The 56,999-nt window shown below is 63.9% G+C and carries 50 protein-coding genes and 1 tRNA gene (1 of these 51 only partly in view); 40 read left to right on the top strand and 11 right to left on the bottom strand.

Annotated elements, in window-relative coordinates:
• Window positions 1-221 precede the first annotated feature (221 nt).
• The 3 genes from B4F51_RS03950 to B4F51_RS03940 are packed head-to-tail and all read left to right on the top strand — an operon-like array spanning window position 222 to window position 4,862.
• Window positions 222-1,565 carry an MFS transporter gene (locus tag B4F51_RS03950; protein WP_296223783.1) on the top strand — a complete coding sequence of 448 codons (1,344 nt, stop codon included), beginning with the start codon at window positions 222-224 and terminating at the stop codon, window positions 1,563-1,565.
• Window positions 1,566-1,569: 4 nt separating this feature from the next.
• Window positions 1,570-3,495, top strand: coding sequence for a sensor histidine kinase (locus B4F51_RS03945; protein ID WP_296223782.1), 1,926 nt, complete (start codon window positions 1,570-1,572; stop codon window positions 3,493-3,495).
• Window positions 3,496-3,500: 5 nt separating this feature from the next.
• Window positions 3,501-4,862 carry a sigma-54-dependent transcriptional regulator gene (locus B4F51_RS03940; protein ID WP_296223791.1) on the top strand — a complete coding sequence of 454 codons (1,362 nt, stop codon included), beginning with the start codon at window positions 3,501-3,503 and terminating at the stop codon, window positions 4,860-4,862.
• Between the two features lie 11 nt (window positions 4,863-4,873).
• On the opposite strand, the gene B4F51_RS03935 is transcribed toward B4F51_RS03940, so the two are convergent.
• Entirely contained in the window at window positions 4,874-5,674 is an 801-nt protein-coding gene (locus B4F51_RS03935; RefSeq protein ID WP_296223781.1) for a YhfC family intramembrane metalloprotease, read from the bottom strand.
• 139 nt (window positions 5,675-5,813) lie between these two features.
• Between B4F51_RS03935 and B4F51_RS03930 the strand changes: the two genes are divergently transcribed.
• The 7 genes from B4F51_RS03930 (at window position 5,814) to B4F51_RS03900 (ending at window position 14,092) form a co-directional block, all read left to right on the top strand.
• A complete protein-coding gene (locus B4F51_RS03930; protein WP_296223790.1) occupies window positions 5,814-6,227 on the top strand; it encodes a surface-adhesin E family protein in 414 nt (137 codons plus the stop codon).
• 114 nt (window positions 6,228-6,341) lie between these two features.
• Entirely contained in the window at window positions 6,342-9,023 is a 2,682-nt protein-coding gene (locus tag B4F51_RS03925; RefSeq protein WP_296223780.1) for a sensor domain-containing diguanylate cyclase, read from the top strand.
• A 450-nt stretch (window positions 9,024-9,473) separates the two neighbouring features.
• On the top strand, window positions 9,474-10,634 hold the full coding sequence (locus tag B4F51_RS03920; RefSeq protein ID WP_296223779.1) for an ABC transporter substrate-binding protein: 1,161 nt from the start codon (window positions 9,474-9,476) through the stop codon (window positions 10,632-10,634).
• Between the two features lie 130 nt (window positions 10,635-10,764).
• Entirely contained in the window at window positions 10,765-11,646 is an 882-nt protein-coding gene (locus tag B4F51_RS03915; RefSeq protein WP_296223778.1) for a branched-chain amino acid ABC transporter permease, read from the top strand.
• 10 nt (window positions 11,647-11,656) lie between these two features.
• Window positions 11,657-12,565, top strand: a complete 909-nt coding sequence (locus B4F51_RS03910) for a branched-chain amino acid ABC transporter permease (RefSeq protein ID WP_296223777.1) — start codon at window positions 11,657-11,659, stop codon at window positions 12,563-12,565.
• A 7-nt stretch (window positions 12,566-12,572) separates the two neighbouring features.
• Window positions 12,573-13,370: an ABC transporter ATP-binding protein gene (locus tag B4F51_RS03905; RefSeq protein ID WP_296223776.1), complete on the top strand. Its 798-nt coding sequence runs from the start codon at window positions 12,573-12,575 to the stop codon at window positions 13,368-13,370.
• Entirely contained in the window at window positions 13,367-14,092 is a 726-nt protein-coding gene (locus B4F51_RS03900) for an ABC transporter ATP-binding protein (protein WP_296223775.1), read from the top strand. Before B4F51_RS03905 ends, B4F51_RS03900 begins: the two co-directional genes overlap by 4 nt.
• 108 nt (window positions 14,093-14,200) lie before the next feature.
• Here B4F51_RS03900 and B4F51_RS03895 read toward each other — a convergent pair whose 3' ends face one another.
• Window positions 14,201-15,073 carry a LysR family transcriptional regulator gene (locus B4F51_RS03895; RefSeq protein ID WP_296223774.1) on the bottom strand — a complete coding sequence of 291 codons (873 nt, stop codon included), beginning with the start codon at window positions 15,071-15,073 and terminating at the stop codon, window positions 14,201-14,203.
• A gap of 210 nt (window positions 15,074-15,283) precedes the next feature.
• Between B4F51_RS03895 and B4F51_RS03890 the strand changes: the two genes are divergently transcribed.
• The 3 genes from B4F51_RS03890 (at window position 15,284) to B4F51_RS03880 (ending at window position 18,178) form a co-directional block, all read left to right on the top strand.
• On the top strand, window positions 15,284-16,282 hold the full coding sequence (locus tag B4F51_RS03890; RefSeq protein ID WP_296223773.1) for a quinone oxidoreductase family protein: 999 nt from the start codon (window positions 15,284-15,286) through the stop codon (window positions 16,280-16,282).
• Between the two features lie 96 nt (window positions 16,283-16,378).
• Window positions 16,379-16,696 (top strand): YciI family protein, encoded by a 318-nt coding sequence (locus B4F51_RS03885; protein WP_296223772.1) that lies wholly within the window; start codon window positions 16,379-16,381, stop codon window positions 16,694-16,696.
• A gap of 54 nt (window positions 16,697-16,750) precedes the next feature.
• Window positions 16,751-18,178, top strand: a complete 1,428-nt coding sequence (locus B4F51_RS03880; RefSeq protein WP_296223771.1) for a ClcB-like voltage-gated chloride channel protein — start codon at window positions 16,751-16,753, stop codon at window positions 18,176-18,178.
• A 34-nt stretch (window positions 18,179-18,212) separates the two neighbouring features.
• Here B4F51_RS03880 and B4F51_RS03875 read toward each other — a convergent pair whose 3' ends face one another.
• Entirely contained in the window at window positions 18,213-19,490 is a 1,278-nt protein-coding gene (locus B4F51_RS03875; protein ID WP_296223770.1) for an MFS transporter, read from the bottom strand.
• A gap of 127 nt (window positions 19,491-19,617) precedes the next feature.
• Here B4F51_RS03875 and B4F51_RS03870 point away from each other — a divergent pair, with 127 nt between their 5' ends.
• On the top strand, window positions 19,618-20,580 hold the full coding sequence (locus tag B4F51_RS03870) for a LysR family transcriptional regulator (protein ID WP_296223769.1): 963 nt from the start codon (window positions 19,618-19,620) through the stop codon (window positions 20,578-20,580).
• Window positions 20,581-20,614: 34 nt separating this feature from the next.
• Here the strand turns inward: B4F51_RS03870 and B4F51_RS03865 are convergent, their stop codons facing one another.
• On the bottom strand, window positions 20,615-23,143 hold the full coding sequence (locus B4F51_RS03865) for a PEP/pyruvate-binding domain-containing protein (protein WP_296223768.1): 2,529 nt from the start codon (window positions 23,141-23,143) through the stop codon (window positions 20,615-20,617).
• Window positions 23,143-23,772 (bottom strand): TetR/AcrR family transcriptional regulator, encoded by a 630-nt coding sequence (locus B4F51_RS03860; protein ID WP_296223767.1) that lies wholly within the window; start codon window positions 23,770-23,772, stop codon window positions 23,143-23,145. Before B4F51_RS03860 ends, B4F51_RS03865 begins: the two co-directional genes overlap by 1 nt.
• Before the next feature lie 120 nt (window positions 23,773-23,892).
• Here B4F51_RS03860 and pip point away from each other — a divergent pair, with 120 nt between their 5' ends.
• From pip to B4F51_RS03840, 4 genes are all read left to right on the top strand, one after another.
• Window positions 23,893-24,846 (top strand): prolyl aminopeptidase, encoded by a 954-nt coding sequence (gene pip / locus B4F51_RS03855; RefSeq protein ID WP_296223766.1) that lies wholly within the window; start codon window positions 23,893-23,895, stop codon window positions 24,844-24,846.
• A gap of 4 nt (window positions 24,847-24,850) precedes the next feature.
• Window positions 24,851-25,756, top strand: coding sequence for a LysR family transcriptional regulator (locus B4F51_RS03850; RefSeq protein WP_296223765.1), 906 nt, complete (start codon window positions 24,851-24,853; stop codon window positions 25,754-25,756).
• Between the two features lie 102 nt (window positions 25,757-25,858).
• Window positions 25,859-26,521: an HAD-IA family hydrolase gene (locus tag B4F51_RS03845; protein WP_296223764.1), complete on the top strand. Its 663-nt coding sequence runs from the start codon at window positions 25,859-25,861 to the stop codon at window positions 26,519-26,521.
• Between the two features lie 14 nt (window positions 26,522-26,535).
• Entirely contained in the window at window positions 26,536-27,687 is a 1,152-nt protein-coding gene (locus tag B4F51_RS03840; RefSeq protein ID WP_296223763.1) for a DSD1 family PLP-dependent enzyme, read from the top strand.
• A 56-nt stretch (window positions 27,688-27,743) separates the two neighbouring features.
• Here the strand turns inward: B4F51_RS03840 and B4F51_RS03835 are convergent.
• Window positions 27,744-27,828 (bottom strand) — tRNA-Leu (locus tag B4F51_RS03835).
• A gap of 192 nt (window positions 27,829-28,020) precedes the next feature.
• Here B4F51_RS03835 and blaOXA point away from each other — a divergent pair.
• From blaOXA to B4F51_RS03820, 3 genes are all read left to right on the top strand, one after another.
• Entirely contained in the window at window positions 28,021-28,854 is an 834-nt protein-coding gene (gene blaOXA / locus B4F51_RS03830) for a class D beta-lactamase (RefSeq protein WP_296223762.1), read from the top strand.
• Between the two features lie 274 nt (window positions 28,855-29,128).
• Window positions 29,129-29,584, top strand: a complete 456-nt coding sequence (nikR, locus tag B4F51_RS03825) for a nickel-responsive transcriptional regulator NikR (protein ID WP_296223761.1) — start codon at window positions 29,129-29,131, stop codon at window positions 29,582-29,584.
• Between the two features lie 98 nt (window positions 29,585-29,682).
• Window positions 29,683-31,788 carry a TonB-dependent receptor gene (locus B4F51_RS03820; protein ID WP_296223760.1) on the top strand — a complete coding sequence of 702 codons (2,106 nt, stop codon included), beginning with the start codon at window positions 29,683-29,685 and terminating at the stop codon, window positions 31,786-31,788.
• Window positions 31,789-32,292: 504 nt separating this feature from the next.
• Here B4F51_RS03820 and B4F51_RS03815 read toward each other — a convergent pair.
• Window positions 32,293-32,511 carry a hypothetical protein gene (locus B4F51_RS03815; RefSeq protein WP_296223759.1) on the bottom strand — a complete coding sequence of 73 codons (219 nt, stop codon included), beginning with the start codon at window positions 32,509-32,511 and terminating at the stop codon, window positions 32,293-32,295.
• A gap of 508 nt (window positions 32,512-33,019) precedes the next feature.
• Here B4F51_RS03815 and B4F51_RS03810 point away from each other — a divergent pair.
• From B4F51_RS03810 to B4F51_RS03775, 8 genes are all read left to right on the top strand, one after another.
• Window positions 33,020-33,199, top strand: coding sequence for a DUF3311 domain-containing protein (locus B4F51_RS03810; protein WP_296223758.1), 180 nt, complete (start codon window positions 33,020-33,022; stop codon window positions 33,197-33,199).
• Window positions 33,199-34,707 carry a monocarboxylate uptake permease MctP gene (gene mctP / locus B4F51_RS03805; protein WP_296223757.1) on the top strand — a complete coding sequence of 503 codons (1,509 nt, stop codon included), beginning with the start codon at window positions 33,199-33,201 and terminating at the stop codon, window positions 34,705-34,707. The genes B4F51_RS03810 and mctP overlap by 1 nt, the downstream gene beginning before the upstream one ends.
• Window positions 34,708-34,955: 248 nt before the next feature.
• Window positions 34,956-35,336 (top strand): hypothetical protein, encoded by a 381-nt coding sequence (locus B4F51_RS03800; RefSeq protein WP_296223756.1) that lies wholly within the window; start codon window positions 34,956-34,958, stop codon window positions 35,334-35,336.
• Window positions 35,333-38,227, top strand: coding sequence for an HsdM family class I SAM-dependent methyltransferase (locus tag B4F51_RS03795; RefSeq protein ID WP_296223755.1), 2,895 nt, complete (start codon window positions 35,333-35,335; stop codon window positions 38,225-38,227). Before B4F51_RS03800 ends, B4F51_RS03795 begins: the two co-directional genes overlap by 4 nt.
• On the top strand, window positions 38,224-39,012 hold the full coding sequence (locus B4F51_RS03790; RefSeq protein WP_296223754.1) for a hypothetical protein: 789 nt from the start codon (window positions 38,224-38,226) through the stop codon (window positions 39,010-39,012). Before B4F51_RS03795 ends, B4F51_RS03790 begins: the two co-directional genes overlap by 4 nt.
• A gap of 1,281 nt (window positions 39,013-40,293) precedes the next feature.
• Entirely contained in the window at window positions 40,294-40,602 is a 309-nt protein-coding gene (locus B4F51_RS03785) for a hypothetical protein (RefSeq protein ID WP_296223753.1), read from the top strand.
• A gap of 539 nt (window positions 40,603-41,141) precedes the next feature.
• On the top strand, window positions 41,142-42,437 hold the full coding sequence (locus tag B4F51_RS03780; protein WP_296223752.1) for an MFS transporter: 1,296 nt from the start codon (window positions 41,142-41,144) through the stop codon (window positions 42,435-42,437).
• 69 nt (window positions 42,438-42,506) lie between these two features.
• On the top strand, window positions 42,507-43,289 hold the full coding sequence (locus tag B4F51_RS03775; RefSeq protein ID WP_296223751.1) for a substrate-binding domain-containing protein: 783 nt from the start codon (window positions 42,507-42,509) through the stop codon (window positions 43,287-43,289).
• Between the two features lie 34 nt (window positions 43,290-43,323).
• On the opposite strand, the gene B4F51_RS03770 is transcribed toward B4F51_RS03775, so the two are convergent.
• Window positions 43,324-44,238 carry a LysR family transcriptional regulator gene (locus B4F51_RS03770; RefSeq protein WP_296223750.1) on the bottom strand — a complete coding sequence of 305 codons (915 nt, stop codon included), beginning with the start codon at window positions 44,236-44,238 and terminating at the stop codon, window positions 43,324-43,326.
• Window positions 44,239-44,694: 456 nt separating this feature from the next.
• On the opposite strand from B4F51_RS03770, the gene B4F51_RS03765 reads away from it, so the two are divergent.
• Genes B4F51_RS03765 through B4F51_RS03755 form a run of 3 tightly spaced genes read left to right on the top strand, consistent with a single transcriptional unit; the run spans window position 44,695 to window position 46,690 of the window.
• Complete coding sequence (locus B4F51_RS03765; RefSeq protein WP_296223749.1) at window positions 44,695-45,315, top strand: LemA family protein; 621 nt, start codon at window positions 44,695-44,697, stop codon at window positions 45,313-45,315.
• Window positions 45,312-46,160: a TPM domain-containing protein gene (locus B4F51_RS03760; protein ID WP_296223748.1), complete on the top strand. Its 849-nt coding sequence runs from the start codon at window positions 45,312-45,314 to the stop codon at window positions 46,158-46,160. Before B4F51_RS03765 ends, B4F51_RS03760 begins: the two co-directional genes overlap by 4 nt.
• On the top strand, window positions 46,154-46,690 hold the full coding sequence (locus tag B4F51_RS03755) for a TPM domain-containing protein (RefSeq protein WP_414706668.1): 537 nt from the start codon (window positions 46,154-46,156) through the stop codon (window positions 46,688-46,690). Before B4F51_RS03760 ends, B4F51_RS03755 begins: the two co-directional genes overlap by 7 nt.
• A 131-nt stretch (window positions 46,691-46,821) precedes the next feature.
• Here B4F51_RS03755 and B4F51_RS03750 read toward each other — a convergent pair whose 3' ends face one another.
• On the bottom strand, window positions 46,822-48,408 hold the full coding sequence (locus tag B4F51_RS03750; protein WP_296223746.1) for an isocitrate lyase: 1,587 nt from the start codon (window positions 48,406-48,408) through the stop codon (window positions 46,822-46,824).
• A gap of 496 nt (window positions 48,409-48,904) precedes the next feature.
• Here B4F51_RS03750 and B4F51_RS03745 point away from each other — a divergent pair, with 496 nt between their 5' ends.
• Together B4F51_RS03745 and map are read left to right on the top strand one after the other, a co-directional pair.
• Window positions 48,905-49,117 carry a ParD-like family protein gene (locus tag B4F51_RS03745; protein ID WP_296223745.1) on the top strand — a complete coding sequence of 71 codons (213 nt, stop codon included), beginning with the start codon at window positions 48,905-48,907 and terminating at the stop codon, window positions 49,115-49,117.
• Window positions 49,114-49,881, top strand: a complete 768-nt coding sequence (map, locus tag B4F51_RS03740) for a type I methionyl aminopeptidase (RefSeq protein WP_296223744.1) — start codon at window positions 49,114-49,116, stop codon at window positions 49,879-49,881. The genes B4F51_RS03745 and map overlap by 4 nt, the downstream gene beginning before the upstream one ends.
• Before the next feature lie 76 nt (window positions 49,882-49,957).
• Here the strand turns inward: map and B4F51_RS03735 are convergent, their stop codons facing one another.
• Both B4F51_RS03735 and B4F51_RS03730 read right to left on the bottom strand, forming a co-directional pair.
• A complete protein-coding gene (locus B4F51_RS03735; protein ID WP_296223743.1) occupies window positions 49,958-50,641 on the bottom strand; it encodes a DUF2076 domain-containing protein in 684 nt (227 codons plus the stop codon).
• A gap of 105 nt (window positions 50,642-50,746) precedes the next feature.
• On the bottom strand, window positions 50,747-51,718 hold the full coding sequence (locus tag B4F51_RS03730; RefSeq protein ID WP_296223742.1) for a GlxA family transcriptional regulator: 972 nt from the start codon (window positions 51,716-51,718) through the stop codon (window positions 50,747-50,749).
• Window positions 51,719-51,815: 97 nt separating this feature from the next.
• Here B4F51_RS03730 and B4F51_RS03725 point away from each other — a divergent pair, with 97 nt between their 5' ends.
• The 6 genes from B4F51_RS03725 to B4F51_RS03700 all read left to right on the top strand — a co-directional run.
• Entirely contained in the window at window positions 51,816-52,301 is a 486-nt protein-coding gene (locus B4F51_RS03725; RefSeq protein ID WP_296223741.1) for a tautomerase, read from the top strand.
• A complete protein-coding gene (locus tag B4F51_RS03720; protein ID WP_296223740.1) occupies window positions 52,298-53,092 on the top strand; it encodes a dienelactone hydrolase family protein in 795 nt (264 codons plus the stop codon). Before B4F51_RS03725 ends, B4F51_RS03720 begins: the two co-directional genes overlap by 4 nt.
• A gap of 134 nt (window positions 53,093-53,226) precedes the next feature.
• The gene (locus B4F51_RS03715) at window positions 53,227-55,587 is read left to right on the top strand and encodes a bifunctional salicylyl-CoA 5-hydroxylase/oxidoreductase (RefSeq protein WP_296223739.1); all 2,361 of its coding nucleotides are present in this window, start codon (window positions 53,227-53,229) and stop codon (window positions 55,585-55,587) included.
• Between the two features lies 1 nt (window position 55,588).
• A complete protein-coding gene (locus B4F51_RS03710) occupies window positions 55,589-56,362 on the top strand; it encodes an SDR family NAD(P)-dependent oxidoreductase (protein WP_296223738.1) in 774 nt (257 codons plus the stop codon).
• A complete protein-coding gene (locus B4F51_RS03705) occupies window positions 56,359-56,955 on the top strand; it encodes a MarR family winged helix-turn-helix transcriptional regulator (protein WP_296223737.1) in 597 nt (198 codons plus the stop codon). The genes B4F51_RS03710 and B4F51_RS03705 overlap by 4 nt, the downstream gene beginning before the upstream one ends.
• On the top strand, window positions 56,952-56,999 hold the beginning of the coding sequence (locus tag B4F51_RS03700) for an enoyl-CoA hydratase family protein (protein ID WP_296223736.1). The gene runs 804 nt beyond the window's last position; the window shows 48 of its 852 coding nt (coding positions 1-48); its start codon is at window positions 56,952-56,954; its stop codon lies off the right edge, out of view. Before B4F51_RS03705 ends, B4F51_RS03700 begins: the two co-directional genes overlap by 4 nt.

The raw sequence follows: 56,999 nt of genomic DNA, 5'->3' as shown, positions 1-56,999 counted from the left end.
GAAAACCGCACACTCTCACTGTCTCCCGCCGATCCGGTGATCTCCCGCACAGCCTTGCAGCAAGCGCGTTTGCAGCGGATCGTTGCGCCTGCGTTGCGCATGGAATGCTTCTTGAGTAAGAGCGACCACCCATAAACCGGCGGACAGTCCGCACGTCGTACGCGTCGACCCAGATGCGTCCCGGCATGCCGCTGCCGCTGCTAACGCTCCAAGGAGACACCATGACTCAGCCCCAGGCTGGCGCGCTTCCGGGCGGCCTCGCGCCCACGGACACCCCCGCCAAAGACACCTCGCAAGACGTCCGCCGCCGTCTGCGTTCCATCTTCTCCGGCTCGGTCGGCAATCTGGTTGAGTGGTACGACTGGTACGTGTACTCGGCGTTTGCCCTTTACTTTGCCAAGGCCTTCTTCCCCAAGGGCGACCAGACCGCCCAGTTGCTGAACACCGCCGCCGTGTTCGCGGTCGGCTTTCTGGCGCGTCCGGTGGGCGGCTGGCTGATGGGCATCTATGCCGACCGCTATGGCCGCAAGCGCGCGCTGTTCTTCTCGGTGGTGCTGATGTGTCTGGGCTCGCTCATCATTGCGCTCACGCCCAGCTACGCGACGATTGGCGTGGCTGCGCCGGTGCTGCTGGTGCTGGCGCGCCTGCTGCAGGGCCTGTCTGTGGGCGGGGAATACGGCACCTCGGCCACGTACCTGAGCGAGGTCGCCAACAAGGAAAACCGTGGCTTCTATTCGAGCTTCCAGTACGTCACGCTCATTGCTGGGCAACTGGTGGCGTTGGGCCTGCTGATCGTGCTGCAACAGTTCGTGCTCACGCATGAGCAACTGGAGGCGTGGGGCTGGCGCATTCCGTTCTTTGTCGGCGCGCTGTGCGCGCTGGTGGCGATGCGCATGCGTTCGCACATGGAAGAAACGCAGTCCTTCACCGCAGCGGCCAAGGAGAAGAAAAAGCGCGGCACGCTGAGTGAACTCGCCAAGCATCCGCGTGCAGTCACCGCCGTCGTGGGCCTGACGCTGGGCGGCACGGTCGCGTTCTACACGTACTCGATCTACATGCAGAAGTTCCTGGCCAACACGGTGGGCCTGTCGAAGGACAAGGCAACGCTGGTGTCCGGCGCCACGCTGCTGCTGTTTGCCATGCTGCAGCCGATCGTGGGCGGACTGTCCGATCGCATTGGCCGTCGCCCGATCCTGATCGCGTTCGGCGTGCTGGGTACGCTCTTCACGGTGCCCATCATGACCGGTATCAGCCAGACCACCAATCCGTGGACGGCCTTCTTCCTGATCATGGCCGCGCTGGTGATCGTCTCGGGCTACACGTCGATCAACGCCGTGGTCAAGGCCGAGCTGTTCCCGGCCGAAGTGCGCGCGCTGGGCGTGGGCCTGCCGTATGCGCTCACGGTGTCGATTTTTGGTGGCACGGCCGAGTACATTGCACTGTGGCTCAAGCAGGCCGGCCATGAGTCGCTGTTCTACTGGTACGTGACGGGCACGATCTTCCTGTCGCTGTTGGTGTACGTGTTCATGCGCGATACTCGCGAGCACTCACGTATCGAACACTGATCCAATGCCCCCATCCGACGGCCACGCCGACCTTGCTCACCCCGCCCGCTGGCGCGGTTGGCGACTGGCCGTCGCGCTGGCGATGGCGGCGTGCTGCGCGGCCGCAGGATGGGGCGCCTACGCCATCGCCCTGCAGCGCTATGTGGCCACGCGTGCCGAAGAGGCCGGCCAGCGCACCACCTTCTACGCCCAGAACCTGCGCAGCACGCTGGCGCGCTATGAGTCGCTGCCGCGCCTGGCCGCGCTTGAGCACGTGCTGCACGTCGCGCTGCAAGAAGATCCTCAGGCTGGCGACGCAGTCACGCGCCGCGCCGCCAACGCCTACCTGAAGGAAGTCCAGGCGGCCACCGATCTGGCCGCCGCTCACCTGATCAATTCGACCGGCCTCACGATCGCGGCCAGCAACTGGGATCTGCCGACCTCGTTCGTCGGCCAGAACTACGCCTTCCGCCCCTACTTTGCCGAAGCCATGCGCGAAGGCCTTGGCCGTTTCTACGGCGTGGGCAACACCACGGGCGAGACGGGTTACTTCGTGGCCGCTCCGGTGCGCGAAGACAACAAGCCGATCGGCGTGGTCGTCGTGAAGGTCAATCTCGATGCGTTCGAGGCTACGCTCTCGCGCAGCGGCGATACGGTGCTGCTGGTCGATCGCCACGGCGTGATCTTCTTGAGTTCGGTGCCCGAATGGAAGTACCGCACGCTCGGCACGTTGAGCGCCGAACAGCAAGCGGCCCTCGATGCGACGCGCCAGTACGCGCCGCACACGCTCACGCCGCTCGGAATGAACGACGGGCAAGCTGGGGGCGTACCCTTTTCTGCGGACCAGCCGCCTCAGACCGTCCGCGTGGCGTTGCACGGAAAATCGGTATCGACGCTGCGTGTGCAGTACCGGCCCGTGGGCTTGCTCGGCTGGCAGGTGGCCGTGCTGATCGACCCGCGCGACGAGCAGCGGACAGCGCTGGTGGCTGGTGCGAGTGCCGCATTTGCGATGGCGCTGATCTTCGCCGTACTCGTTGCATTGCGTCTGCGTACGCGCCGGCGCGAAGAACAACGTCGCGCCCGCGATGCGCTGCGCGAAGTCCAGCGCGATCTGGAAGCGCGCATTGCCCAACGCACCGCCGAGCTGACCTCCGCCAACGCGGCGCTGGCCACCAAGGTCGAAGCGCTCGACGCCGCACAGCGCATCCTGCGCGAGACGCGCGATGCCGCCGTGCAGGCCGGCAAACTCGCCGTGCTGGGCCAGATGGCCGCCGGCATCACGCATGAACTGAACCAACCGCTCACCGCGCTGACCACGCTGTCCGACAACGCCAACCAGCTCGCCGAGCGTGGCCGCATCGACGAGGTCCGCGGCAACCTCACGCACATCAGCCAACTCGCCAACCGCATGGGCCGCATCGTTTCGCACATCAAGGCGTTCTCGCGCAAGGGCGCGAGTGGGGATGAGGCGCGCACCGCCGTGTCGGTGGACGAGGCCATTCGCCAAGCGCTGATGCTGGTGGAAACGCGTCGCCGCCAGGTGGGCGTGACGGTGGTGACCGCGCCGGTGCCGGCCGATCTTGCGGTCTGGGCCAACGCCGTGCGCCTGGAGCAGGTGCTCGTCAACTTGATTCGCAACGCCATCGATGCCATGGCAGACGTGCCGCAGCCTGCGTCTGCCGCCGTGCGCGTGAGCGTTGAGCCCACCGAGAAATGGGTACGCATCACCGTGCGCGATTGCGGTCCGGGCATTCCCGCCGACGTACTGCCGCGCTTGTTCGAGCCGTTCTTCACCACCAAAGACGACGGCCAGGGTCTCGGCCTTGGGCTGGCGATTTCGCTGGCGATCATCGAAGATTTCGGCGGGCGGCTTGAGGGCCGCAATGCCGAGCATGACGTGGGCGGCGCGGGTGGCGCAGAATTCGTCATCGAGCTGGAGCGCGCTGTTTGAACCCGATGCCTGAAACCGTTTCTTCCGATCTGTCTACCTCCATCGACCACGCGCCCGTTTTCCTGATCGAAGACGACGATGTGGTGCGCCTGGGCTGCGAGCAAGCGCTCGCGCTGGCGGATGTGCCCGTGCAATCCTTTGCCGATGCGGAAAGCGCGTTGGACGCGCTCGTCGCGCAAACGCCCGCCGTGGTGGTGACCGATGTGCGCTTGCCTGGCCGCGACGGCCTGGCCGTGCTGCGCGAAATGCTGCAGCACGACCGTCAGTTGCCCGTCATCCTCATCACCGGCCACGGCGACGTGAGCATGGCTGTGGCCGCCATGCGCGCCGGCGCGTACGACTTCATGGAGAAGCCGTTCCACTCCGAGCGCCTCGTCGACGTAGTACGGCGCGCGCTGGAAAAGCGTCGGCTCACTTCCGAGAACCTGCGCCTGCGCGAGGCGCTGCAGGGCCGTCAGGCGTACCCGCTGATCGGCCAGAGCCCGGCCATGCAGAACGTGCGCCGGCTCGTGACCGCGCTGGCGCCCACCGATGCCGACATCCTCGTCACCGGCGAAACCGGCTCGGGCAAGGAAGTGCTCGCGCGTGCCATCCACGAAGGCAGCCGGCGGCGCGGGCCGTTCGTCGCGCTCAACTGTGCGGCGTTGCCGGAGTCTGTATTCGAGAGCGAGATGTTCGGCCACGAGGCGGGCGCCTTCACCGGCGCCAACCGCCGCCGCATCGGCAAGATGGAATATGCCAACGGCGGCACGCTGTTTCTCGACGAGATCGAATCCATGCCGCTGGCGCTGCAGGCCAAGCTTTTGCGCGCGCTGCAGGAACGCAGCATCGAGCGGCTGGGCAGCAACGCCAGCGTGCCGGTCGATTGCCGTGTGGTGGCTGCTGCCAAGGTGGACTTGAAAGCGGCGTCCGATCGCGGCGAGTTTCGTGCGGACTTGTACTACCGGCTCAACGTCGTATCGATTGCATTGCCGCCCTTGCGCCAGCGTGCTGAAGACATCCCGCTGCTGATGGCCTATTTCCTGCAGCAGGCGGCGTTGCGCTACGATCGCGCCGCGCCGGATTGGTCCGCGCAGGACATGATGCGCTGGCAGCACCACGACTGGCCGGGCAATGTGCGCGAACTGAAGAATGTGGCCGAGCGCTTCTGTCTCGGCCTGGATGACGGTCTGGTCACCTCCGAAGCGAGCCAGCACTCACTGGCCGGGCGCATGATGGCGGTCGAGCGCGCCACCATCGAAGAAGCCCTGCGTGCCACCGAGGGCAACGTCGCCCGCGCGGCCGATTTGCTGGCCGTGCCGCGCAAGACGCTATACGACAAGCTCAACCGGCACGGCATCGAGCCGGAGCGTTTCCGCTCCAACTGACTTTTAGCGTTTTAGCGCAGCGACGATTCGCCGATCTTCTTGCCGCCCTGCGGCGGCCAGCACGTCGCAGCCAGCAATACGGCGATGACGGCGTAAATGGCTTCCGTCACGGCCAGCGGCAGCACGTGCACCTGGTACAGCGCCGCCGGCAGATCGGCCAGCGCGTGCAGCAGCATCGCCAGCACCACGAGCACGAAACGCCGCTGCTGCACCGCGTGCCACACCACCAGCGTGAGCGTGAACTGGATCAGCATCGCTGCAATGCGTTCGCTCACGGCACCTGCCGCCAGCCACGGCGAGAGCTGCGCCAGCATCGCGTGGATCGTGCCCGCCATCGCCTCGGCGCCGCTGGCTGCCAGGCGTGCGTCCAGCTCGCCCCGGTTGGCGGCAATGCCGAACATCACCATCTGCGCTTGCGACGCTGTACCGACCAGCCACGCCTCGATGCCGGCATGGCCGAGCGCGTAGGCGACAGGCGTGCCGGCATCGCCCGGCTTGCGCGTGAGAAATCGCAGGCCGAGCCAGCGGCCGGTCTCCTCGAACAGCCCCGCCATCAATGCGCCATAGATGACGAACAGCACCGGCGCGCGCAGCCACTGCGCCGTCACCGGATTGAGCTGCAGCAGATACAGGTGCAGCGTGCGCTCCAGCACCAGCGCAAATGCGATGAACACTGCCGCGCCCACGCCAATGTCGCGCCAAGCCAGGTCGAAGCGCCGACGCAGCCAGAGCCACGCGCCGACAGGCGCGCAGGCTATCAGCAAGGCGGCGAGGGCATGGGCGGCGAGTGTGGGCAGGGCAACGGTCGGCATGACGAATGACATGGATCAGGTTGCCCGCATGCTACCTGAGGCCGCCGGACTCGAGCCTTACGGAGCAATTGTTACAATGCGTGTCGGCGGCAGCAGTTGCCGCGATTCTGATAGGGCAGGGCAGACGGTCGTGAAACGCATGGTGTGGCGGTGGATCTGGGTGTGGGGTGTCGGCATGGGTGCGCTCGGCATGGCTGCGCCTGTCCAGGCGGCGCGCTGGCATGAGTACCTGACGACCACGTCGGTTTCGGCCTCTATCGACCGCACCTCGTTGCACTCGAACCGCACCGGTCACAAGACCTTTCTCGCGCGCACCGTGCTCAAGCGCGGCGAGCGCCGTGCCCATGGTGCGCGCTATCGCCCGGGGACGGTCATCCTCTCGCGCCAGGAGATCGACTGCCGCCGACAGCGCATCCGCCTGGTCGACTACGTGGTGCGCGGCCCCGAGGGTGCCACACTGGATACCGACACAGCGGCCGGCGCGCACTGGATGCGCATCCGGCCGGGAACGCTGGCAGCGCGCTCGGCTGCCTATGTCTGCGCGCGCCGGTAGGCGTTCCGCCAAGCGGATCGCCGGCTCGACAACCACCCTCCGGCAGCGCACTATGATGGCTGCCCCCATTACAGCGGGCCGGCCACGAGGGCGCTGGCACCGGCCGACCGTTCGATGAAACTCACCCTGAAGTCGCAGGCGGCGATCATGGCGACCGTCATCAGCGTGACGCTGGTGAGCCTGTTCGGCTGGTCGCAGCGCGAGCCGATCCGCCGCGAGATGATGGCGCAGATCAAGACGCAGCAGACGGCCCTGGTCAAGGAATCGGCGCACGACCTCAGGCAACGGCTGGATACCTATCTGGGCATGCTGGAGCGCACTGCCCAGCAGATGCACACCGTGCGATTCGACACGCGGGCGCAAGAAAAGGCTTTCTATGAGTCCATCCAGCCGACCGCCGGTCTGTTCGATGGAGTCTTCCTTGTCACCGCCGAGGGCAAGGTGACCGCGACTTCGCCTTATCGCAAAGGGGTGATCGGCATCGATATCACCGACCGCGATTACTTCAAGCAGGTCATGGTGGTGGATCAACCCACCATCTCGGCGCCGCTGCGCAACCGCGTGGGCGGAGAGCCGATCATCATCATGGCCGCACCCGTGCACGACAAGGATGGCCACCTGGTCGGGCTGATCGGCGCATCGCTGTTTCTGCTCAAACCGAACTTTCTGGGAGCGCTGCGCGACATGCGCATCGGCCAGACGGGCCACGTCTATCTGGTGTCACACGGTCCCACGGCGGTCTTCGTCGTACATCCGGATGTCGACAAGGTGCTCGCCCCCCTGAGTGCCGACCCTGCTGTCGCCGCCGCATTGGAGACCGATCCGAGCGCGCTGCCCGAGCCCGGTGCCGATGTTGTTGCCACACAGGACGTGATCGCCACGGGCTGGACGCTGGGCGCCGTGCTGCCCGGTGCCGAGGCCAACCGCCAGCTTTTTGCCATGCACCAGCGCTTTCGCCTGTCGCTCGTGGTGCTGGCAGTGCTGATCGGCATGTCGGTGTGGGCCGCGATGCTGTGGCTGCTACGCCCACTGGCCCGGCTGCATGCGGCCATGGTGCAGCTCTCGGCCACGGATCTGCGCGATGCGCCGCCCCTGGAGTTGTCCGGCGCTTCGGTGGAAATCGAGGCGGTGTCGACCGCTTTCCGCAAGCTGATGGACGAAGTCGTGCGCCAGCGCGCCGAGCTGGAGGCTGTGAACGATGCCTCGCCACTGGGCCTGTTCCGCTCCGATACCGAGGGCCACACCGTCTACGCCAACGAGGCATACCGCCGGCTGCTTGGCGCCACGCACGAAGAGCCGCTGGCCGACGTCTGGCTTGCACGCCTGCACCCGCACGACCGCGATGCCACCCTTGCAGGCTGGCACAACGCGGTCACGCACGGCACCGGCTACAGCGCCGAGCAGCGCGTGATCGTGCCGGGCGCCGGCGAGCGCCTGCTGGTCATCAACACGGCGCCAGTGCGTGTGGATGGCAAGGTGGTCGGCCATGTCGGTGCCATGGAGGACATCACCGTGCGCTCGCATGCCCAACAGGCCTCGCGCGTGTTGACCAAGATCCTCGATTCCACTACCGACTTCGTCGCGCAGACCGACGTGCGGGGCAACGTCACTTATATGAATCCCGCCGGGCGGCGTTTTGCCGGCATCGCGGTGGACGCCGACATCCACGGTCTGATGGTCGAAGCCTTCTATCCGCCCGAGACGATGGACTGGCTGCGCGAGGTGGCCGTGCCCGCCGCCGCGCGCGACGGTGTGTGGATCGGCGAGACCACCGTGCGCGGCGCGCAGGGCCAGGTCGTGCCGATCAACCACATGATCATCGCGCACCGCGCGCCGGCCGGGCACATGGAATACTTCTCGTCCATCATGCGCGACATCACGCAGGACAAAGCCGCCAAGGAGGCCCTGCAGCGCAGCCGCGAGACACTGCAGACCGTGACGGATGCCATTCCGGCGCTGGTCTCCTTTGTTGACACGGATGAGCGGTTCCGCTTCCTGAATGCCGCCTATGAGAAGACCTACGGGTTGCCCACCGCTGCCATGCTGGGGCAGACCGTGCGCGAGGTAGTGGGCGAGGAAACCTATCAAATCGTGCACGACCCGCTGCAGCGCGCAATGGCCGGCGAAACGGTCGTCTTTGAGCGAGAACATCACAGCCGCGAAGCGTATCGCTGCGAAGAGATCAACTACCTGCCGCAGTTTGACGCACAGGGCCACGTCGCCGGCGTGCATTCGGTCATCCTCGATGTGACCGAGCGCAAGAAGCAGGAGCTGCGCCTGCGCGCGCTGACCACCACCGACCATCTGACAGGCTTGCTTAACCGCGCCGGTTTTGAAGAGCGCATGTCGGCCGCCATCGAACAGGCGCAAACGGGCGATACCGTGGGTGCGCTGCTGCTGCTCGATCTGGATGGCTTCAAGACCGTCAACGATACGTACGGCCATGCCGTGGGCGACGCGCTGTTGCGGGCCTTTGCACAGCGGCTGGCTCGCACGGTGCGCCCTTACGACGGTGTGGCGCGCTTTGGCGGCGACGAATTCGCCGTGGTCCTGGAGCGCCTGTCGCACGCGGACGATGCGAAGACGGTGGCCGCCACCATCCTCAACGCATGCAACAGGCCGTTTCGGTTGGGAGAAGCGACGATACAGATCGGGACCAGCATCGGCATCGCCGGTTTCGATGCGCGCACGCTGGCCCAGAGCGTTGTCTTTGAAGCTGCCGATGAGGCGTTGTATGAGGCCAAATCGCGCGGCAAGGGCCTGTTCGTCAGCGCGGACGAGTTGTCGACCGGCTGATTTCGCGGTGCCGCACGTTACGCAGAAATGGGTACGCTCAAGGCCTGTCGGGCCGCGGCACATCGCTGATGCTGCGGTGCAATAATGGCCCCCCAGGCCGGGCGGCGGACAATTCCCTATCGCACGGTCGTGCGCTTTCCGGTAAAGTCCCGCGACTGACTGCACGTGCCGGCCATCCCGGCGCGTCGCACAAGAGCGCTGTACCCATGGCGCCTTCGCTTCACACTCCGACGCACTCCCGGTGCACGCATGTCCGATCCGGCATCGCTCGCCCGGCAGGTCTTCCGCCGTTTCGCCAACGTTGCTTGTCTGCGTGGCGCGAAACCCGGCAGGCGAGCGTCCGGACGCGATGCAGGGCGCATGCGGGGGGAGCGACGGTGTTGGGCCAGCGCATCTTCGAGACGAATCGCATTCAAGCAATCGCGACGGACAAACAAGGAGCAGGTTCGCATGAAAAAAATGATCAAACGGCTGCTGTTGACGGCAGTGGCTGCGGGGGCGGCAATCGCAACGGGCACGAGCTTCGCGGCCCAGGACATCAAGATCGGTGTGGCCGAAGCGCTGTCGGGCGGCGCTGCCCAGTACGGCGTGGCCATCCGCAACGGCTTCCAGCTGGCTGCTGACGAGATCAACGCTGCAGGTGGCATCAACGGCAGCAAGATCGCGCTGGTGATCGAAGACGAGCAAGGCAAGAAGGAAGAAGCCATCAACGTCTTCAAGAAGCTGATCTTCCAGGACAAGGTGGCGATGGTGTTCGGGCCCACGCTGTCCAACTCGGCGCAAGCGGCTGATCCGATCGCCCAGGGTGCCAAGACCGTCGTGTTCGGCACTTCCAACACCGCTGACGGTATCACCAGCATTGGCGACCACGTCTTCCGCAATTCCGTGACTGAAGCCGACGTGCTGCCGGCCACCATCCAGACCGTTGTGAAGAAGGCTGGCGTGAAGAAGGTGGCCGTGCTGTATGGCAACGACGACGTCTTCACCAAGAGCGGCTACGACAACTTCAAGAAGGCGCTCGAAGACCTGAAGATCCCGGTCACGACCACCGAAACGTTCGCCAAGGGCGACGTCGACTTCAAGGCACAGCTCACCAAGATCAAGGCGACGAATCCGGATGCGATCGTGCTGTCGGCGCTGATTGCCGAAGGTGGTCCGATCATGGTGCAGGCGCGCCAGCTCGGCCTGAACGTGCCGATCATCGGCGGCAACGGCATGAACTCGGTCAAGATCTTCGATCTTGCCAAGGACAAGTCCGACAACCTGTGGGTGGGCAGTCCGTGGTCGATCGAGAATCACGCGGCCGAGAACAGCAAGTTCATCACTGCCTACACCGCCAAGTACAAGGCAGCGCCGGACCAGTTCGCGGCGCAGGCGTATGACGCGATGTACATCGCGAGCAAGGCGCTGAAGACGGTCAAGTTCAGCGGCAACCTCGAAGCCGATCGCAAGGCGATCCGCGATGCGCTGCCGGCAGTCAAGCACGTTGGGGCGACCGGCGCGTTTGCGTTTCGCCAGGTGACGGCACGCGGCAAGCCGGCCGGCTACGACGCCGTGCAGACGCCGATCGTGAGCGTGACCAAGAACGGCAAGTACACGATCGAGAAGTAATCTTCGGTTCTCGTTGAAACCCTTTGAACGAGACAGGCGGGGCGTAGCTAAACCTACGCCCCATCGCTTTTTTTGCGGCTGCTTGGTGACTGCTTTGGTCACATTCGGCCGCACCTCACTCTGATTCATCATGCTGGAACAGCAACTCGTCAATGCGCTGTCGCTCGGCTGCGTGTATGCGTTGTTCGCGCTGGGGTTCACGCTGGTTTTCGGCATCCTGGGCGTGATCAACCTGTCGCACGGCGCGGTCTTCATGCTGGGTGCCTATGCGGCGCTGCAGGTCGTCCTCCACTTTGAACTGCCACTGTGGGCGGCGCTGGCCGTCGGCTTTGTCGTGAGCGGCGTGGCCGGGCTCATCATCGATGTGCTGCTGCTGCGCCCGCTGCGCCGCCGCAACGCGCCGCACCTGATCCCGATGATCGGGACCATCGGTGCAGGCATTGCGATCAACAACGCCATGCAGGGCGTGTTCGGGGCGGAGAACCTGCGCTTTCCGGCGGGTCTCGTGTCGGATGCCTCCCTGGATCTGGGCGGCATTCATCTCACGCCGCTCGAGCTGGGCATCATCGTGCTGTCGTTCGTGCTGATGGGCGCGCTCATGCTGCTGCTCAAGCGCACGCAACTCGGCCGTGCGCTGCGCGCGATTGCAGAGTCGCCCAAGGCGGCGGCGCTGCTCGGCATCAATGTCGAAGGGCTGTTCCTGCTGACCTCGTTTGCGGCCGCCGCGCTGGGCGGGTTGTCGGGCGTGCTGATCGGCCTGTACTCCAACGCCGTGTTCCCGCTGATGGGCCAGCCGATGCTGCACAAGGGCATCGCAGTCATCATCCTGGGCGGCCTGGGCGATATTCGCGGCGCAATGCTGGGCGGTCTGTTCCTCGGGTTTGCCGAGGTGCTGTCGGTGGCCTACATCGGCTCGACCATGCGCGATGCGGTGGCGTTCGGCCTGCTGTTCCTGATCCTGCTGGTGCGGCCGCAAGGGCTGTTCGGCAAGGTGCTGGAACGCAAGGCATAAGGAGACCGACATGGAATGGTTCCACAACTTCTGGTCGGTCTACAGCAACCTGGTGCTCACGCTGGGCATCAATGCGCTGCTGGCGCTGTCCATTTATCTCACGCTGTCGTGCGGCCTGCTGGCGATGGCAAATGCGGCCTTTATGGGCATCGGCGCGTATACGGCGGCGCTGCTGACGATGAACGCCGAGATGCCGTTTTCGGTGGCCCTGCTGGGAGGCATGGTGGCACCGGCCGTGGTGGCCATTGTCATCGGTCGGCCGACGCTACGTCTTTCCGGCGTGTATCTGGCCATGGCTACGCTCGGTTTTGGCGAAGTCGTACGTGTGCTGATCCTGAACACCGAGAACTGGACCGGCGGCGCGCTGGGCCTGAACGGCATTCCGCAGCTGACCGAGTGGTGGCACGTGGCGCTGGCTGTGTTGGCCACGCTGTTCGTGCTGGCGCGCATGCGGCGGTCGAAGGTTGGCCGCGCTTTCGAGGCCATCAAGGAAGACGAAACCGCCGCAGGCCTCATGGGCATCAACGTGGCCGGTACCAAGCTGCTGGCGTTTACGCTGGGTGCGGCCATTGCCGGGCTGGCTGGGGCGCTCAATGCACATCTGACCTTCTTCATCGGCCCGAACGAATTTGGCTTTGACCGCGGCGTGGAAATTCTCACGATGACGATTCTGGGCGGCACCAACGGGCTGACGGGTCCGGTGCTCGGCAGCCTGATCCTGTCGCTGCTGCCCGAGCTGCTGCGTGCATTCAAGGATTTCCGCCTGGTCGTCAACGGCGTGATCCTGATGGTGATCGTGTTGTTCCTGCCCAAGGGCATCTGGGATCCGGCGCGGTTCGCGCGCTGGTTCGGCATCGAGCGCGGTGGCACCATGCCCGGCACGGGCGACACCCGGGCTGCTTCCAACGAATCGCACTGAGGCCGCCATGCTGAAACTCACCTCCATTTCCAAGCGCTTTGGCGGCCTCTCGGTCTTGCAGGACGTCAACATTGAAGTGCCGCAAGGCTGCATCTTCGGTCTGATCGGCCCGAACGGCGCCGGCAAGACGACGGTGTTCAATCTGATCACCGGCCTGCTGGCGCCCACCGGCGGCACGCTCACGTTCAACGGCGAGAACCTCGTCGGCAAGAAGCCGCACCAGATCACGCAGATGGGCATTGCGCGCACGTTCCAGAACATCCGCATCTTCAAGGAGATGACGCTGCTGGAAAACGTCGTGGTCGGCATGCATCGGCATCTGGACTACGGCGCGCCGGGCCTGCTGCTCTCGCTGCCCAAGTACCGCGCTGCCGAGCGCCGTGCGCGCGACCGTGCGCTGGAGCTGCTCTCGTGGGTCAAGCTCGACCACAAGGCGCATGACATTGCCGACAACCTCTCGTACGGTGACCAGCGCAAGCTCGAACTCGCGCGGGCGCTGGCCACCGAGCCCAAGCTGCTGCTGCTCGACGAGCCCGTCGCCGGCATGAACACCGGCGAGAAAGTCGACCTGATGGCCGAAATCGAGAACATCAAGGCGCGCGGCTACACGATCTTCATGATCGAGCACGACATGCGTTTCGTGATGGGCTTGTGCGAACGCATTGCGGTGCTCAACTTCGGCCGCATCATCGCAGAAGGGCCGCCCGAGGCGATCCGCAACGACCCGCAGGTCATCGAGGCGTACCTGGGCCGCGATGATGACGATGAAGCGAACGGCAATGCCGCGCAGAAGGAGACGGCATGACCATGTTGCTGGAAGTCAAAGGGCTGGAGGTGTCGTACGGACACATCGCGGCCGTCAAGGGCATCGACTTTGCGCTCAAGGCCGGCGAGATCACCTCGCTGGTGGGCGCAAACGGTGCGGGCAAATCGACCACGCTGCTGGCGCTGTCGGGCCTGATCCCGAAGTCGCAGGGTGATGTGCGCGGCCAGATCCTGTTCGACGGCGAAGACGTCACGCAGTGGTCTGCCCACAAGCGTGTGGAACGCGGCATCGTGCAGGTGGCCGAAGGGCGCGCCACGCTCACCACGATGACGGTGCGCGAAAACCTGGAGCTGGGTGCCTATACGCGCAAGGACAAGGGCCAGATCGCCTCCGACCTGGAGCGGGTGTTCCACCTGTTCCCGCGCCTGAAGGAGCGCATCGACGGTCTGGCGGGCAACCTCTCGGGCGGTGAGCAGCAGATGCTTGCCATCGGCCGCGCGTTGATGGCTCGCCCGCGCGTGCTCCTGCTGGATGAACCGTCGATGGGTCTCGCGCCGATCATCGTGCAGGAGATCTTCCGCATCCTGCGCACCATCAACGCCGAGGGTCTGACGATCTTCCTGGTCGAACAGAACGTGCGTCAGGCGTTGAAGATCGCGCAGCACGGCTATGTGCTGGAGACCGGCGAGATCGTGCTGGCTGACAGCGGTAAAAACCTGCTGGGCAATCCGCGCGTGCTCGAAGCCTACCTGGGCGGCTGAGTGTTCCGAACGCGCCTCGGCATGCAATATTGCCGAGGCGCAAGAGCCGCATATCCATTGGGTTTGCGGTTCATTTCCATCCAAAAGCGTACCCGTTTCTGCGTACGCTCAAATCCCCGCCAACACGTGGCGCTGTGCGTCGAACAGCGCGATCAATGCGTCGGCCACGGCCCGCACGCGCGGCGAGCGCCGCACGTCCGGATGGATCACCAGCCAGATTTCCCGGTGCAACGCGGGATCATCCACGGGTAGCCGGCGCAAAAGCGTACCCATTTCTGCGGACGCGCCGAGGAAGTGCGGCAGCGCCGCCACGCCCAGCCCGGCCAGTGCCGCCTGGTGTATCGCCGATAGATCGCTGCAGCGCAGGACCACGTGGCGCTCGCCCGCGTATTCGTCGAGCCAGCGCTGCTGCGGCACGTGGCGCAGGCGCTCGTCATAGCCGATGAACTCCCATTCCGCCTCGGGCCGCGCCAGCACCTCGGGCGTCGCATAAAGGCCATAGCCGAGATCACCGAGCGGCCGCGTGGCCAGCGTGGACACGGTCGGGCGTGACAGCCGGATGGCGAGATCGGCCTCGTGCGCCACCAGGTTGGCATTGCGCGTCTCGCCCAGCAGGACCAGGCTGATCCCAGGCCATTGGCGGCGCAGTGCGGCCAGGTGCGGCGCGATGAAGTGGCTTGCGATGGTGGGCGGCGCCGAGATGCGCACCGTCCCGCGCAGGCTGCCCGCACCCGCCGCTGCGCGCGCGAAGCCGGCAGCCTCCTGTTCCATGCGCTCAGCGCGCTCGGCCAGCGCACTGCCCTCGGCTGTCAGACGCCAGCCGCGCGGCAGGCGGTCGAACAGCCGCACGCCGAGCGACTGCTCCAGCGCGTCGGCTCGCCGCGCCACTGTGGTGTGTTCCACCGCCAGCCGCCGCGCTGCGGCCGACAGGCTGCCTTCGCGCGCCAGCACAAGGAAGTAGCGCACGTCATCCCACTGCAAGGAAGAAGAAGGTTCGGCTGCAGCCGCGCGTGCCAATGCGCGCGCGGGTATTTGTCTGGGCCGAACTGGGTTTTTTTGCACAGAAGATGCTCAGTTTTTACGAATTCCCGGGCGATTCTGAACGGAATACGCTTGTTTCACAACGTGGCGATTGCAGTGCATCGCACCACGAAACCGAAAAGCGTACCTATTTCTGCGAGGACATTTGCCATGCATACCAAGGTGATCCAACTCCGCGAACCCGGTCCGGCATTGGGTTTGCAACCCGCCAGCCTGATGCTGCCGCCGCCCGCGCCCAATGCGCTGACGGTGCGCCACACCGCCATCGGCGTGAACTTTGTCGACGTGTATCACCGTGCCGGGCTGTATCCGGTGCCGGCATTTCCAGCCGTGCTGGGAGTGGAGGGCGTCGGGGTGGTGGAAGCCGTGGGCTCGGATGTGCGCGGCTTCGTGGTCGGCCAGCGCGTGGCCTGGGCAGGGTTGATGGACGGCGCGCCCGGTGGTTATGCCAGCCACCGCAACGTTCTCGCCGAGCGGGCCATCGCCCTGCCGGATGCGCTGGACGATGAGACCGTCGCCGCCACGCTGATGCGCGGCATCACTGCGCACATGCTGCTGTCGCGGGTACGGCAGGTTCATGCTGGCGACACGGTGCTCGTGCACGCGGCGGCCGGCGGCCTCGGTGTGCTGCTGGTGCAGTGGGCCAAGCGCCTGGGTGCGCGTGTGATCGGCACGGTGGGCAGCGAGGCCAAGGCAGCCATTGCGCTCGGTCACGGCGCGGATCACGTCGTGCTGTATCGCCAGCAAGACGTGCGCGAAGCCGTGCTGCAACTGACGGAAGGCGAGGGCGTCGACTACGTCATCGATGGCATTGGCGGCCCGATGCTGAAGACGTCCCTTTCGGTGACGCGGCCATTCGGCATGGTGGCGAGCATCGGCCAGGCTGGCGACGTCGGCAATACGCAAGCGGACACCATCGATTTTGCGGCGCTCGGGCCGTCGCGTTCCATCGCGCTGGCGCGACCGGGCGTGTTCCGCTACATGGCCGATCTGTCGCGCTATCGCGCCGGTGCGCAGGCGGCGCTGCAACGCATGCTCGATGGCGTGCGCGTGCCGATGGGCGGCACCTATGCGCTGGAGGATGCGGCAGCCGCCCACGCGGCGCTGGAGGCCGGCCACACCACGGGCGCACTGTTGCTGCGACCTTGAGCGTACCCATTTCTGCGAGACGTTCGGCAAGGGGAAGGCGTCTTGCGCAATGCCGTTTCACGGCACCCCGCTCACCCTGTAGAAGGAGTTGGTTCCATGCTGTACCTGATTCTTTTCACCTATCGCGCCCCGTTGTCTGAGATGGACCGCGTGCTGCCCGCCCATCGCGCGCACCTGGAAGCCCACTACGCCAGCGGACACTTCCTGATGTCCGGGCCGTTCTTCCCGCGGGAGGGCGGAGGCATCCTGGCGCGTGCAGGCTCCCGCGACGAGATCGATGCCATCGTCGCGCGCGATCCGTTTGTGATGGAAAACCTCGCTGAGGCGCGCGTGATCGCCTGGGGCCCGAACCGGCGTGTTACCGGGTTGCCCGAGGCGTGGTTTGCCGACGGGGCGGTGAGCGCATCAACGTAAAACGGCCCAGTCGCCTGCCCGCTATCATGACGGTCTGCCGTCCATGGGACCGTCATGACCGATACGCCCACGCCACCATCGCCCAATCCGTCGCCGCGCCCTGCCTGGTGGCAGCGTGTGGCCGCACGATTGCCGTTCGGGCACGAGCATCTGGTGTTTGTCTATGCCGGGCTGATCGGCTGCGCGGGGGCCTTGTCGACGATCCTGTTCCGTGAATGCTTGCGTCAGTTGCAATGGTGGCTCTCGGGCACCGACCAGGGTCTGGTGGCCACGGCGCGCGCGCTGCCGTGGTGGGCGCGCTTGCTGGTGCCGACACTCGGCGGCGTGTTGGCCGGGCTGACGCTGCAGTTCGGGCTGAAGTGGTTTCCGCGCAAGGGCTCCGAAGACTACATGGAAGCCATTGCGGTGGGCGACGGCGTGCTGAGCGCGCGGCAGAGTCTGGTGCGCAGTGCGTCGTCGCTGTGCTCGGTGGCCAGCGGCGCGTCTATCGGGCGTGAAGGTCCGATGGTGCAACTGGCGGCGATGTGCGGCTCGTTGCTGGGGCGTGTGCTGCGGCACGTGACGCCGGTCTCGGTGGAGCAGTTGCGCCTGCTGGTCGCGTGCGGCGCGGCGGCCGGCATCACCTCCGCCTACAACGCGCCCATTTCCGGCGCCATCTTCGTCTGCGAGATCGTCTTCGGTGTCATCACCACGGCCACGCTGGGGCCGCTGCTGGTGGCGGCTGTCACCGCCGACATCGTGCTGCGCCAGTTCTTCGGGTACGGCGCGGTCTATGAAATGCCGCACTTCGATTTCGTGTCGGGTTGGGAGGTGCTGACGTATCTCGGGCTCGGTCTGGCGGCGGGGATGGTGGGGCCGCTGCTGCTAGGGCTGATCGACCGCGCGCGCGATGCCTTTGCACGCACGAAATTGCCGCTGACGTTGCGGCTGGCATTGGGCGGGCTGATCGTCGGTGCGTTGTCGACGCGCGTGCCCGAGGTCTGGGGCAACGGCTACAGCGTCGTCAACGGCTTCCTGCACGAGCCGTGGCTGTGGCAGACCGTGGCGCTGGTGCTGATTTGCAAGGTGGCGGCGACGGCGGCCAGCGCAGGTTCAGGCGCGGTGGGCGGCGTGTTCACGCCCACACTGTTCTGCGGCGCGGCGCTGGGGCTGCTGTACGGCACCGGCATGCACGCGCTGCTGCCCGGCGCGGCGCCGGTACCCATCAGCTACGCAGTGGTGGGCATGGGCGCGTTGCTGGCGGCCACCACGCACGCGCCGCTCATGTCGATCCTGATGATCTTCGAGATGACCCTGTCGTACCAGGTGGTGCTGCCGCTCATGCTGGCGTGCATCACCGGCTATGTGACGGCGCACGCGGCAGGTGCGCCGTCGGTGTATGCGCGCGCGCTGGCGCGGAATCAGCAAGATGCGCGAGAAGATACACGGGACGAAGCGCAACGTCCGACGCCGTCGGTACCTACAAACGGCACGCAGAAATAGGTACGCAGCAATGGATGCGCAGAAATGGGTACGCTCAGCCGGCCAACCCGGACGCTTGCGAGTCCGTGCCGGTATCGGCCGGTGCGATGGCGCGTGAGCGGCCGTACGCCCGCATCAGCATGAAGCTGAGCAGGAAGCTGATTCCGCCGGCCAGCAGCAGGCCGGTTTCGCCGAGCACCGGCAGCAGATTGGTCAGCAAGCCCGTGACCACCCACGCCACGGCCATGACCGACCCAGCGACGCCCAACGCCCAGCCTTGCCGGTTTTCGCTCACGGCGTCGGAGAACGCGGTGTACATCGTCGTGTAGGCAACCATGTCGAAGCAGCCGACGAGCGCGGCCAGCGCCCAAAGCAGGCCCTCATAGGGCAACAGACCGGACAGGATCTGCGCAACGCCGGCAACCAGCAGACCCGTCTTGGCGATATCGATGACACTCCATACGCGCAGCATGAGGCGTACCACGCACAGCAGGCCAAAGACGAAGCACACGCCGATCGCCCCGCTGAACAGGCCGAGCTGCGCGCTGCTGTAGTGGAAGTTGGTCTGGAGCAGCAGCATGATCGTCTGCAGGTAGAGGCCGTAGCCGATCTGCATCAGGAAGAAGACCACGGACAGGAACGCAACCGCCTTGTGCCTGACCGCCTGATGCATGACGCGCAGCGGCAGCAGTACGTCCATCTGGCGCTTGCCCGTGGGGGTAGCGGTATCCCGATACGACACCCACATCCAGACGCCGCACATTAGCGATAGCGTACCGACCAGCAGGAACGGGGTTTCGTACCCGAAGATCGGTGCGATCTGCCGGTCCGAGGCGATGCCTCCGAGCACGGGGCCGACAATCACGCCGGCGCTGAACGCGAGCGACATGATGCTCATATTGAAGGCCTTGTTCTCGGGCGTGCTCATGTCGGTGATGGCGGCTTGCGCGATGCCCTGGCAGCCGGCCATCAGGCCGCTCAGGCCGCGGCCGAGCAGCAGCAGTGCCACGCTCGATCCGAGCACGCCGACTGCCATCAGGAAGTAGCTGAGCGACAAGCCGAAGACGCACAGCAGCAGGATTTTCCGGCGCCCGTAGCCGTCAGACAGTTCCCCCATCAGCGACGAGCCGAAGAACATGCAGAGCGGATAGACACCGTAGCCCAGGCCCAGATAGAAGTTGCGCAGGTGCGCGCTGGCGTGAGGAGACAACAGGCCGGCCTGCGGATCGCCGAAGATGGCCGACATCATCGGGTACACCAAACCGAAGCCCATGGCGTCGATGGCGATGGCAAACAAGCAGGAGCCGAGCCGCTTGAGGTTGAGTGAAGTCATATGCAGTGCGCGTGGCGGATGAACGATGGCGGCCAGCGTAGCCGCCGCACCCGCTGCTTCGGTAGGCCTGCGTTCCTGATGACACTTATCGGCTCAGCCGATAACGGATGCTGCTACGATGCGGCGCATGGACCTCTTAGCCGCCATGCGGATCTTCGTGCGCGTGGTCGAGCGCGGCAGCTTGTCGGCCGCCGCGCGCGACCTTGGGATCGGCCAGCCTGCCGTCAGCGAGCGCATTCAGCAGCTCGAGCGCCAGCTTGGCGTGTCGCTGCTTCGACGCAGCACGCGCGCGGTGTCCTGTACCGAAGAAGGCAGCCTCTTCTACGAGCGGTGCAAGCGGGTGATCGAGGCGGCCGAAGACGCTTGTGCTGCCGTCTCACCTGACCAGCAGGCGCTGCGTGGTGTGTTGCGCATCGCCGTGCCGCAGGGGCTGGGCGAAGTGGCGCTGCCTGTGTTGCTGCAGCGTTTGCGTGAACAACAGCCGCAATTGCGGATCGACCTGATCCTGAACGACCGCGTGGTCGACCCCGTGACCGAAGGCGTGGACATCTCGCTGCGCCTGGGGCAGCCCGGTGAGGGCAATTTCATTGCGCGCCGGCTGGGCCATGTGCGCCGTGTGCTGGTGGCGGCGCCAAGCTATCTCGCTCGCCACGAAGCACCGGACACGCCCCATGCGCTCGTCGCACATCCGTTTATCCGGGTGCTCGGGCTGTTTGGTGATGGCCAGTTGCCGCTGATCGATGCGCGGCGGCAATCGCGCATCTCGGTGCCGATCAGCGTGGCCATGAGCGTGAGCCACTGGCGGCCGGTGCACGAACTGCTGCAGAGCGGCGCCGGCATCGGCGTGCTGCAGGAGCCGGTGTGCGCCGATGCGTTGGCGGCGGGTCGTTTGACGCGGGTCCTGCCGGACTACACCGTCCCCGGTTTCGACTTGCATGCGCTGATTCCCGCTGCACGGCCGATTCCGTCAAGGACGCGCGTGTTCCTGGCGCTGCTGGAGGCGCATCTGCAAGCGGTGCCCGGACTGACGCTTGAGGCTTCCCGGGCCGCAGTTCCCGTCACGGGCCAGGAACCCGCCTACGACGCGTAGGCCGGCAGCCGGCCGCCGCAATCGACATCGGCATTCAGGCCGATACCCGCGCGACCGTACCCGCATCGCCATCCACGCGGAGCATCTCGCCATCCTTCAACCGGGCGCGGATGCCGGGCACATTCACCACCGCCGGAATGCCAAACTCGCGCGCCACGATGGCGCCGTGCGAGAGGTAGCCACCGGTTTCCATGACCAGCGCGCCGGCCTTCAGGAACAGCGGCGTCCACGCGGGGTCGGTGCTCGGGGCGACCAGCACGTCGCCGGCTTGCAGTGCAGTGCCGGCGGCGGCGTGGTTCACCAGTCGGGCCTGTCCTTGCGCCGCGCCTGCACCAACGGCGGTGCCGGTCCAGGTATCGCTGCCCGACGTGATGGGGGCAGCGAACGGGGCGGGTGCTTCGCCGTGTTCGGTGACGATGTCCGGCTCGTGCTCGGCAGCCCAGCGTTCGAGCTGTTGCCGGCGCGCGCGTGCCCGCCGTGCGGCAAAGTGCAGCGGCAACTTGCCGGTGGCCGCATCCGCGCATTCGTTTAGTGTCAGGTTGAAGATGTCTGCGGGCACATCGAGCCCTTCGGGACCGCCCAGTTGACCGGCGAGCTTCAGCAGGCCGATGCGCAGTGCCTCCAGGTAGGCCACCAGCGCACTGCGTGCCGCCTCGCGCTGGTTGCTGTCACGCACGGCGTTCTTGAGCATCGCCCGCACGATCGGGCGCAGCCAGAACGGTAAGCGCTGCCATGCCTGTTGAGACGCAGCCTGTTGTCGTTGCCGCACGGCTTGTGCATCGCTACCCATCAGCCCGACGACCAGGTCGAGCAGATAGTCAGGCTGCTCGCGCCAGCGCGGGTTGTGGAAATAGCTCTCTTCAATTGCGCGATGGCCGTAGTGCTCCAGGAACGCACCGAACTGCTGGCGGAATGGGCTGTGCGCAGGCAGTTGCAGCGCCCATTGCGCGCTGGCGCGTGTGCCACTGCGCAGCCAGGCGAGTGCCTCGGCATCCGCCGCAGCGGTTTGCGCCAGTGCTATCAGGTCGTAACTCTGCTGCGCCGTCACGCTGGGCTCCGCGCCGGCCATGAGCGCTGCGGCAAGCGCGTGGCCCTCGCCCGGGCACTGTTTCTCGATCACGTCGATCAGGCCCGAGACGGAGCCGCCCGCCGAGCCCTGCAGGAAGAACAGGCTGTCGGCGGCGCGCACGGTGGCGAAGCGCTCGCGCAGGCAAGCGGCCAGCGCTGCGGCATCTTCGGGCCAGGGTTCTTCTCGCCATTGCGCGGCGTGCCTGCGCGCGCGGTTGAGGTCGCTCTGCGCATGGCGGCGCGTGGTGCCAGCGTGGAGCAGATAGCGCACGAGGCGCGCGCCGCGTGCCAGGCGCTGCGACCACGTGACCGGCGGCAGCGCAATCTCCGGCTGCGTACCACCCAGCATGCTGTTGATGGCGCGCGGCGCGATGCCGAACGCGTCGAATGCCTCCCACTGCATCAACGAGACATCGAGATAGAGGCGGCCGCCAAACAGCGCGGCGCGGTCCAGTCCCGGCAGCACCGGATACCCCGCCAGCCCGTAGGCGAGCGTGAGCATGCGGTTGGCGGCGTGGCCGTAGAGCGCCCAGTCAATGGGCGACAGCGGCGCTGGAAACACCTCGCGCGTGTTGCCGCGCGACCAGAACCCGGGCTGCGTTTTGAGGGCGGCGTACGTATGCCGGCCACGTGTGGTGACGGGGCGCGCCTGCACGATCCAGAAGCGCTGGCCGTCCCAGACCCATTCCAGGTCGTAGCGCGGCTGGGCAAAATCGAGTGCGCGCGCCGTGTCGCGGGCCAGCGTGGCGAGGGCGACGAGCTGCGCGTCGTCCAGCACGGCACGGCACGCATCTTCAGCAGCGGTATCGGCGAGCGTCGTGCCGCCTTCGGGCAGCGCACGCGTCATGCGAGTCTTCTTGCCGATGCGGCGTTCGAACACGTGCAACGCATCGTTCTCGGGCGAGACTTCCAGCAGGAACGTATCGCCATCGGCCTGTCCGCCCACCAGCGCTTCGCCCAGACCCCAGTGCGCGTTGATGACGATCTGGTCATCCCGGCCGTTCTGCGGATCGCATGTGAAGGCGATGCCAGCAGCCACTGCCGGCAGCATTGGCATGATGACAACGGCCATGGCCAGATCTGTGCCGTCGATGCCGAAGCGCTCACGGTAGGCCCTGGCCTGCGGCGTGTGTGCGGAATCCCATACGGCTTGCACAGCGTCGGCTACCGCCCGCGGCCCGACGACGTTCAGGCGCGTTTCGTGGATGCCCGCGAAGGAGCGCTGTGCGGAATCCTCTTGCGGCGCCGACGAGCGCACCGCCAGCGGCGTGTTCTGCCAACCGCGTGCGGCCAGGGCTTGCGAGAGCGCGGCCAGCACGGCGTCCGGCGCGGCATCGCCCGGCGTGCGTTCGCGGCTGGCCTGAGCGGCCAGCACGAAACCCTCGGGCACTGGTACGCCCAGCGTTGCCAGCCGGCCGAGCTGCCATCCCTTGCCGCCGGCCACCGTCGCACCGGCTGCTGACGCGGCCGGCCAATCGAGTATGAGGGGCTGCATTACGCCTCCTTGCGGCCGACGCCGTGCAGGAACACGTTGATGATGGCGGCGAAGGCCTCGTGCAGATCCACCTCCGGGCGCGCAAGCCAGCGCATCAAGGCACCGAGGTAGAGGTATTCGAACAACCCCGCGAGGTGCTCGGCGTCGAGCCGCGTGTCGAGTTCGCCAGACTGCTGGGCCGTTCCGATGAGCGCCGTGAACACCGCTTCAAGCCCGCTGCGCTTGTCTGCGTCGCGCTCGCGCGCGGCCAGGTCGGCGCTGGCGAAGCGGTAGCGGAAGTAGGGGGCAAGGTAGGGGCGGCGCACGTTGCACCAGTCGGCCGACGCCGAGAGCAGCACCGACAGGCGCGACGAGAAATCGGGCTGTGACTCGATGCGCGGGCGCAGTTGCGCGCCACCGGCCGCCAGCTCGGTATGGAACTGGTGGGCCAGCAGCGCTTCCTTGACCGGGAAATGGTTGTACAGCGTGCCCTTGGAGACGTCGGCCTGTGCGGCAATCTGCTCCATCGTCACCGCGTCGTAGCCGTGTTGTTCAAACAGGGCAAAGGCCGTGGCGGCCAGGTGATCCAGCGTCTGGGTGCGCTTGCGCTCGCGGCGGCCGGTTTCGATGGGCATCGGGATTGACGGCATGATGGGTTCGCTGATTTGTGAGCGACGTGCAATTTTATACGTCGTTCAAAAATATGCGCAAGCATGATCCTCTCTGTAGAATCAGCGCACCCAATTTGCAACGTATCGACAGGACCGACCATGTCTGAACTGCGCACCCTCTATCCGCCCATCGAACCCTACGAAACCGGCATGCTCGACGTGGGCGACGGCCACACGATCTACTACGAGCGCGTCGGCACGCGTGGCGCCAAGCCGGCAGTGTTCCTCCACGGCGGGCCGGGCGGTGGCATCTCGCCCGACCACCGCCGCCTGTTCGACCCGGCGCGCTACGACGTGATGCTGTTCGACCAGCGCGGCTGCGGGCGCTCGACGCCGCATGCGGGGCTGGAAGCCAACACCACGTGGCATCTGGTGGCCGATATCGAGCGTTTGCGCGTGCTGGCCGGCGCCCAGCGCTGGCTCGTGTTCGGTGGCTCGTGGGGTTCGACGCTGGCACTGGCCTATGCGCAGAAGTACCCCGAGCATGTGAGCGAGCTGGTGCTGCGCGGCGTCTACACCGTCTCGCAGGCGGAGCTGCGCTGGTATTACCAATACGGCGTGTCGGAGATGTTCCCCGAGAAATGGGACCGCTTCCAGGCGCCCATCCCCGAGGCCGAGCGCGGCGACATGATCGCGGCCTACCGCAAGGTGCTCACCGGCGACGACACGGCCAAGCAGATCGAAGCCGCCCGCGCCTGGAGCGTGTGGGAAGGCGAGACCATCACCCTGCTACCTGATCCGAACAACAGCGCCAAGCACGCGGACGACCATTTCGCGCTGGCCTTCGCGCGGCTGGAGAACCATTACTTCACGCATCAGTGCTGGCTGGAAGAGGGCCAATTGCTGCGCGAGGCGCATCGGCTGGCCGGCATTCCCGGGGTGATCGTGCACGGCCGCTACGACATGCCGTGCCCCGTGCGTTACGCCTATGCGCTGCACCAGGCGTGGCCCGATGCGTCCTTCCACCTGATCGAAGGCGCCGGCCACGCATGGACCGAGCCCGGCATCCTCGATCAGCTCGTCGCCGCGACAGACCGCTTCGCGGGCAAGTAAGCCCATGACCGACTCCGCCGACCTGCGCTTCCTGCTGAGCATCCAGCAGAACGGCAGCCTCGTGGCCACGGCGCGGGTGCTGGGCTTGACGCCCTCGGCGGTGTCGCGGCGTCTGCAGCAGCTTGAGAAGAAGTTGGGCACGCGGCTGGTCGACCGCACGGCGCGCAGCCTGCGCTTTACGCAAGAGGGCACGTTGCTGTGCGAGCGCGGCGCGGAACTGATCCGGCAGCTTGATGCGCTGACTGAGGATCTGCAGACGCGCCGCGGCGGCGTGGTTGGCACGCTCAAGGTCAACGCGCCGCTGGGGTTTGGCCGGCGCTACGTGGCCCCGATGATCGGCGACTTCCAGCAGGCACATCCCGACGTCGACATCCAATTGACGCTTTCCGATGCGCCGTTGATCGAAGCGGCCGACCGTTTCGACGTGGTCGTGCATATCGGCGCATTGCAGGCATCCAACCTCGTCGGCCATGCGATTGCGCCGAATGCGCGCCTGGTCTGCGCGTCGCCGGCCTTCGTCAAGCGCTTCGGCATGCCCGAGACGCCGGACGATCTTGCCGCGCTGCCGTGCATCGTGCTGCGCGAGAACCGCGAGGACGTGTCGCTCTGGCATTTCAGCAAGGGGCGGACAAGCCGCAGCGTGCGCGTGCCCTCCCAGCTCAGTTGCAATGACGGCGACGTGATCCGTCGTTGGGCGTGCGAGGGGCGCGGCGTGATCCTGCGCTCTGAATGGGACGTCGCCGATGACCTGCGCTCCGGACGGCTGGTGCGGTTGCTGCCAAGCTGGAAGTCGCCCGACGCCAACGTGATTGCACTCACACACGGCCGGGCGGGCCTGCCGCAGCGCACGCGCCGCTTCATGCAGGTGCTGCAGGCGCACTTCAGGCCACAGCCGCCGTGGCGCGCATGATGTAGCCAGACTGAATCTCTGAGTCAAATCGGCTTCACCGAAAGCCGGCCCGCACTGCCTACAATCGGCTGCATCGATTCACACCGATTGCAGGTGAAAAGCGTGACCTCTTCTCCTTCCTCACCGGCCTCTCCGAAGGCCGTCCTCTTCGATCTGCTGACCGCGCTGCTGGATTCTTGGTCGCTGTGGGACCGTGCAGCGGGCTCGCAGCGGGCAGGCCGCACGTGGCGGGCAGAGTATCTGCGGCTGACCTACGGCTGCGGCACCTATGTCCCCTACGAGACGCTGGTGCGGCAGGCGGCAAGGAACGTGGGTTTGCCCGATTCCGCACCCGAAGCGCTGGAGGCCGATTGGCCGCAGCTCGCGCCCTGGAGCGGCGCCATTGAAGCCCTCACGCAATTGCGGCAGTTGCAGCCGCACTGCAAGCTGGCCGTCGTCACCAACTGCTCGGAGCGCTTGGGCCGGCAGGCTGCCGAGCGGTTTCCCATCACATGGGATGCCGTCATCACGGCGGAACGGGCGGGCATATACAAGCCCGATCCAAAGCCGTATCGCATGGCGCTCGAGCAGCTCGGCGTGGCGCGTGCCGATGCCGCCTTTGTTGCCGGCTCCAGCTACGACATGTTCGGCACGGCCGCCGTTGGCCTGCGCACGTACTGGCACAACCGCATCGGCCTCGCCCTGGTCGAGGGTGCCCAGCCGCCCGAGATCGAATCGCCGACGCTGGATGGGCTTGTGCCGTGGGCCAGCCGCTTCATCGCATGAAACCGGAAACCGTCATGACTCCCGACACCCTTGACACCCTCGGTACGCTGGACACGCCCGCTGCACTGATCGACTTGCCTCGCATGCAGCACAACATCGCACGCATGCAGCACCGCATGAACGTGCTGGGTGTGAAGTTCCGCCCGCACGTAAAGACCACCAAGTGCCTCGATGTCGTGCGCGCGCAATTGGCGGCCGGTGCGCAGGGCATTACCGTGTCGACGTTGAAGGAGGCCGAGGCGTTCTTTGCCGCCGGCGTTCGCGACATCCTGTATGCAGTGGGCATCGTTGCCGCCAAGCTGCCGCGCGCGATGGCGTTGCGCCGCAAAGGCTGTGACCTGAAGCTCGTGGTGGATAACGTGGAAGCCGCCACCGCTGTGGTCGATTACCGCCGCACACAAGGCGAGCGCTGCGAAGTGTGGATCGGAGTCGATACCGATGGCCACCGCTCCGGCATCACGCCCGAGCAGGACGCGCTGCTGGAAGTCGGCCGCATCCTGCAGGCAGGCGGCATTGACGTGGGCGGTGTGATGACGCACGCCGGCTCCAGCTATGACCTGAGCAACCATGCGGCCCTTGCCGCGCTGGCCGAGCAGGAGCGGGCCGGTTGCGTGCGTGCGGCACAGCGCCTGCGCGAAGCGGGCATCGCGTGCGCGGCCGTCAGCGTCGGGTCCACGCCGACCGCGTTGGCGACAGCGCACCTCGACGGTGTGACCGAGGTGCGCGCAGGCGTTTACGTCTTCTTCGATCTGGTTATGCACAACGTGGGCGTGTGCGCGATGGACGAGATCGCCCTGAGCGTGTTAACCACGGTGATCGGCCATCAGCCTGACAAGGGTTGGGTGATCGTCGATGCCGGCTGGATGGCGATGAGCCGAGACCGTGGCACCGCCAAGCAGGCGCATGACTATGGCTACGGGCAGCCATGCGCGCTCGATGGCACGCCGTTCGATGGACTCGTGCTGATTGGCGCGAACCAGGAGCACGGCATCTTGGCCGCCAGCGACGGCGTTGCGAGCGAAGACCTTGCAGCGCGTTTTCCGATCGGCACCCGGCTGCGCATCCTGCCCAACCACGCGTGCGCCACGGGGGCGCAGTTTCCGGAGTACCACGCGGTTTCGCGGCGCGGTGAGGTGGAGACTTGGGGGCGATTTCACGGCTGGTGATCGGCTGGCGCCAAACAGCAAAAGGCCCGCAGCGATGCGGGCCTTTTGCTTGTATCTGGTGCCCAGGAGAGGACTCGAACCTCCACGGAGTTACCCGCTAGTACCTGAAACTAGTGCGTCTACCAATTCCGCCACCTGGGCTAGGTGAGCGGCGCATTTTACAGACCGCCGGAAAATTTGCAAGCCCTTGTTGAGCGGGCGGGAATCGGTGCCGGGCACCTGCGAGCGTTACAGCCGTTACGCGCATGGCAGTCCGCAAAGCGACAACCGCGCTGTTACGCTGCCGCGCAGTTCACAGTCTCTGCAATTTCCCCCCACCCACGAGGTTGATTGATGATGAAACTCCGCCACGCCGCTACCGGCGTTCTACTGGCCGCGCTTGCCACTTGTGCCACGTTTGCGCACGCCCGGCCGATCTGCACGATCGTTGCCGATGCCGCCACCGGCAAGCCCGTCCTGCAAGAAGGGGAGTGCGCCGAGCGCGTGACGCCCGCGTCCACCTTCAAGATTGCGCTGGCGCTGATGGGCTATGACCACGGGTTCCTGAAAGATGAGCACGCGCCAGTCGAGCACTTCAAGCCCGGTGACCCCGACTGGGGCGGCGAGGCCTGGCACAAGCCGGTCGACCCCACGCTGTGGCTCAAGTATTCGGTGGTCTGGTACTCGCAGCGCATTACGCATGAGATGGGCGCGCCGACGCTTCAGTCGTACGTGCGCAAGTTCGACTACGGCAACATGGATGTGAGCGGCGACCCAGGGAAGAACAACAGCCTGGACCGCTCGTGGATCACCTCGTCGCTGAAGATCTCGCCCGAGGAGCAGATCGGCTTCATGCGCAAGATCGTCAGCCGGCAGTTGCCGGTGTCGGCGCACACATACGAGATGGTTGATCGCGTGGTCGAGTCCTGGCGCCTGCCCGGCGGCGTGGTCGTGCAGGGCAAGACCGGCACGGGCGCACCGGGCCCGGGCAATACGTCGCCCGATGGCACGTGGGACCAGGCGCACGCCTATGGCTGGTTTGTCGGCTGGGCGAAGAAGGGTGACAAGACCTACGTGTTTGCCAACCTGCTGCAGGACAACAAGCTCGAGCCGACCTCGGCCGGCATCCGCTCCCGCGATGCCATGCTCAAACGTCTGCCGCAAGCGCTGGCCCTTGCGGGTAACTGATCCTCAGAGTCATGCATGACGGTGCTCGGCCTCGCTGTGCACCGTCGCCTCATCCACGCCCAGGCGCTGGTGCAGTTCCTGCCAACCCTTGGGCATGACCAGAATCGCCCGTCAAGTCTCAGAACGTCCAGCAACGCGGCATTCGAATCCTCTCGTGGCGGCGACGATATGTGAGCGTTGCGTTGCGGGTGCGACCAGTACAATCGAGGCGCTTGCCCGCCCTTCCCAGCCTAGCCCCAGCTCTTGCACAGAGTTGGGGCCTCGCCGCCCCAATATGGAACGCTTCACGATCTCCCTGGACGATGCCCTCGCTGCTGAATTTGATCGGCTGATGACTGAGCATGGCTATGCCAACCGCTCGGAAGCGGTCCGTGACATCCTGCGTGTTCATCTGGACCGCTGGCGAGAGTCGCGCGATGAAGACGGGCCCTGCGTGGCCAACCTGTCCTACATCTATAACCACCACGAGCGTGAGTTGGCCGAGCGGCTGACGCGCATTCAGCACGCTCACCACGGCCTGACGGTGTCCACCATGCATGCTCATCTCGATGACAAGCACTGCATCGAGACCGTGATCCTGCGCGGTCCCGCCAAGGCAGTCCGCCACCTGGCCGATGCCATCAGCAGCGAGCGCGGCGTCAAGCAAGGCCAGCTCAACCTGATCATGACCTCCGGCGAATCGGGTGAAGACGGCCACGGACGTCACGGCCATCACCATCACCCGCATTGAGCCCACCGCCCGGCAGGCACGCAATGCTCGATCTGCATGTTGGTATGAAGTTTGCGTAAATCTTCATACACAAAGATCAAGAGTCAGGGAGTGGGTGGATGCGTGCGAGTCAGGTGTGCTCAATCGGGGCGCTGTGGGGACTGGGCTATGCCCTGGTGCATTCAGGCGTTGCCCATGCAGGCGGCGTGCAGCAGCCCGAGGTGCAATTGGAGGCAGCCACCGTTAGCGGTTCTGCAGCCGCTGCAATGGCCACGGGTGAGGCCGCCAACCAGGGCTATGTGCCGCGCACCCAATTGGAGAACCGCCCTCTGCTGCGGCCGGGTGAGCTGCTGGAGACCGTGCCGGGTCTGATCGTCACCCAGCACAGCGGCGACGGCAAAGCCAACCAATACTTTCTGCGCGGCTTCAACCTCGATCACGGAACCGACCTGTCCACCACCGTGGCCGGCATGCCCGTCAACATGCGTACCCATGCGCACGGCCAAGGCTATACCGACCTCAACTTTGTCATTCCGGAACTGGTCAGCGGCATTGCCTACAAGAAAGGAACTTACTTTGCGGAAGAAGGCGATTTCTCCGCCGCTGGCGCGGTGCACATGGACTACGTCGATCGCCTGCCGCAAGGCATCGCGCAGATCGAACTGGGTGAGCACAACTACCGGCGCGGCCTGCTGGCCAACTCCAGCACCGTCGGCCCCGGCACGCTGCTTTACGGCGCCGAATGGCTGGGCGAGAACGGCCCGTGGACAGTGCCCGAAGGCGTACACAAGCTCAATGGCGTGCTGCGCTATACGTTGCCGCTGGGCGGAGGCGAGCGCATCAGCATGACGGGGATGGCGTACAAGAGCGCGTGGCAGTCGACCGACCAGGTACCGCTGCGCGCCATCAACGATGGACTCATCTCGCGCTTTGGCGCCGTTGACCCGACCGATGGTGGCACGGCGTCGCGCTACAGCCTGGCTGCCGACTGGTTGCGGCCGCTGGTCGACGGTCAACTCAAGGCCAACGCGTATGTCATCAAGAGCCGGTTGCAGTTGTTCTCCAACTTCACCTATGCGCTTGGCAACCCTGAGCAAGGCGACCAGTTCGAACAGTTCGAAAACCGCATGACCACCGGCGTGAACGTGTCACGCACGTGGCTCGGTTCGCTGGCCGGGCGCGAAAGCGAAACGGAAGTCGGCTCGCAAACGCGTTTCGACCGGCTGGATCCGGTCCGCCTCTATAACACCCAGGCGCGACAGCCCTACGCGCTGGTGCGCAGCGACACCGTGAACGAAACCAGCACCGCGCTCTACGCGCGCAACAGCACGCAGTGGCTGCCATGGCTGCGCACCATTGCCGGTGTGCGTGCAGACCAGCTCTGGTACAGCGTTGCCAGCAGCAACCCGCTCAATTCGGGCAACGGGTCGGACCACATCCTCAGCCCCAAGCTGAGCGTGGTGCTCTCGCCCACGGCACGCACCGATGTGTTCATGAACTGGGGCCGCGGCTACCACAGCAACGACATGCGCGGTGCGACCACCATGGTCGACCCCCTGAGCGGCGACACGGTGCAGAAGGTGCGGGCACTGGTGCCCGCCACCGGCTACGAGATCGGGATGCGTACGCGCGCGCTTGCTCCCAACCTGCAGTTGTCTGCATCGCTATGGCGGTTGGACATTGGTTCCGAGCTGGTCTTCTCGGGCGACAGCGGCACCACCGAGCCAAACCGCCCAAGCCGGCGCATGGGCGTGGAGCTGGCGGCGTACTACACGCCGCTGTCCGAGCTGATTCTTGATGCGGATGCGGCCTTCTCGCGCGCACGCTTTCGGGACAGTGGTCCGGTGGGCGATTACATCCCTGAGGCGATCCAGACCACTGCATCGGCCGGCGTGTCGTGGACGCGCGATCGCTGGACGCTAGGCGCGCGCCTGCGCTACTTCGGCCCCCGCCCGCTGGTGGAAGACAACAGCGTGCGCTCAGCGTCGTCGTTCCTGGTTAACCTGAAGCTCGGCTACCGCGTTCAGAAAAACGTGCGCGTATTCGTCGAGGTGCTGAACGCGCTCAACAAGAGGGTGAACGACATCGACTACTACTACGCTTCCTTGCTCAAGGGTGAAACGTCGCCGCTCGATGCCAACGGCGCTGCAACCGGCGTCAATGACCACCATATCCATCCGGCAGAGCCGCGCACGTTGCGGGCGGGCATTGTCTGGAGTTTCTAGATTGAGGAAGCGGCTCGCGCTCACGCTCCACTCCAGTGGTGCCGGTTGACTCCCTTTGGGCGCTCGCGCCAACGTCAGCGATGGGTCGAAATGTGCCCGTCGAGCAACGCAGTCAACGGTATCCAATTTCTGCGATGCAGCAAAATTCGTCCGCATCAACCGCGAAATGCGGATGCCCAAAAAAAAACCCGGCGAGGGGAATGCCGGGCGAAGTGGGATCGATAGGTACGTTGGAACTACCTTATAAATATTTTTGTACTCAGATTGAAAAAAATTTTAAAGCGAGGCGAGATTTTGAGGTTTACCTCTAAATCAATGGTGTTCGTACTTCGACCGGTGACTACGTGCAAACACCGATGGCGCCTTGCTTTGTGGCCAACGTGCAAACGATTTGCATGGTGATGCAGTTTGGGTATTGAAGCGTTTGCGTGGGTTAATGGATATCGCTGCACCATTCAATAAAGCGGGCGCTCACATGCTGTCAGGCGCTTTAAATCAGCGCATTCAAACCGAGTGAAAGCAGCCGGAAATCGCCTGCCAGATACGGCTGTGCATGCGCGAATCTGCCTGAGCATGCTGTGCATGGGTTGAATCCTGATGGGCGCACTTCGGCCCGAACGGTTGGGACATCAACTCCGTTGCCCCGGCGACACACGATGACGCCAGGTTGTTGCCGTCGTGCGCGGCATCGTCCTGTGCCAGCGTGGGCGCCCAGGTCAGCATCAAAGGCCGCCCGCGCGACGTCGACGGCAAGCTGCGGGTGGGCTGGAACCGGTAACGCGGCGGGCGAAGCGTGCAGTACGAATATGAATACCCCCGGTCACACCGTGGGTTCTGCTGCACTGCGGGATTCACGACGGGGAGCCCTGGCGCCACCGGTGGCTCCCCGCTTTGCTTGATGGCAAGCGACGCGGCAATGGGCTTGCGCGTTTTTCTCACGTATCCGATGGCTATGGAGCAACGCTGGAATTCGTGAAAACCCTAGGAAAGCCGCGCCAATCTTAGCGATTGGTTATTTCATGCGAAAAGCCTAGGCTTGTTAAGTAGTGCTACGTGTGGTTGCTGCGTACAGGTGCGGATGGCCTTCCGAGGGTGGCGCGATCACAGTGCGCCGGATAACAACAAAGACGGCAAAGCGTTCCGCCCGACATCCGACCGGTCACGCATCTTGCGTGGCGCCTCACCGGTTCACAACAACAACTGAAGTCCCTCGAACATCAGGAGACAACTCATGAAGTTCCTGCTTGCACTGCCATTCATCGGCCTGCTGTGGGTGCCGTTCTACAACCAGGAAACGCCGATGCTCTTCGGCTTCCCGTTCTTCTACTGGTATCAGTTCATGTGGGTGCCGATCACCTCGCTGCTGATCTGGATCGTCTTCAAGAGCGGCCAGGGCAAAGGGGAAGAATGATGGACGGACAGATCAACTGGACTGCGCTAGTCATCTTCATCTTCTTCTTCGCGCTGGTGACGGTGCTGGGCTTCATCGCCTCGCGCTGGCAGCGTGGTGAATCCAACAAGGGCGCGCACATTGATGAATGGGGCCTGGGCGGCCGCAACTTCGGCACCTGGATCACGTGGTTCCTGGTCGGCGGCGATTTCTACACCGCCTACACGGTGATCGCCGTGCCGGCACTCGTGTATGCCGTGGGCGCGTATGGCTTCTTTGCGCTGCCGTACACCATCCTGGTGTATCCGATCGTGTTCATGATCATGCCCAAGCTGTGGAAGGTGGCGCATGCCAACGGCCACGTGACCGCGGCGGATGCCGTCTATGGCCGCTATGGCTCGCGCTCGCTGGAGTTTGCGGTGGCGCTCACGGGTGTGGTGGCGACGATGCCGTACATCGCGCTGCAGCTCATCGGCATGGAGGTCGTCATCAAGGCACTGGGCCTGACGGGCGAGCTGCCACTGGCGGCGGCCTTCGTCATCCTGGCGCTGTACACGTACTCCGCTGGCCTGCGTGCGCCGGCACTCATCGCCTTCGTCAAAGACATCATGATCTACATCGTGGTGCTGGTGGCGGTGGTGCTGGTGCCGGCCAAGCTGGGCGGCTACGGGGCGGTGTTTGCGCATGCGCATGACGCGTTTGCCGTGAAGGGCGGGGCGACGGGCCTGACGCTCAAGTCGTCGCAGTTCCTGCCGTTTGCCACGCTGGCGATTGGCTCGGCGCTGGCGGCGTTCATGTATCCGCATACGCTCACTGGCATCTTTGCCGCGCGCAGTGCGGACACCATCCGCAAGAACGCCGTGTTTCTGCCGGCCTATACGGTGCTGCTGGGGCTGATTGCGCTGCTGGGCTTCATGGCCTACGCCGCAGGCATCAAGGTCACCAACAACAACGACGTGGTGCCGGCACTGTTCAACGCGCTGTTCCCGAGCTGGTTCACGGGGTTTGCGTTTGCGGCCATCGCCATCGGCGCGCTGGTGCCGGCGGCGGTCATGTCGATTGGCGCGGCCAACCTGTTCACGCGCAACTTCTGGAAGCCGTACGTGGCGCCGGACATCACCGCAGCCGGCCAGGAAAAGGTGGCCAAGGTGATCTCGCTGATCGTCAAGGCGGGCGCGCTGGTGTTCATCCTGTTCCTGCCGACCAAGTTCGCACTGGACTTGCAACTGCTGGGTGGTGTGTGGATCGTGCAGACCTTCCCGTCGGTGGTGTTCGGGCTGTTCAACTTCTCCAACCGCTTCCGCGCGCCGGCGCTGCTGGCCGGCTGGGCAGCGGGCCTGATCAGCGGCAGTTGGCTGGCGTTTGCCGACGGCATCAAGCCTGTGCACACGTTCGTGATTGGCGGTGGCAGCTACACCATCTATACGGGGTTGACGGCGCTGGCGTTCAACATTGTTGTGGCGGTGGTGGTGCAGTTGCTGCTTGGCAAGCGTGGGGAAGAAACGCCTGCGCTGCGTCAGGCGGGTTGATTGGCGCTGCGTTTCGCAAAGGAGAGGGGCCGGTTCCGGAGGGTGCTGGCCCTTTTTGTTTGGAGGGGCGCCGAATTTTGGGAAATCAAATGTCGCTGATCGACCCTGAGCGGACGCTCGCTCCGATGAAAAGCGAACACTCAGTTGAATTTTCCCAAAATCGCAATCGCGGAAAGTTCAGAATTAATTTTCTGCTTTCCAAGCGGGAGGGGTTCTCATAAAATCCTGAGAAAAATTCTGGAGGATATGTGCTCTACGCGGAGTTTCGTCGCCATCTCGGCAAAGCCGGGATGACCATCAATGACTTCGCGGCGTATCTAGGTGTACGTCCAGCCTCGGTATCGAACTATTCGAAATTGGGCGAGGTCCCTCGCAACTACGCCATCATCGCCATCCTTCTAGGAGAAACTGTCGATCGCGGTGCAAACGCTCCCGAACTACTTGGGAGCTTTGGCGTCTTTCCGCAAACTGTTTCTGCAGACGGCAACGTTGAGCAACTCGACATGTTCGGTCCCGTACAGGTCGCCCCGACATCAGCTAAAAAGCACATCAAGCGGCGTAGCAAAAGCAGCGATGCCGTCCAAAGCGAAGATTCCACCAAGAAGCTCAATGGTGGGGACCAACCATGAGCACTGCGATTGATCAGTTGGTCAGCGCTCTTGCCTACGAGCACGATCCGGGACTGTTATTAAGCTCGGACGACTTCACACGTGCGGTAGGTAGCTCCAATGCCTTGCATGCCGCTGCAAGCGCCATCCGCCTAAAAGCCTGCTTCGGGGCATGGGAGCCTGGATTTGGCGATCGCGCTCGGGGTCGATTCGTACCTATTGTCTATCTTGCCGAAGCGAGCAGCCTTGTCGAGGCACGTGATCATCATCGGTGGGTGTGGAGCCAAGGTTTGGCACCTTGGCTCATCGTCGCCATCCCGGAAGGCTTCGTCATCTGTCCCGGCTTCGATTTTGCGCCCGATGGAAGTTGGTCCGACCTCGTCCGCGTTGTCGCGGCTGACAAGGTTCGAAAAGATGGGGAGGGCTCCGCGCTCAGCGATTTTTCTGCGGTGAAACTACGCTCTTCGCTGCAGTGGAAGGATTTCAGGCTACATGCTGCTGGAACGGTGGATAAGCGCCTGCTCCGTGCTTTGGAACACCTGCATCAGCGGCTAGCTGCCACCACCGCCAATGACAGACTGGAGGCATCAATTGCCAACCGGCTTATCGGTCGCGTACTGTACACGTTCCTCTTATTGGATCGCGGGATCGTGCCGAGCGGATGGGCTCATGGGCTTGTGGTCGACTACCATGCGGAGCAAAGCGCGCGACCGAAAATTGAACTCCGTCAATTTTGGGCGCTGCAGGACCAGATCGACGATATCTTCAACGGCGCAGTGTTTTTACTCGACGCCAAAGATCGACTCAAGGTCCAGCAGCAACATCTCGATCTCGTCATCGACTACCTGCGCGCAGGCACGACGCTACACAAGGGCGGCGAGCAGACTGAGTTGTTCCTGATCGATCTGACAGCGATCCAGATTGAGACGCTTTCAGCTGTCTATGAGGAATTTCTGAGGAGCGAGAGTCCCGTAAGTGCGCGCGAGGATGGGGTGGTCTATACGCCTCCATTCCTGGTTGACTTCATCGTCAACCGCATTGACGACGAACGCGAGTTCTCTACCCACTCCCGCGTCTTGGACCCAACAGCAGGTTCCGGTGTCTTTCTGGTCGCAGCATATCGCCGCATCATCGAGCGTGTACTCTTGGAGCGCCGTCAACAACGCCTGCCCATGGAGGAGTTGCGCACTATCCTAGTGCAGTGCATCTTCGGCGTCGAGAAAGCGCCGTCGGCAGCAGCAGTTGCCGCTTTCAGCCTTTATCTAAATCTGTTGGAGTACGCGGATCCGGCAGAGCTGTCGTCTATCGTCACCGAAAAACGCCGACCGAGGGTATTCCCCTCTCTCATCGGATCCAACATCAAGGTCGCAGATTTCTTCAGCGAAGACCGGCACTTCCCGGGAATCGAGTTTACGTGCATAGCGGGCAACCCACCATGGAAGCCACTCTCAAAGGTCACGACCTGCACAGTTGACGGCGACGACCCGGTCGATGGGGACGAGGCTTCGGAGTACATCACCTGGCAAAGCCTGAGGCGTTACCTTGGTGCCGGCGGCGTGCTTGGCTTGGTCATGCCGTCCAAGTCCATTTCCAGTCCTTCGGCGAAGACTTTTCTTCCCGCTCTGGGCCGAGCGTTTCACGTCTTGGCCATCGTTAGCCTGTCCCATTGGCGCCGCCATCTCTTTGAGAATGCGGTATACCCAGCGGCATTGCTGTTCGTGTCCAAGTCTGAGGTAAACCATGCCAGCAGGACTGCGTTCTACGCGCCAGCGCTGTGGACTCAGCCCTTCATGCCCAAGGCAATGTGGACGCTGACTGTCGATTGCTCGGATGTGCAGTGGATGCCGAGTACGTTCGTATTTGCCAGTGCAGACCGGGTCTTCGACGCGTACGCATTGCGCCCACTAGATCGCGCCACGAAGAACAGGCTGCGCCAAGCAGTTGCCGCAGGTACGGCGACTACCTTTGGCAAGCTACTAGCGAGCCTCGGGCTAGTGTCAGCGGGTGGCAGCACGCCGGCCCGGACGCTCTTGGATCCGAGTGAAATCTGCGGGACAGGCGATTTTGCGCAGTGCGGTGATGGGTTCGCAACGCTGGAATGGCATCCCAAGCGGTTACTCCAAAGCCGACTAGAACAATGCAGTTCTCAGCATCGTGCGAAGTTTCAAGGCGAGCGGCTGATGGTGTCTCGGAGCTTAGCCCAAGCCATCGCTGTCGACTTTCCCCTTGCGGTCAACTCGTCGATGAATGTGATCCACTGGAAGGACACATCGAGCAAGCTCTCGGCAAGCAAACGCCGATCCGTACTGGCCAAGCTCGGGCGATTCCTAATGAGTGACCTCGCCCGGTTTCAGTACGCACTTTTCGGACGCTTGTGGCAGGTTGACCGCACTCGTTTGGAGCGGCGTGACCTAGACCAGGTCGTAGTGCCATTGCCTGGGTATTTCCTTCGACAGGAGCCCGCAGACGGCGACGACGAAGATTTTATGGCGGCGATGCAAGTCAAAGATGTCGCGGCAGCTATGAAGGACTATCTGAACACCCGCCTCCAGTTCGAAAATGGAATTGTGCCTTCAGGCGCAAATGCCCGCATCGATGAGGTGCCCGACGACTATGTGGCGGTGATGAAATCATCTCTACGTGGCGGATTTGGTCCGCTCTTTTCGGGCTGCAGAGCCCTGCCGGTCCTCAATGCCTCCGCCGGAATCTGCATCGAGGTGGCTGAGCCGCTACCAAGTCCCCCAGCTACCAACGAGGTCGCCTTCCAGTTCTACGACTCCGCGCATGTATCTTGGTCGAAGGGCGAGCGGACGATTTTTGTCGTCAAACCAGCGGGAAGCCTGTATTTCTCGCTTGACCGAGCGTATGGCGACGCACTGCGGGTGATGAATCTTTTGCTGGCGGCTCAATGAAACTGCCCGACGACTTCTACGACACACTCCGTCAGTCGCTGATTGCCACCGGTGCCAACCCGTATCGAGCGGTGCCTGTGGCACGGTTTGTCTCTCAATGCTACGAGCTGCTCCTATCAGCGCATCAAATCTTGGCGCAGCCAGCCCGTTGGAACCAATTCTGCGGTGTACGAGGGGCTACCACGACACGCAGGAAATCGACTGCAAAACCAGCCAACATCGCGGAGACTGCCATCACTGCGCACTTGTCAATGGAAGCACAGCACCTCCTCGAAAGACGAGGTCGCCTTGCGCCGGTGTTCCAAGGGCCGACCGTCGGGATTGCTTGCGTGATTGCTGATTACACGGCCCCGAGCGACGTCGCTACGGGATCCAGTTCCAAGCGCCCCGACTTGGTGTTTTTCCCAACGGAACCCGCGCTGCAGCTACAGTTTGCCATGGAGGCCAAGATCATCCGGCAAGCCACCAGCGTTGCCGATGAGCTGCTTGGCGAAGAAGGCTTTGGTTGCTTCATTCGTGCAGTGGACCCCTACGAGACCAACGGCGTCGTGGGCCTATTGGGCTACGTCGAGCCTGCAATGCACCAGGGGATGATCGACGAGGCCGGAAGATGCATGCATGAGGATCAGCGCTTTGCAAATGTCGGGGTCCATGATTTGATCATCGAAGGTTCGACTCACGTACCCCGCACTGCATTGGGCCACATCGTCAATGCCCGACCCAAAGTGTGTCTTGCCAATATGCTAGCCCTGAATCTCACGGCAGCCTGTAGTCCCACGCCCTAGTTCCGGGCCTATCCAGACGACCGTCGAACCCGTCGAAACGTTGAGGTTTGAGGTGGCACGTGTCTAGATGAGCTCGAGTCATCCCGACCCAGTGCTTTCAAATTGCGTCACCCGTAATTTCTACGCATGTGTTGCCCATGAGTGTCATGGAAATGCTGGCAGCCTCGACAGACGGCTTTTGGCCGATATGAGACCGCCATGCGCACCGCAGGGAACAAGAAAGCCATCGAGGCGGTTTTCTTGCTACAGACGACGGCAACCGGTCAACTCATGCCACCGCCGCCCCTTCCTTCTTCTTCCTCGAAGCACTCCGGCTAAACCACGCAGACAACGTCTTGCGCGCCGTATCCAACCCCCCGCCTTGGCCGGCCACCTTGAGGAAGGCACACCCCTCCAGCGCCGCGCTCATCAAGCCGCCACCCAGTGCCAGTTATGAGTCAGACATGCGCTCGCAGGCGCGCTCCGAGGTGGCAATGCTCAACCTGCAAAGAAGCTTGGCAGCCGGACTGCGGCGCGCGACCGCGAGCGCCTTGTGCATAGACCTCAGACCTCGATGCGTGAAGCTCTGAGCGCGGCGCTTCAACCTTAAAGACTGACACTTGACGGCCCGAGCCGCGCACTCGACACCTGAACTGCGAAGCGCGGCAGTCGCAGGTCGAAATTTTGAAGCTCAGACTGTCAAGCTCGACAGGCAGACAGTCGAGCGCGAGCCCTCAGACCGTCGCGTTCGAATGTCAGAGGCTGGAACGCGACTCTCAAACCTTGAAAATTTGAATGTCAGAGAGCCGAGCGCGACGCTTTGACAGTGTCATTCGACCTGTTCGACGGTGGACATTGACTCTCGGACCGTCGAGATCGAGTGTCAGAGCGTCGAACGCGGCGCGCAAAGAGTGAGGCTTCAGTGTCGGAGGCTCAGGCTTGACCCTCCGACGGTGACGCCCGAGTGTTTGAGAGTGGAGCAGCGCCCATCGGCCGCCGAACATCGCGAATCAAGAATCGGATTTTTCCTCCAGCCCTCATCGCTATAATTGCTTCCGCTGCCGCACCAACGGCAGCCGGGTGTAGCAGCCCGTCTCTTTCTCACAGGCCGGATCGCCGCTGCCACGCGGCTTTTTTCATCCGGAGCTTGTGCACGCCTATTGTTTCTATGGCGGGCCGGGCAGGGAGACCTTCGGGTCTGCCGGTTTCCTGTGAGGCCGGTCTGCTACCCCTGTCGTCGGGCCCGCCACCCTCGTGTAGCAGCGAATGGTCGGGCCTCTCTCTTGTCTCACAGGAGGTTCCATGACCGGAGTCACAAGCGGGCACCGCCCCGCATCCTTCCCATCCCCACCGCGCAGCAACTACGAACTCGGCGCACTCGCCGCGCGAGAATTCCTGCTCGACAAGCAACTCACTCTGGCCCGCTATCGGTTGTTTCGGCCATCGGAGTTGCGCGAGGTGCTTGAAAACGATGTTGGCGAGCAGTGCAAGGAATATCGCGCGGGGTTTCTCGATGCTATCGGCGCTTACATCTGCTTGACCCTAGAGGGGAGTCAGCCGGACCCAGCCAACTGGAATCCGCTGTCGGTGATACGGGCACGCAGGCTGTAACCGGTTCTCAACCACTCACATAAGAAGAACGACATCCTTACCCTTCCTCGGCGTCGGGCCGGGGAGGTCAGCACCATTGCACGCCCCAACGCGCCGGCATTTGTGAAAGGCCCATCGATGCGATTGACGTGAGTGTTTCGATGTCGTTCGGGGGCCGGCCATTTTTGTTCGGGTGTTTGTCGGATCTGGGGAAATCAAACGTCGCTTATTGACCCGGTGCCCACGTTCACCTCGTCCCGCAAGTGTTGCAATTGCTGCGTCTTGAGAACTGGCGATCACCCAAGCCGCAGACGCAATATGGGCACACACGCTATCGCATCACAGTGCGACTTCATGATGCGGCCGTGGGCTGTGATGACCGCCGCCACATGCTCGCACCGCAAGGACGCTGCGACGTCGACGGACTTCGATTGATAACTAATGAACATCAATCGTTCCGAAACTTGCACTTTTCGTTCTTCCGTCTCCCGGCGAACATTGCCAAAACGACAAGCGCCGCTCCACGGCGTGTTCTTTTTTGGCTTCCAGGAGACACCTCGATGCACCCCCCGTCCAGCCTTTCGACCGGGCATTCAAAGGCCGCTGCGGTCTTCCGCGTCACCGCCGGGAATTTCCTGGAACAGTTCGACTTCTTCCTGTTCGGCTTCTACGCCACGCAGATCGCCAACGTCTTCTTTCCCACCGAGAGCGAATTCGCCTCGTTGATGATGACGTTCGCCGTCTTCGGTGCGGGCTTCCTGATGCGGCCGTTGGGCGCGATCGTGCTTGGCGCATACATCGACGATGTTGGCCGCCGCAAGGGCCTGATCGTCACGCTGTCCATCATGGCAAGCGGGACCGTGCTGATCGCGTTCGTCCCCGGCTACGCCACGATCGGGCTTCTGGCACCCGCGCTCGTTCTTGTCGGACGCCTGCTGCAGGGCTTCTCGGCGGGCGCCGAGCTGGGTGGCGTGTCGGTCTATCTGGCCGAGATGGCCACGCCTGGCCGCAAGGGTTTCTTCACGAGTTGGCAGTCTGCCAGCCAGCAGGTGGCGATCGTGGTGGCGGCGGGCCTGGGGTTCGTGCTCAACCAATGGCTGAGCGCACCGGCCATCGCCGCATGGGGATGGCGCGTGCCGTTTTTCGTCGGCTGCATGATCGTGCCGTTCATCTTCATGCTGCGCCGAAATCTTGAGGAAACGCAGGAGTTCAAGGCGCGCCAGCATCGCCCGAGCATGAAGGACGTATTCAGCACGCTGGTTCAAAACTGGGCCGTCGTTATCGCCGGCATGATGCTGGTGGCCATGACCACCACGAGCTTCTACCTCATCACGGTGTATGCGCCGACGTTCGGCAAGACGGTCCTGCATTTGAGCACCGCCGACAGCCTGCTCGTCACGCTGTGCGTGGGCGTGTCGAACTTCGTGTGGCTGCCGATTGGCGGTGCGCTTTCCGACAGGATCGGCCGCCGGCCGCTGCTGGTCGGGATGACGCTGCTCACCATCGCCACCGCATATCCGGCGCTTTCGCTGCTCGCCCACGCGCCAAGCTTCCAGAACATGCTGCTCGTGCTGCTGTGGCTGTCGTTCATGTACGGCATCTACAACGGCGCGATGGTCGTCGCGCTTACCGAAGTGATGCCCGTGCAGGTGCGCGTTGCCGGCTTCTCGCTTGCCTATAGCCTTGCGACGGCGGTGTTTGGCGGCTTTACCCCCGCAATCTCGACAGCGGCCATCCACATGAGCGGCGACAAGGCGGCGCCAGGCTACTGGATGAGCTTTGCCGCTGTGTGTGCGCTCCTGGCGACCTTCGCGCTGTATCGTCGCCGCGCAGTGACGCTGGCTCCGGCGCATTGATGCATGGCGGATTGCGCATCCCGCATCCCGCATGTTCACGAACACGTATGACCCTGCACGACCATCACCATGAAGACTCTGCTTCTGAAACTCTGCGCAGCCGCGCTCGTCGCAACCTCGGTAGTGGCAGCCAACGTCCAGGCCGCCGAACTGCACGTCATGAGCTCTGGCGGTTTCACCGCCGCCTACAAACTTCTCGGGCCGAAGTTCGCGTCGCAGACGGGCGACACGCTCAACACCGCGCTCGGGCCGTCGATGGGCAAGTCGCCCGAAGCGATTCCGAACCGGCTCGCGCGTGCCGAACCGGCGGACGCCCTCATCATGGTCGGCTACGCACTGGACGAGCTGATCAAGCAAGGCAAGGTCAATCCCGCGTCGCGGGTTGAACTCGCCGACTCGCGCATCGGCATGGTCGTGCGCGAAGGTGCGGCGAAACCCGACATCAGCTCGGCAGAGGGCCTTAAGCAAGTGCTGCTGCATGCGAAGTCGATCGCCTACTCGGACAGCGCAAGCGGCGTCTATATCGAGCGTGAGCTGTTCAAGAAGCTCGGCATTGAAGAGCAGGTCAAACAGAAGGCGAAGATGATCCCGCGCATTCCGGTGGCGTCGGTGGTGGCCAACGGCGACTATGAAATCGGCTTCCAGCAGGTCAGCGAGCTGCTGCCGGTACAGGGTGCAACCTTCGTCGGGAAGATTCCGGAGTCGCTGCAGTCTGTCACTCGCTTTGCAGCGGGCATCCCCGTCGGCGCACAGCATCCGAAAGAAGCGAAGGCGCTTCTCGACTACCTCGCTTCTCCCGAGGTGCAAGCAGACGTGAAATCGACCGGGCTCGATTCCGTGCCTGCGCATTGAGGTAGGGCCGCGCGTGGCCGGTCAAGCGGCCTTGCTATGCATCGCTTGATACGCCGCCGCGCTTTGCTTCAAGGATCATCCGGTGAAATTCCTCCGCCGCCGGTGTCAGCGGACGCCCGCGCCGCTTGATGATTCCCACGCGCCGCTTCACGACCGGTTCGACGAGCGGCACGCTCGTGAGGACGGGGTGGTCCTGCCCCGGCATGGCCATCGACGGCACCGCCGCGACGCCTAGCCCCGCCTCAACCAACCCAAGCATGGTCGTCACATGTCGCGTCTCGCATATGCTCGGCACGCGCGGCGCAACGGCCGACAGCGCCTGGTCGAGCAACAGGCGGTTTCCGGAAGTCTTGTCCACCGAAACATAGTCGTGCTCGTAAAGCTCGCTCCACGTCACGCGCTTCTTGCTCGCGAGCGGGTGGTCGCGCCGGCAGGCCGCAACAAACCGCTCCTGCAGCAGCATCTTGAACTCGATCTCGGGCTCCTGGCTGCCCATGAAGCTCACACCAAAATCAGCCTCGCCGCTGATGACCGCACCAAGCACCTCGTTCGCGCTTGCATCTAGCAGCTTGACCCGGATGCGCGGAAAGCGGCGGTGATAGCTCGCAATGAGGTTCGGCAGAAAGTAGTACGCCACCGAAGGCACGCACGCGATGGTCACGTGGCCCAGGCGGCTCGATGAGATGTCGCGGATGCCGAGCAGCGCGACGTCGAGATCATCGAGCAGTTGCTCCGCGCTGCGGGCAAACACGCGGCCGACGGTGGTGAGGGTGACGCTACGCGTGGTGCGTTCGAACAGCGGCACGCCGAGCGCGTCTTCGAGCTTGTCGATCCGACGGCTCAACGCAGGCTGCGAAATGCTGATCGCCTCGGCGGCCTTCCGGAAGCTGCCCAGCTCCACCACCGCGCGAAACGCCTGCAAGTCCGTCAAGTCAAAGTTGATCCCCACGGGCCAGCCTCCGCATCTCAGATGCCGAGCATTTTGCATGATTCATGGGAGAGCAACCAACGGGGACGATGCCTGTCTGCGCAGCCTTTGATGCATACCACCGACGTGTTGTGCGACGGGCCGATTTACGCAGTTAGCCGTCATTCTGAACGGGAGAGCGTCCGCTGCGGCTCGCCTTGCTGGTCGTAGCCATGGGGTTCCCATTCGTCTCTCCAATAACGGGAACGCTGAAGACTTTGACTTGCCGGCGCAACCGCGCACCGACGTCCTCTTTCAGTATTGGCCTGCGGAAATTGTGGAAGTTGACTCGCATCAACCAACCCGAGGCCCGCAGGGCGCGGCGAGCTGGTTTTGGGCTTGATGAGCATCAACTGAAGTGGTGAGCGCGCGACCTAGGATGAAGCGTAAGAGCACCAAGCCATTCGCTGTCTGGGCAGCAAGCAAAAGGAGGCACTGATGACTCGTCTTTGGCTGTTTCTACTGGCGCTGACCACCCTTGGGTTGTCCGGCTGCGGCTACAACACGATTCAACTTCAGGATGAGCAGGTCAAGGCAAGCTGGTCCGAGGTCGTGAACCAATACCAGCGTCGGGCAGACCTGGTGCCGAACCTCGTGAACACGGTCAGGGGCTACGCCAGCCATGAGCGCGAAGTGCTCACGCAGGTGACGGAAGCGCGCGCCCGAGTCGGAGCAATCCAGGTCACGCCGGAAACGCTCAACGACCCGCAGGCCTTCGCGCGGTTTCAGGCCGCCCAGCAGCATTTGTCGGGGACGCTTGCGCGGTTGTTGGCGGTTTCAGAAAACTATCCGCAGTTGAAAGCGGATGCTGGATTTCGCGACCTGCAGTCGCAGTTGGAGGGAACCGAGAACCGGATAGCGGTTGCCCGGAACCGGTATATCCAGGCGGTGCGGGCGTACAACATCACAGTCCGGGTGTTCCCGTCGAACCTGACCGCGATGGTGTTTGGCTACAAGGAAAGGCCCAACTTCTCGGTGGACAATGAGGCGACTGTCGCGAAGCCGCCGCAAGTTGATTTCGGGCCCGCAGCGAGCAGCCCTGGAGGCACCGGAAAATGACCCCGCTCCGGTTTGCGCGTTGGTTGATGGCGCTGGCAGCCGTGCTTTTTGCGTTCGGCGCTTTCGCCGATGTTCCCGTTCCTCCGTTGACGGCGCGCGTGACAGACCTCACCGGTACGCTGACTCGGGAGCAACAGGCAAGCCTCGAACAGAAGCTCCAGCAGTTCGAGTCTGAAAAGGGAAGCCAGATCGGGGTGCTGATCGTCCCCACAACGCAGCCTGAATCCATCGAGCAGTATTCGATTCGCGTGGTCGAGCTATGGAAGCTCGGGCGCAAGGGGGCGGACGATGGAGCCTTGATCATCATTGCCAAGGATGACCACGCTGTTCGCATCGAGGTCGGCTACGGAATCGAAGGCGTGCTCACCGATGCGATGAGTAGCCGCATCATCCGAGAAGACATCATTCCGCGCTTCAAGGCGGGCAACTTCTACGAGGGCATCGATGTGGGTGCGGACCGCATCATCGGCGTTATCCGCGGTGAATCGCTATCTCCGCCCAGGCAAGGGCGCAATGCGGGGGCCGAACCGATTCGCCAACTGTTGCCGGCGATCCTTGTGCTCACGGTCGTGCTGGGTGGCGCGTTGCGCGCGTTTCTTGGGCGAGGCCCAGGCGCTGTGGTGGCTGGGGGCATTGTTGGCGCCATTGGCTGGCTCTTGTCTGGCGCCATCCTGGTTGGACTCATGGCAGGCGCCATCGCGCTCTTCTTCACGCTTGTGGGTGGCACGCCGATGGGCTGGCGTAGCGGAGGCGGATGGGGAGGCTTAGGCGGCGGTTCCGGGCGCGGCGGCTTTAGTGGAGGCGGCGGCGGTTTCGGCGGCGGTGGTGCCTCGGGGAAATGGTGATGAACACCTCCGCGCGTATCTTCAAGCACCTCAAGCACCTCGTGATGCCACAGCGGCATGTCAGGCGGCCTTTTTCTGCCAAGACCCTGCATGCCATCGAAGAGGCCATTACCCAATGCGAGGCGACACATGCCGGGCAACTGTGCTTTGCCATCGAAGGCTCACTTGGCTGGGTCGCGTTGCTCGCGCGGCGAACACCACGAGAACGAGCGCTGGAGGTCTTTTCTCACTTGCGTGTCTGGGATACCGAGCACAACAACGGTGTCCTGATCTACGTCCTGCTGGCCGACCGGTGCGTTGAGATCATTGCCGACCGAGGTATCTCGTCGCGCGTATCTACCGGCGAGTGGGAAGCGGTTTGCCGCGACATGGAAGCCGCATTCAGGGCCGGTGACTTCAAGCGTGGGGCGCTTGCGGGCATCGAAGCGATTGGTGGGCTGCTCAGTCAGCATTTTCCTGCCCAGCAAGGGAGCGCCCGAGAGCTGCCCGCCCGGCCGGTCATTGTTGGAAGTGGGGCAGCGCAGCGATAGGTGCCATGCCGGCGGATATCGGGTCATTCGCATGGCAAAACTTCGTGAGCCATCTCGCCGGAAAAAAAAACGCCAACCCGCGATGGGTTGGCGTTCTGCTTTGGGTATGACCCGTATCCGTGAATCAGCGATCAGTGGAACTGGTTCATGGTGTTGTCTTTACCTGCAGCCTTCAGCGCCGCTTCGCCGCTGAAGTATTCCTTGTGGTCGTCGCCGATGTCCGAGCCCGACATGTTCTGGTGCTTGACGCAGGCGATGCCCTGACGGATTTCCTTGCGCTGCACGCCAGCCACATAACCCAGCATGCCCTGGTCGCCGAAGTATTCCTTGGCCAGGTTGTCGGTCGACAGCGCGGCGGTGTGGTACGTCGGAAGCGTGATCAGGTGGTGGAAGATACCGGCTTCGCGCGACGCATCGGCCTGGAAGGTGCGGATCTTCTCGTCGGCGATCTTGGCCAGTTCGCTGTCGTCGTACTCGGCGCTCATCAGTTGGCCGCGCTCGTAGGCCGACACGTCCTTGCCGGCTTCCTTCATTGCGTCATACACCTGCTGACGGAAGTTCAGCGTCCAGTTGAACGACGGGCTGTTGTTGTACACCAGCTTGGCGTTCGGGATGACCTTGCGGATTTCATTGACCATGCCGCCGATCTGGCCGATGTGCGGCTTTTCGGTTTCGATCCACAGCAGGTCGGCGCCGTTTTGCAGCGAGGTGATGCAATCCAGCACGCAGCGTGCTTCGCCCGTGCCAGCGCGGAACTGGAACAGGTTGCTCGGCAGGCGCTTCGGACGCAGCAGCTTGCCGTCGCGCTTGATGACGACGTCACCGTTGCCCAGTTGGTCGGCCGACAGCTCTTCGCAGTCGAGGAACGCGTTGTATTGGTCGCCCAGGTCGCCCGGCGTGTTCGTCACGGCAATCTGCTTGGTCAGGCCGGCGCCCAGCGAATCGGTACGGGCAACGATGATGCCGTCGTCCACGCCCAGTTCCAGGAACGCGTAGCGAATGGCGCGAATCTTGGCGAGGAAGTCTTCGTGCGGCACGGTGACCTTGCCGTCCTGGTGGCCGCACTGCTTCTCGTCCGACACCTGGTTTTCGATCTGGATGCAGCATGCGCCCGCTTCGATGAACTGCTTGGCCAGCAGGTACGTTGCTTCGGCGTTACCGAAACCAGCGTCGATGTCGGCGATGATGGGCACGACGTGGGTGACGTGGTTGTCGATCTTTTCCTGGATGGCGGCCTTGGCAGCGGCGTCCTTGGCAGCGTCCAGCTCGCGGAACAGGCCGCCCAGTTCACGGGCGTCGGCCTGGCGCAGGAAGGTGTACAGCTCGCGAATCAGCGCGCTCACGGAAGTCTTCTCGTGCATCGACTGGTCCGGCAGCGGGCCGAACTCGGAGCGCAGTGCGGCCACCATCCAGCCTGACAGGTACAGGTAGCGGCGCTCGGTGCTCTTGAAGTGCTTCTTGATGGAGATCATCTTCTGCTGGCCGATGAAACCGTGCCAGCAACCCAGGGACTGCGTGTACTTGGCCGGATCAGCATCGTAGGCGGCCATGTCGGCGCGCATGATCTTGGCGGTGTACTTGGCGATGTCCAGGCCCGTCTTGAACTTGTTCTGGGCACGCATGCGGGCAGCGTACTCGGGGTTGATGGCGTTCCATGCGCTGCCGTGGTTCTCTTTCAAACCGGCAACTGCCTTGATGTCGTCTTGATACTGGGCCATGTGAATTTCCTAGGAAGAAAGCGCGTTTAAGAAGAAAGGGTTGCGTGTGCGGCTACGGATGTCGAAGCAAGCAGCGTGGACTTATTGTAGGGCGTTCTTGATGCGTCGCAGCAAGGTCTTATATAAGACATAAGAGTTAGTTTTTCTTTATTTTTCAATGAGATAGGCGGTAAATTTTGCGATGCGAAATGCGTTTTCAGGAAACGAAAAGGCGGTGCTGGGGAAGTTCGGGGCAAATTCCGTAATGTGAAACGCGCTTTCAGGTGTCGGAGGCAGGGGCGAGCGCGGATGGATCGAGCAGTGATCGCTTGGGGGGATCAGGTGGACGTCAGCCGACGAACAGTGTCATGAGCCAGCGCAGCAACGCGTGGCTGTCTTCGTGACCACTCCTACGCCATCTCGCCCAGTCGGCGACTGATGGCGCAAACGCCTTTGACTTGCCTCGCCGGTAGGTCTGTGTATATGATTCATATACGTTTCATATACAAGGAATAGCATGGGCATTGTAAATATCGACGACGACCTGCACGACCAGATACGCAAAGCGAGTGTCGTGTCGTGTCGATCGATCAACGCGCAAGCGGCCTTCTGGATCAAGATTGGCCTGTTGTGCGAAATGAATCCGACACAGAGTTTCAACGAGATCGTTGCTTGTGAACTGCGAGCAGCCGGCGTTGTGCCACAAGCGGTCAAGGTCGCTTCGACATGACCAAGCGACCGGAGGAAATCGCATTGCTGGCGGAGTCAGGCAAGTTGCTGGCGGATGTGTTTGGCTATTTGGATCGGCTCAGTTTGATCGGCATGTCAACCATGCTGGTCAACGATCTGGTCGATAGCTTCATCGTGAATGAGCTCAACGCGCGCCCGGCAAGCAAAGGGCAGTACGGGTACGCCTACGCCCTGAATGCTTCCACCAACCATGTGGTTTGCCACGGTGTTCCATCCACGGATGAGATCTTGCAAAGTGGGGATATCGTCAACTTCGATATCACGTTAGAAAAGAACGGCTATATCGCAGATTCCAGCAAAACATATCTTGTTGGAGAGGTATCGCCGCTGGCCAAACGCCTCGTGCAAGTGACCTACGAAGCGATGTGGAAAGGAATCCGGGCAGTGCGTCCTGGCGCCAGGCTTGGAGATGTGGGGCATGCCATCGAGCGACACGCTCGGAGAAACGGTTATTCAGTCGTCAGGGAATATTGCGGGCATGGCATCGGGCGTGAAATGCACGAGCCTCCCGAAGTGCTGCATTGGGGGAAACCGCAAACGGGTCTGGTGTTACGCGAAGGCATGGTGTTCACCATCGAACCGATGATCAACCAGGGACGGCATGCCGTCCGAACCGAAGAAGACGGCTGGACGGTCGTCACGCGCGATGGGCAACTGTCCGCGCAATTCGAGCACACCATAGCCGTCACCAAAAACGGCGTACGGGTCCTGACGTTGCGCTCCGAGGAAAAGGTGCTGAACTGACGACTACGACTCCGCAGCCGAATTCAGCCAGCGGATCATCAGCCCCCCAGGAATCGGCGACGGATCTCTTGTTTGTCTAGATCAGCGTCGAATCGTCATCAGAGAAGTCATTGCTGCTCAAGTCCGTATCGTCGATCAGGCCGAGGTTGTCGCCGCGCGAGACGGTGTTGCCATTGCTATTGCCGCTGTTGCCTTCGTAGTAGTTGTTGATGACCGTTTCCGTGGGTGAGCCCATCAGCGGTTGCTGACCGAGGAAGCCACCGCCGCTGTTGTGGTGGAACAGGTTCTCGATGCCCTGGAACAGGAACGCGCCGCCGGCCACGCCCGCCGCCGTGGTGGCAATGCTGCCGAGCGTGCTGCCAAAGCCGCCACTCAGAAAGCCCGAGCGGGCAGGTTGTGCCGGTGCAGGCTGGGCTGCAGCAGGCATTGGCATGGGGGCTGCCTGTTGCGGCGCGAACCCCTGGTTCGGCGCAGCGCTGCTGGCATGGCTGCCCCAGTTGTTGGCCGCGTCCATAAAGGACGTGCTGCGGCCGGCCTGCGCGGCCTGCAACTGGTTCTGCAGCGTGGCGATTTGCGTCTGGGCCGATGCCAACGCCTGGTCGAGCAGCATGGCGCGCTGGACCAGCAGATAGGCGGCGTCCGGCTGGCGGGCCGCGGCTTCCAGAATGCGGGCTTCGGCCTGCGGGTCCTTGGCCCCGGCGCGCGCCTGCGTCAATTGGGCGAGGAAGGTCTCCAAAGCTTGCAGTTCTTGCGGGGACATGGCGTTTTTCCTATCCGGGTGGTGGTGTGCGACGTGCGCAGGTTAGGAGCGGAGTCTTAAGCGAGCATTAAAGCCGCCTCTACGCTTGTGTAACGGCCTGTAACCCTAGGATGCCGTTCGATACTGGCTCGGGTTGGCGCCCGACACTTTGCGCATCAGGCGCCGGAGCGCGGTGGCGTCTTCATAGCCCACCGCCTCGGCCACGCTCTCGATGGTCAGGCGGCTCGACTCGATCAGCATGCGCGCGCGGTTGAGCCGCACGCTCTGGACCAGCGCCAGGGTGCTCTTGCCGGTGGCCTCTCGCACGTGCCGCGACAACGTTCTTGGCGACATGGCGAATTCTTCGGCCAGCGTCTGCACGCTGGGCGGATTCGGCAATGCGGTTTCGATGCGCCCCACCAGTCGGGCAATCAACGCATTGCCGTTGGCCAGCATGGCGGGCACGACAAACGGGGCCTGCGCGTGCCGCCCGTCGATGAGCAGCACGCGCCCGACGGCATCGGCCAGCGCCACGCCAAATCGCGTGCGCAGCAGGTGCAGCATCAGATCGGTCTGCGCAAAAGCCGCGCCGGCGGTGCTCACGGGGCCGTCTGCGCAGACCATGCGGTCGGCATCGACCGTGCACGCGGGTTCCAACTGCCGCAGCGTTGCCGCCAGCCACCACGAGGTCGTGACCGTGCGCCCCGGCAGCAACCCCGCTGCCTGCAACAGGAAGACCGCTGAGCAAGATGCCGCCACCTGGCCACCCGCTGCGACATGCGCGACAAGGGCACGCGATGCCCGCTGCGCATCTTCGTGCCCCAGACGCGCGGCGATTGCGCTGGCATCGTCGATGCCCAACCCCGGCACGATCCAAGTGCCGCCATCGGGGCGCGGCCGCTTTGGCAGCGCCGTCGCGTCGATCTGCATGCCGCTGCTCAACCGCACGCTGGGGCCATCTGCTGACAGGACGCGCCACGTCGGGCGTGCCGTCTTCACGCGTGGCGCCAGCATCGACGCCGCATGCAGGACATCCAGCGTGGCGGCCACGCTGGTCGCATAGGCCCCGGACAGTACCAGGATGGTGAAATCCGCCATGACCGAAAACGCCTCAAAAACGTCAAATTCGACACTCGAAGTGTAGCGGCCACAGGCGTCCAATGCTGGCATTCCAACCGCACGCAAGGTGGCCTGCATGCCGAACATCGTCGTCAAGATTCCCGCAGAGACCTTTGGAGGCGCCGTGCGCGCAGAGCTTGCCCGGCGCGTTGCCGCCGCTGCCGCGCATGCGGAGCAGATTCCGGACGACCCGCGCAAGCGCTTCTCGACCTGGGTCGTGATCGAAGAGGTGGGTGCCGCGATGTGGACGTGCGGCGGCGTGGATGTTTCTGCGCAGATCGTGCCGTGCATGGCGATCGCCTACGTGCCGGCTGGCGTGCTGGATGCCCATGCCCGAGCGCTGTTCGTGCAGGGGATGCACGATGCCTTCGCGCAAGCCTTGCCCGCCGGAGACGGGCGGCGTTTGGTGACTTCCGTAATGCTGCATGACGTGGCCGACGGCATGTGGGGTGTCAACGGCGCACTGTGGACGCTGCCCGACTTCGCCCAGGCATCCGGCTATGTGCACCTTCGGCATGTGGTTGCCGAGGTTCATCAACCTCGGCAGGAGCCCACGCCATGAACGATCACCTCGAAGACTTCGCGCGCCGCGAGATCACGCTTGAAGGTGTGACCAAAACGGTCTACGTGGCCGGCACGGGCCCGGCCGTGATCGTCATGGCTGAGATGCCCGGTATCAGCCCGCACGTTGCACGGTTCGCGCGCTGGGTGCGCGATGCCGGCCTGACGGTCTACATGCCGTCTTTGTTCGGGCGCGACGGTGCCGTGCCAGAGGCGGATGCCGGTGCGGAGGTCTTCCGGCGCGCCTGCGTCAGTGCTGAGTTCCGCGCCTTCGCGGCCAACCAGTCGAGCCCCGTTACGCAATGGCTGCGGGCGTTGGCGCGACTGGCGCACGCGGAGTGTGGTGGCGCCGGCGTCGGCGCCATCGGCATGTGCTTCACCGGCAATTTCGCGCTCACGATGATGTTGGAGCCGGCCATGCTGGCGCCGGTACTGTGCCAGCCGTCGCTGCCGCTCAATGATCCGGGCGGGATCGAGATCGCGTCGGAGGAAGTCGCCGCCGTGCGCCAGCGGCTGGAGCGGGAAGACCTGACCGTGCTGGCCTACCGGTTCGCAGGCGACCGCTTCTGCAGGGCGCAGCGCTTTGCGGCGTATGCCGAGGCGCTGGGTGATCGCTTCGTGGCGCGGGTGCTGCCCGACGGCGCCGCCCATCCGAATCCGCCGCCGTTCTTCGCGCAGCACGTGGGGTGCCCGCATAGCGTCGTGACCGCGCATCTGATCGATGCTGCGGGAGAGCCAACGCTGGCCGCGCGCGACGAGATCCTGTCGTTCTTCCGGCGGCGTCTTCTGTAACCGGTGCCGCAAGCGCCTTTGCGCGCACCCGGCGGCATGTCCCTGGTGTAAACCCAGGGGCTCTCTTACGGCAAATTACTTTACAACTAAACTATTCATGACTAATGTAATAACGCATCGAACGCGGAGTCGTCATGAAGATCGTCTGTATTGGTGGTGGGCCGGCTGGCCTCTATTTCGCCCTGCTGATGAAGTTGCAGGATCCGTCCCACGACGTCACGGTGGTCGAACGCAACCGGCCGTATGACACCTTCGGCTGGGGCGTGGTCTTTTCCGACCAGACGCTGGGCAACCTGCAGCGCGCCGATGCGAAGAGCGCCGCGCAGATCCTCGACGCCTTCAACCATTGGGACGACATTGAAGTCCACATCCGCGGCCAGGTGGTGCGCTCTGGCGGCCACGGCTTCTGCGGCATTGGCCGCAAGCGGCTGCTCAACATCCTGCAGGCGCGCTGCGAGGAAGTGGGCGTCAAGCTCGTCTTCGAGACCGACGTGCAGGATGACACCGCCTATGCCGACGCCGATCTCATCATCGCCAGCGACGGCCTGAACAGCCGCATCCGCACCAAGTACGCTGCCACGTATCAACCCGATATCGATACGCGCCGCTGCCGCTTTGTCTGGCTCGGCACGCACAAGCTGTTCGAGGCGTTCACGTTCGCCTTTGAAGAAACCGAGCACGGCTGGTTCCAGGCGCACGCCTATCGCTTTGACGACAACACCTCTACTTTCATCGTCGAGACGCCCGAAGAGGTGTGGCAAAAGGCCGGTCTGGAGACGATGGAGAAGGAAGACGCCATCGCCTTCTGCGAGCGCCTGTTCGCCAAGTACCTCGACGGGCACAAGCTGATGTCCAACGCGAGCCACCTGCGTGGCTCGGCGCAATGGATTCGCTTCCCACGCGTGGTGTGCCGGCATTGGGTGCACATCAACGCGCAGAACACCCCGGTCGTGTTGATGGGCGATGCCGCCCACACCGCGCACTTCTCGATCGGCTCGGGCACCAAGCTGGCACTGGAAGATTCGATTGAGCTCGCGCGCTGCATCGGCCAGCAACCGGGCGACCTGAAGGGGGCGCTCGAACACTACGAAGCCGTGCGCAGCGTGGAAGTGCTGCGCATCCAGAACGCCGCGCGCAACTCGACCGAGTGGTTCGAGAACGTTTCGCGCTACGCCAACTTGCCGACCGAGCAGTTCGCGTATTCGCTGCTCACGCGCAGCCAGCGCATCAGCCATGAAAACCTGCGCCAGCGCGACAAGGCCTATCTCGAATCTTTCGAAGACTGGATTGCCGAGCAGGCCGGTGCGCGCCGCGCGCCCGAGCATGGCCCGGTGCCGCCGATGTTCACGCCCTTTACCGTGCGCGGCGTGACGCTCAAGAACCGCGTGGTCGTGTCGCCGATGGCGCAGTACTCGTGCGTGGACGGGCAGCCTGCCGACTACCACCTCGTACATCTGGGCGCGCGCGCCATGGGCGGTGCGGGGCTGGTGATGGCCGAGATGACTTGCGTGTCGCCAGACGCGCGCATCACCCCGGGCTGCCCGGGTTTGTGGGATACGGCGCAAAGCGAAGGCTGGGCGCGCATCGTCCGGTTCGTGCACGCCAACAGCGATGCGAAGCTCGGCGTCCAGTTGGGGCACGCGGGTGCGAAGGGTTCAACGCGCGTGGCGTGGGAAGGCATCGACCTGCCGTTGGAAGACGGCAACTGGCCGCTCATCTCGGCATCGCCACAGCAGTATCTGGATGGCGTGAGCCAGTGGTCCCGCGCCATGACGCGCGAAGACATGGACCGCGTGCGCGATGATTTCGTCCATTCCGCACGGCTGGCTGCCGTGGCCGGCTTCGACTGGCTGGAGCTGCATTGCGCGCACGGCTATCTGCTGTCGTCGTTTATCTCGCCGCTGACCAACCAGCGCAATGATGAATACGGCGGCTCGCTGGAGAACCGGCTGCGCTTCCCGCTCGAAGTCTTTCGCGCCGTGCGCGAGGTGTGGCCGCAAACCAAGCCGATGTCGGTGCGCATTTCCGCGCACGACTGGGTGGAAGGCGGCATCACGCCGGACGACGCGGTGACCATCGCGCGCATCTTCAAGGCAGCGGGGGCGGACATGATCGACTGCTCGTCGGGCCAGGTCAGCAAGAAGGAGCAGCCGGTGTACGGCCGCATGTTCCAGACGCCGTTTGCCGACCGCGTGCGCAACGAAGCGGGCATCGCGACCATCGCCGTGGGCGCGATCTCCGAGGCGGATCATGTCAACAGCATCATCGCCGCCGGCCGTGCCGACCTGTGCGCCGTGGCGCGCCCGCACCTGGCCAACCCGGCCTGGACGCTGAACGAAGCCGCGCGCATCGGCTACCTCGATATGCCGTGGCCCAAGCAATACCGCGCGGGCAAGCTGCAGCTCGAACGCAATCTGGAGCGCGAACGCGCCATGGCGGCGCAGGCGGCGGGGCTCTCGCCGCTGGAGCAGGCCAACCGCATGCAGGGGGTCTGACATGACGATGCTGGCAGGGCGCCATGCCGTTGTGACTGGCGCGGGTCGTGGCATCGGAGCGGCCATTGCCGCACAACTGGCCGCGCAAGGTGCCACGCTCACGCTGATGGGCCGCAACGCCGCCATATTGGAAGCGGCGGCCAAGACGCTGCCGGACAGCGCTCGCGCGCAAGTCGTCACCTGCGACGTGACGGATGCGGCGAGCGTATCGGCGGCCTTCGAGTTGGCGCGAGGTGGTCTCGGCCCGATCTCGATCCTCGTCAACAACGCCGGCCAGGCCGAGAGCGCACCGTTTGCCAAGACCACGCTCGACCAGTGGCAGCGCATGCTGGCCGTCAACCTGACTGGCACCTTTTTGTGCACGCAGGCTGCGCTGGCCGATGTGCAGGCTTCGGGGCATGGCCGCATCGTCAACATCGCCAGCACGGCGGGGCAGCGCGGCTATGCATATGTGTCGGCCTATGTGGCGGCCAAGCATGGCGTGATCGGCCTTACGCGCTCGCTGGCGCTGGAGCTGGCCACACGCGGCGTGACCGTCAACGCAGTGTGCCCCGGCTATACCGAAACGGACATCGTGCGCGAGAGCATCGACCGTATCGTCGCGCGCACGGGCCGCAGTGCCGAGCAAGCGCTCGCCGAGCTGGTCAAGGGCAACCCGCAGGGCCGGCTGGTGACGCCGGACGAGGTGGCCAATGCCGTGGCGTGGCTGTGTTCGGACGGCGCCTCGTCCATCACCGGCCAGGCCATCTCGGTTTCCGGTGGGGAGGTCATGTGAACAAGCCTCGCAAGACCGCCCTTGCTGCGCGTGCCTCCGGCTATCAAAAGGTCGTGCAGGCGCTGGGCGACGAACGCATCGGCCTGGAAGCCCGCGCGCATGTGGACGACCACATGGACGTAAAGATCTGGCTGCGCCTGCTGGCGTGCAGCACGCAGATCGAGCAGCAGATCCGCCAGCGCCTGCGCCTGCGCTTCAACACCACGCTGCCGCGCTTCGATTACCTGGCCCAGCTCGACCGCCACCCGGACGGCCTGCGCATGAATGTGCTGTCGCGCTACCTGATGGTGACCGGCGGCAATGTGACCGGCTTGACCGACCAGTTGGAGAAGGAAGGCCTTGTCAAACGCGAGGCGGATCCGGATGATCGCCGATCCTTTCGCGTGCTGCTGACGGAAGCCGGCCGCCGCCACTTTGCTGAAATGGCCGCCGAACATGAACGCTGGTTAATCGAAATGTTCGATGGCCTGGGCATCGCCAACAAGGACGCGCTATATGCGCAGCTCGGCCACCTGCGCGTGCACTTGGCGCAGCGCGAGGTTGAGCTGGACGCCCGCGACGATCAACTCTCTACGAACCCGACCAAACCATGACCGACCGCATCGACCCGGCTCTCGTGGCCGGCAACCGCCGCCCG

The organism is Ralstonia sp. UBA689, assembly GCF_002298975.1.
Classification (GTDB): Bacteria; Pseudomonadota; Gammaproteobacteria; order Burkholderiales; family Burkholderiaceae; genus Ralstonia.
Note: the sequence above shows the minus strand (reverse complement) of the source record. Positions and strands in the feature narration are given on the sequence as shown.

Bases quoted from the DNA above. Each gene is read 5' to 3' on its own strand.
- B4F51_RS03950 (WP_296223783.1), top strand. From the start codon at position 222: ATGACTCAGCCCCAGGCTGGCGCGCTTCCGGGCGGCCTCGCGCCCACG.
- B4F51_RS03945 (WP_296223782.1), top strand. From the start codon at position 1,570: ATGCCCCCATCCGACGGCCACGCCGACCTTGCTCACCCCGCCCGCTGG.
- B4F51_RS03940 (WP_296223791.1), top strand. From the start codon at position 3,501: ATGCCTGAAACCGTTTCTTCCGATCTGTCTACCTCCATCGACCACGCG.
- B4F51_RS03935 (WP_296223781.1), bottom strand. From the start codon at position 5,674: ATGCCGACCGTTGCCCTGCCCACACTCGCCGCCCATGCCCTCGCCGCC.
- B4F51_RS03930 (WP_296223790.1), top strand. From the start codon at position 5,814: ATGGTGTGGCGGTGGATCTGGGTGTGGGGTGTCGGCATGGGTGCGCTC.
- B4F51_RS03925 (WP_296223780.1), top strand. From the start codon at position 6,342: ATGAAACTCACCCTGAAGTCGCAGGCGGCGATCATGGCGACCGTCATC.
- B4F51_RS03920 (WP_296223779.1), top strand. From the start codon at position 9,474: ATGAAAAAAATGATCAAACGGCTGCTGTTGACGGCAGTGGCTGCGGGG.
- B4F51_RS03915 (WP_296223778.1), top strand. From the start codon at position 10,765: ATGCTGGAACAGCAACTCGTCAATGCGCTGTCGCTCGGCTGCGTGTAT.
- B4F51_RS03910 (WP_296223777.1), top strand. From the start codon at position 11,657: ATGGAATGGTTCCACAACTTCTGGTCGGTCTACAGCAACCTGGTGCTC.
- B4F51_RS03905 (WP_296223776.1), top strand. From the start codon at position 12,573: ATGCTGAAACTCACCTCCATTTCCAAGCGCTTTGGCGGCCTCTCGGTC.
- B4F51_RS03900 (WP_296223775.1), top strand. From the start codon at position 13,367: ATGACCATGTTGCTGGAAGTCAAAGGGCTGGAGGTGTCGTACGGACAC.
- B4F51_RS03890 (WP_296223773.1), top strand. From the start codon at position 15,284: ATGCATACCAAGGTGATCCAACTCCGCGAACCCGGTCCGGCATTGGGT.
- B4F51_RS03885 (WP_296223772.1), top strand. From the start codon at position 16,379: ATGCTGTACCTGATTCTTTTCACCTATCGCGCCCCGTTGTCTGAGATG.
- B4F51_RS03880 (WP_296223771.1), top strand. From the start codon at position 16,751: ATGACCGATACGCCCACGCCACCATCGCCCAATCCGTCGCCGCGCCCT.
- B4F51_RS03875 (WP_296223770.1), bottom strand. From the start codon at position 19,490: ATGACTTCACTCAACCTCAAGCGGCTCGGCTCCTGCTTGTTTGCCATC.
- B4F51_RS03870 (WP_296223769.1), top strand. From the start codon at position 19,618: ATGGACCTCTTAGCCGCCATGCGGATCTTCGTGCGCGTGGTCGAGCGC.
- B4F51_RS03865 (WP_296223768.1), bottom strand. From the start codon at position 23,143: ATGCAGCCCCTCATACTCGATTGGCCGGCCGCGTCAGCAGCCGGTGCG.
- B4F51_RS03860 (WP_296223767.1), bottom strand. From the start codon at position 23,772: ATGCCGTCAATCCCGATGCCCATCGAAACCGGCCGCCGCGAGCGCAAG.
- pip (WP_296223766.1), top strand. From the start codon at position 23,893: ATGTCTGAACTGCGCACCCTCTATCCGCCCATCGAACCCTACGAAACC.
- B4F51_RS03850 (WP_296223765.1), top strand. From the start codon at position 24,851: ATGACCGACTCCGCCGACCTGCGCTTCCTGCTGAGCATCCAGCAGAAC.
- B4F51_RS03840 (WP_296223763.1), top strand. From the start codon at position 26,536: ATGACTCCCGACACCCTTGACACCCTCGGTACGCTGGACACGCCCGCT.
- blaOXA (WP_296223762.1), top strand. From the start codon at position 28,021: ATGATGAAACTCCGCCACGCCGCTACCGGCGTTCTACTGGCCGCGCTT.
- nikR (WP_296223761.1), top strand. From the start codon at position 29,129: ATGGAACGCTTCACGATCTCCCTGGACGATGCCCTCGCTGCTGAATTT.
- B4F51_RS03820 (WP_296223760.1), top strand. From the start codon at position 29,683: ATGCGTGCGAGTCAGGTGTGCTCAATCGGGGCGCTGTGGGGACTGGGC.
- B4F51_RS03815 (WP_296223759.1), bottom strand. From the start codon at position 32,511: ATGCTGACCTGGGCGCCCACGCTGGCACAGGACGATGCCGCGCACGAC.
- B4F51_RS03810 (WP_296223758.1), top strand. From the start codon at position 33,020: ATGAAGTTCCTGCTTGCACTGCCATTCATCGGCCTGCTGTGGGTGCCG.
- mctP (WP_296223757.1), top strand. From the start codon at position 33,199: ATGGACGGACAGATCAACTGGACTGCGCTAGTCATCTTCATCTTCTTC.
- B4F51_RS03795 (WP_296223755.1), top strand. From the start codon at position 35,333: ATGAGCACTGCGATTGATCAGTTGGTCAGCGCTCTTGCCTACGAGCAC.
- B4F51_RS03790 (WP_296223754.1), top strand. From the start codon at position 38,224: ATGAAACTGCCCGACGACTTCTACGACACACTCCGTCAGTCGCTGATT.
- B4F51_RS03785 (WP_296223753.1), top strand. From the start codon at position 40,294: ATGACCGGAGTCACAAGCGGGCACCGCCCCGCATCCTTCCCATCCCCA.
- B4F51_RS03780 (WP_296223752.1), top strand. From the start codon at position 41,142: ATGCACCCCCCGTCCAGCCTTTCGACCGGGCATTCAAAGGCCGCTGCG.
- B4F51_RS03775 (WP_296223751.1), top strand. From the start codon at position 42,507: ATGAAGACTCTGCTTCTGAAACTCTGCGCAGCCGCGCTCGTCGCAACC.
- B4F51_RS03765 (WP_296223749.1), top strand. From the start codon at position 44,695: ATGACTCGTCTTTGGCTGTTTCTACTGGCGCTGACCACCCTTGGGTTG.
- B4F51_RS03760 (WP_296223748.1), top strand. From the start codon at position 45,312: ATGACCCCGCTCCGGTTTGCGCGTTGGTTGATGGCGCTGGCAGCCGTG.
- B4F51_RS03755 (WP_414706668.1), top strand. From the start codon at position 46,154: ATGGTGATGAACACCTCCGCGCGTATCTTCAAGCACCTCAAGCACCTC.
- B4F51_RS03750 (WP_296223746.1), bottom strand. From the start codon at position 48,408: ATGGCCCAGTATCAAGACGACATCAAGGCAGTTGCCGGTTTGAAAGAG.
- B4F51_RS03745 (WP_296223745.1), top strand. From the start codon at position 48,905: ATGGGCATTGTAAATATCGACGACGACCTGCACGACCAGATACGCAAA.
- map (WP_296223744.1), top strand. From the start codon at position 49,114: ATGACCAAGCGACCGGAGGAAATCGCATTGCTGGCGGAGTCAGGCAAG.
- B4F51_RS03735 (WP_296223743.1), bottom strand. From the start codon at position 50,641: ATGTCCCCGCAAGAACTGCAAGCTTTGGAGACCTTCCTCGCCCAATTG.
- B4F51_RS03730 (WP_296223742.1), bottom strand. From the start codon at position 51,718: ATGGCGGATTTCACCATCCTGGTACTGTCCGGGGCCTATGCGACCAGC.
- B4F51_RS03725 (WP_296223741.1), top strand. From the start codon at position 51,816: ATGCCGAACATCGTCGTCAAGATTCCCGCAGAGACCTTTGGAGGCGCC.
- B4F51_RS03720 (WP_296223740.1), top strand. From the start codon at position 52,298: ATGAACGATCACCTCGAAGACTTCGCGCGCCGCGAGATCACGCTTGAA.
- B4F51_RS03715 (WP_296223739.1), top strand. From the start codon at position 53,227: ATGAAGATCGTCTGTATTGGTGGTGGGCCGGCTGGCCTCTATTTCGCC.
- B4F51_RS03710 (WP_296223738.1), top strand. From the start codon at position 55,589: ATGACGATGCTGGCAGGGCGCCATGCCGTTGTGACTGGCGCGGGTCGT.